The following is a 57671-nucleotide window of genomic DNA, read 5'->3' on the forward strand; positions in this document are numbered from 1 at the left end:
TTGCCGCCTTTTTCCAAAGGAGACAGCAGATCTATGACCTTGATGCCCGTCTCGAAGATTTCTTCACGGGTGACCCGCTCCGCCAATTCCATGGGACCACAATGTATGGTTCGGACGGCCACATCTTCAGGATATTCCCCCCCATCCGAAGGCATGCCAAACACGTTGAACACGCGGCCCAGCAGGGAATCCCCGACAGGTGCAGTCAACGATTCGCCACTGCCTGTTACGGTATCCCCACGGGCAAGACCGCTGGTGGGCGACAGGGCAATGGCACGCAGGAGCGTCTCATCCAGAAGATCCACGGCCTCCAGAATCACCGAAGCATCCGGCCCCGCGCGAAGCACGGATTTGACAGGCGGCAGTCCTTCGGGAAACACCACATCCACGATGCCTCCTCTGACTGCATGAACGGTTCCGAGATATCTATCCTCCATGTCGCCTCCGTATCAGTAGCAGACCCAGAGAACCGATCCTGTCAGATCGCTGAACAGAGTTCTGGCCACGGACCCGACGAACATCTTCTTGAAAAACCCATGCCCTGCCCCTGCACTGCCGACCGCCACAACAGCATAGCCGCCTTCCTGCACCTCCTGCAGAATGCTTTTGGCAACAGGACCGCTTCCCTTCACCACACGCCTGATCCTGCCCTCGTCAAGTCCGGCGCCGGTGACAGCCGCAACCGTACGCTCCATGACCTCGTCTTCGGTGAACCTGCGTTCTTTTGATGCATCCTTGATATGAAGTATGGTGACATCATGTGCCGGTTCAGCTGCGAGCATGAAGCCGACATGATCCGCGATCCGCAAGGAAGGTTCCGAACCGTCTGCACACAACAGGACGTTTTTCCGGTGATGGTGAAGCCTGCGGCAAACCCAGAAGGGAAAGCCGATGCGTTCCGCGAGAGATTCGAACAGTTCCCCGCAAACGCTCCCTTCAAACAGACATTCAAGCGAGACCAAAGCCCTGTGCCCCAGCACCACAGCATCGTAGAGGCCCTTGCTGCCCTCACGGACAATAACCTGCGCCTTTGCTTCGGACGTTGGCAGTACCTTTCTGGAAATGTGTTCAGGCAAAAAGCCTTCGCGTTCAAGTCGGGCATGAATCTCATGCAGACATTCCCGCCCTTTTCGCTCGGCAGACAGGTCCAGCGAACCGAGATTGCCCCCTCTGCCATATCCGCGATCCCATGTTTCGGGCGAACAATGGACAATATTCATCAAGCTCAGACGGACCTCTCGCTTATCCGAAAAAAAGCTTGAGATGAAATCCACGCCTGACATGGCAACAGACTCACACCGCAAAGGCAACAAGAGATGCCGTTTTGCCATGACAACACCTTCCTTAACGACATGTTCCAGTCAAAGAGCCAGAGTCTCAACCTCCCGGAAGGCGTAATGCCTGTTCATCAACGTTTAGTCCTGCCATCGGAAGTCAGCTCGACTTGCACATTCCAAGGCATAATTTCCAAGGGAAGTTACCATCATTCTACCTGAAAAACGATTCCCGTACACCCTGAATAGTGCAACCCAGCCATTTCTCCCCCAAAACCAGCCAACATGAATCGGAGGGAGTATATGAAGCTGCACGGCATGAGCTTTCCCCCAACTCAGCAGGAATCGGTTTGATTTTGTGTGAGAGCCCGAAAAAAGAAAGACCTGACAAGGCGTTCATCCTCATCAGGCTCTTGCTTTTGCAACAAGGCAACGAGCATACCAGTCTGCTCCCAAACAGCCGCATCCCCATGACCAACGATGCACTGCTCCGTTATGGAAAGAGTAGCCTCACAAGGAGCAGCCTCACCGACAGCAACGACACGGGGCACCAGAGCCGCTACAGTTGCATGGCTCCGGTGCCCCGTGGATTGATCAGAATATGGGCAAACGGGCAGATAGTTGCCCATGTTGTCTCAGGACAAGAGATCAACGCAGGCTGCGTACAGCCACTTCTCTCAACAACGGAACGGTGCTTGAGACTTCGACAAGGCTATGGCTTTCGGCAAACGGACGCCCGTTCAACAAGGCAGGGCTCAATCAGGATAACCTCTCCCCTGACGCGCTTGCTGTCCAGACGGTCAATGAGCGTATCCACGGCCATGGCGGCAATCTCTCCCTTGGGCTGATGGATCGTCGTCAGGGGAGGCGTCATGTAGCGGGCGATGTGAATGTCGTCATATCCGATGACGGAAAGCTCTTCCGGCACGCGAATGCCGAGGGTCGCCGCTTCAGACAGCACGCCCATGGCCATCATGTCGTTGCAGACAAAGAGGGCTTCCGGTCGTTCGGGCAAGGCATGAAGAGCGCGCATGGCGGCAACCCCGCCTTCGCAGCCGTAATCGCCTCCGACAATCCATTCGGAGCGGACAGACAGACCGGCTTCAGCCATGGCCTTGTGGAATCCCTCCGTACGCTCTCTGGCGGAGCGCCTGCCCATGGGGCCGGTAATGCACCCAATGCGGGTATGCCCCATGTCGATCAGATGACGGGTGGCGAGATAGCCCCCGTACAGGGAATTGTCATAGATGCGGTCCACGATATCGGAGTTCGGCCCCCAGTCAAAAATCACAACAGGGGTGCGACGTTCCACCTCCAGCAGGTGAAGAATCTCGTTGGAAGCTTCACTGCACAACAACAGAAGCCCATCCACCCTCTTCTCCTCAAGGGCATCAAGACTCGCTTGCATACGCACCACATCACCGTCGGTATTGCAGAGGAAAAGGGTATAGCCACGCTCATAGCAACGCCGCTCGACGTTATGAACCACCTCGGCAAAAAAGGGATTGGTGCTGGTGGAGACCAGCATACCGAGCGTATTGGTACGCTTCACCTTCAAACTGCGGGCTATGGAAGACGGACGATAGCTCAACTCGAGAACGGCCTGCCGGACCCGAATAGCGACCTCGTCGCTGACAAACCGCGTGCCGTTCAGCACATGTGATACTGTCGAGGTGGAAACTCCGGCGAGCTTTGCTACATCCTTGATTGTTGCCATGCGGGCCTAGCTATGTGCGGTTAAAAATTCATCAATCTCGGTGCGGTACGGAACAGAGGTCTGCGCCCCCAGTCGTGTAACGGAAATAGCCGCGGCAGCATGGGCCATTCGAATGGCTTCGTCAATGCCCAACCCTTCCTGCAATGCGCCGGCAAGGGCTCCATTGAAGGTATCGCCCGCTGCGGTGGTATCAGTTGCCTGCACCCGGAAGCCGGGAATAAGGCGGTCACCATCGGCCCCGCTGTAGAAGGCCCCCTGCGCGCCAAGGGTGATGATCACCGATTCCACCCCCTTGCCCCTGAGAATCGCAGCAGCCTTGCGGGCATCTGCCTCGCTTTTGACCTCAACGCCGGTCAGTACGGCGGCTTCCGTCTCGTTCGGGGTTATCATGGTCAGGGACGCCAGCAACTCGTCGGGAAGCGGACGGGCCGGAGCGGGGTTGAGAATCACGGTCACACCGGCTTTACGCGCTTCATCCGCGGCCAGCATGATGGTCTCCATGGGGCTTTCAAGCTGCATGAGCAGCGTCTCCGCCTGCCGCACGTAAGCCAGATGAGGTTCGATCGCCTTGGGCGTGAGGCAAGCATTGGCCTCAGCAGAGATGACGATGGAGTTCTCTCCGCTGGCCGCTATCTGGATGAACGCGATGCCGGTAGGCTTGTCCGGCACCTGCATGACGGCTCTGGTATCCATGCCGTCTTTCTGAAATTCACTGATCATGCGGGAGCCGAAATCATCCGCTCCAACACAGGCGATAAAGCCGATATCCGCACCGAAACGGGCAGCCGCCACGGCCTGATTGGCTCCTTTGCCACCGGGAATGACCTGATAATCATGCCCTACAAGAGTCTCTCCGGGACGGGGGAACTGCTCCACGCGCAGAACGTGGTCGGCATTGACGCTGCCAAGAACGATGAGCCTTTTTGCGGCCATGCGGATACTCCTCGCCTGAAATGACAAAGGTGCGCCGGAATACCCGGCGCACCTTGTACACGGAATAGTTACTTTACAACCATGAGGGGAACGGGAATGGACTTCTCTACAGCCTGTCCCTTGAGGAGCTTGTCTGCGGCTTCCACGCCCAGAGAACCGATCAGCGCGGGCTGCTGGGCAACGGTACCGGTCATGGTGCCGCTCTTCACGGCAGCAACACCGTCATCGGTGCCGTCAAAGCCGACAACCACAACCTTCTTGCCTGCAGCCTGCAGAGCGCGCAAAGCCCCCAGAGCCATTTCATCGTTCTGTGCAAATACGCCCTGAACATCTCCATGGTTGGCGAGCAGGTTTTCCATGACGTTCAGGCCCTTGGTGCGGTCAAAGTCTGCAGGCTGGCTTGCCAGCAGGTTGAAACCGTTGGCCTTTACGGCAGCGGCAAAGCCTTCGCCGCGATCACGGGCAGCGGAAGTTCCGGGCAGACCTTCAAGCTGGATAACCTTGGCACCCTTGCCCAGCTTCTCAGCCATGAAGTCACCGGCCATCTTGCCACCGGCAACGTTGTCGGAAGCGATGTGACATGCCACCTCACCGTGAGCAGCACCGCGGTCAAGGGTCAGCACGGGAATGCCAGCCTTGTTGATGAGACGGATGGCGTTGGAAACAGCATCGGAATCGGTGGGGTTGATGAGGATGGCCTTTACGCCGCGCACGGTAAGGTCTTCAACGTTGGCCAGTTCTTTGGCCGGATCGTTCTGGGAATCCAGCACGATGATCTCGTAGCCCATTTCCCCGGCTCTCTTCACGGCACCATCCTTCAGGGTAACAAAGAAGGGGTTGTTGAGAGTGGAAACAACCAGCGCAATGGAATCCTTGGCCTGCGCCGATACGGTAAGCCCCAGAATCAGCGCCAGGGCAACAAGGGAAGTCAGAAGTCTTTTCATGCAACACGCTCCTTATTGTTGTTCTACTTGCTTTTCGTATCAACCAGTACTGCCAGCAGAATGACCAGAGCCTTGGCAATCATCTGGTAGTAGGACGATACATCAAGCAAATTCAATGCGTTGTTGAGAAAACCGATAATCAGAGCCCCGAGCAGGGTTCCCATAATGGTCCCCTTGCCCCCCATAAGGCTGGTCCCGCCGAGAACAACCGCCGCAATGGCGTCCAGTTCATATCCCGCTCCGGCCGTGGGCTGCGCCGAGGATAGACGGGAGGTGACGATGAGACCCGACAGGGCGGAAAGGAAACCGGCAATGGCGTACACCGTGATCTTGATGCTATCCACGTTGATGCCGGAAAGACGCGTGGCGGCTTCGTTTCCGCCAAGGGCGTAAACATAGCGGCCAAGTCTGGTGTGATTGAGGAGATACCAGGCTGCACCGTACACCACAGCCATGATCCAGATGGGAACCGGAATGCCCAGCATATAGCCGGTACCGATGGCCGAAAAAGCATCCGCCGTTTCCGTGAACCCTGTCGAGATGGGCCTGCCGTCGGTGTAGACAAGGGTAAAACCGCGTACCATGGTCATGCTGACCAGCGTTGCAATGAAGGCCTGCACCTTACCCTTGGCGATGATTACCCCACTGGCTGCGCCGATAAACGCGCCGACGCACAACGTTGCGGCCACTGCAGGCACCAGAGGCACCTCGGCGGCGATGAGGCTGGCTCCTATGGCACCACACAGAGCCAGAACAGACCCCACAGACAGATCAATTCCCGCAGTCAGAATGACGAAAGTCATGCCCACCGCCATGATGGCATTGATCGCCGTCTGGCGCAGGATATTGAGCAGATTGCCCGTCGTGAAAAAATTGGGATTCAGCAGGGAAACAACAATGACCATCACCACCAGAGCGATGAGGGTTTTCTGCCGGATCAACTGCTTCTTGATGGAATAGCCATCCCTGCGCCGGGTAGCCGTATCTTGTATGCTCATATATGCGTCTCCACCTGAGTTCTGCCGATGGCACAGGCCATGAGTTTTTCCTGATCCGCCTCAATTGCCGCAAATTCGCCGCTGATGCGTCCCTGATGCATCACGATGATACGGTCACTCATGCCCAGCACCTCGGGCATGTCGGAAGAAATGAGGATGATGCTCATACCTTCGCTCTTGAAGCTGTTTATGAGTTGATAGATCTCCTTTCGAGCACCCACATCGACCCCGCGTGTGGGCTCATCAAGGATAAGAACTCTGGGACGGGCCAGCAGCCCTTTGGCTATAGCCACTTTCTGCTGGTTGCCGCCAGAAAGGTTGCCTACGGTCTGCTCCCGGGACGGCGTCTTGATGTTGAAGGCCCTGATATACCCGTCCACCGCAGCCTGCTCTTCCGCCTTGCGGATATGCCCCGTGACGGAACTTAGACTTCTTAACGCGGCCAGCGTCATGTTTTCCTTCACCGACAACCCCAGAACCAGCCCATCGGCCTTCCGGTCTTCGCTGATATAGGCAATTCCCGCCTCCAACGCCTGCTTGGGTGATGCAATGCGCACCTCCCTGCCAAACATGGAAACCGTTCCCCCGGTTACCGCCTGCCCACCGAAAATGCATTTCATGAGCTCCGTTCTTCCGGTGCCCATCAGGCCGGAAATACCGAGTATCTCACCCTCTCGCACCTTCAGGGATACGCCATGCACCTTCGGCCCCTGAAGATCTCGCACCTCAAGACTCACGGCCCCCGGTTCCACGGCGACGCGGGGATACTGTTCTTCAAGCTTGCGGCCGACCATCATCTCGATGAGCTCATCCTCCGTGATTTCCGCCACGGGGCGCTCACCAATGAATTTGCCGTCTCGCAACACGGTGACATCATCACAGATTTCGAAGATTTCCTTGAGCCGGTGTGAAATGTAGACGATACCGTGGCCGGACTGCTTCAGCTCTGAAATCACGTTGAACAGCGCCTTTGTTTCGGTATCGGTCAACGTGTCTGTCGGTTCATCCATGATGATGACGCGGGACTCGAAGGAGATGGCTTTGGCAATCTCCACCATCTGCTGTTCCCCGATGCCCAGATCGCCGAGACGGGTTCGGGAGGAACGTTGCACACCGAGCTTGCGCAGCAGCTCATCGGCACGGTCGTACATCTCGTTCCAGAGAATCCGCCCCATGAATCCCACCTTTTCACGGCCAAGAAATATATTCTCGGCAATGGAAAGCTCGGACAGAAGATTCAGTTCCTGATGAATGATGCTGATCCCGGCAGTCTGCGAATCCCGCGGGCCCTTGAAGTTGCGAGGCGCGTCGAGAAATACGATGCTCCCGGCGTCGCGTTCGTAGATGCCGGTGAGCACTTTCATCAATGTGGATTTTCCTGCGCCATTTTCGCCCACCAACGCCATGACGCGTCCCTCCTGCACACGCAGAGAGACGCCGTCCAGCGCCTTGACGCCCGGAAAGCTTTTCTCGATACCTTCAAGCGTGAGAAGAACGCGATGTTCGCTGGCCACTAGAACACCACTCCGGCCTTGAAGGTGACGTTGGCATAAGGGGTGAACTCACCGGTTCTGACAATGGCCACACTGCTTCGGGTATTCGCCTTGAAGGTATCGTGCGGCACGTACGTAACCGGCAAAGGCTTGCCGCGTTCAACCGCAACGTTTTGCAGGAACACAATAAGCTCTTCATGAGCTGCAGGACTGACGGTCCTGAATTCTTCCGCGAGCTCAACGGACTCGATCTCCAATTCAGATACAACGGCACGGACTGTATCAATGAAGGAAGGAATGCCCGCCGACACGGCAAGATCAACCCGCTGTACACCTGCCGGTATGGGCAGCCCGGCGTCGCAGACGGTAAGGCCGTCAAAATGCCCCATCTTCGCAATGAGATACGAAAGTTCCGAATTAATGAGCGCTGCTCTTTTCATCAATATTCATCCCTGAATTCTTTGCATTTCAACCATTCTCACCAGCCTGTACCACCATCGAAACGTTTGCGCAAACGTTTCGACACATGCCAGCACCAAGCTTCCCCCAGTGTGGCCATGTGCCACACTACAGATCACCGGAAGCAGCGCAGACTATCCCAACAAAGGAGTGCTTCCCATTTTACATGAAAACGCACAGTCGTACACCCGACTATAGACAATAGGGCATAAAAAAATCCCCCCATCATGATGGGGGGATATCTACTGCAATAAAATACACCCAAAGGTATTTAGAAAGTCAGCCCTTGAAGTTTGATATAGAAGTTCACAGACGTTTCGTCGGGCATAACTGATACTTCAGAAATAAACTCAAAGCACTGGTGCGTGTAAATCAGCGCAACGGTCTTTTCGAGATCGGTCCCTTTCTCTATATCAGCGCGATATAACGTCCTGAAGCTCCACGGCTTAAAGTAAGTAAGCTCAACCTCCGTATTGAAGCCCCGGATGCGTTCATTGCTCTGACTCTCTTCTTCCGTTCGCTGGCGTTTGTATTCATCAACCCTGTCGCGGAAGTCCAGACCAGTACGTATACGCCCGATACTGTCCGCAAACAGAGACACTGTGTGCTCATGCCTTGTAATCCTGTTCTCATAGGGCGACCAGAATGAACGGCTGGACACATTCAGATAATCCAACGGAGAAACAATCACCTCGGCTTCGGTATCAGATAACGGTCGCCGCTCATACTGGTCGAGCATGTCGGTACGTTCAGCCTCCCGGAAATCATAAGCCTGCTCGACACGGAAACGCACCACATCCCTGTAGTCGTAATTGACCACGGGAGCTGGCCCTTCTTCTCCGTCTGCCATGGCAACAGACTCAGACTTACGGCTGAGCAGGTTCACCAGAGAAACCCGAAGCTCGTTCTCCGCCCAGATACGGTCATGGCTTTCATAGTACGGATTATCCGTCTGATTGACATTGGGCACGTTGGTATACTGCATACGCGGTTGCACGCTGTGCCGCAGGGCCACCCATTGACTCTCGCCCACATTTTCAGCCGTGGCGGTCAGCCCCTGGCCATCCTTAATATCATAGTTTCGCGCCAATTCGGTAAAAGCTGCCACGCTGAAGTCCGGCACGGAACGCGAAGTGCCCTTGCCGTCACCTCTGTCGGTGTCATACTGGTGCACGCTTTCCGTAGCATACTGCGTCTGTCGCCAGCCTACCTTGGGGATAATCGTTCCATACTCGCTCACAAGCGGAGCACTGACGCTGGGATGAATCTCGAAACGACTGCCGCGGGTGCCATTGTGACGGAAAAAATTCACGGCCTGTCCTTCTGCCTCAAATTCGATGGGGAAGGACTCACCAAGAACAGGCAAACCGCCTTTGAACAGAAAAACGTCAAACTGAGGCAAGCGCTGCAGCGTCGGATCCGTGGAAGTCACATTATTGCCGTTTCCAAGGTTCACGTTCTGCTCGTAGCGGGCACCAAACGCCAGCCCTACGCGTTCCCAGTCCCTGCTGACCTGCACTTCACTGGTCCGGTTCTGATCGATTTCCTGCAGATCACGCCCGAAGAAGTCATGCAACGCATCGCGCGTGGGATAAAAAGCGGCAGAGCTCTGCTTGAACTCGCGAAGGTAATTCTGATCCGAAACGTAATCGAGGTCAGCCTTCAGCTTCCAACGCGGATCCGCCAGAGTGCCGTCGAACATGCCGCGCAGCCAGAAACGCTCCGGATTGGTGCGCACCAGTCCGTCATCATTCAGCCCGCCTCTTTCGTCGTCTTCCGAGTAATCGATATCAGTGTCATGCAATGCATCAACTCGCCACCACCCCTTGTTATGCAGGTCGAACTGGTGACGGTATTCAAGACCGGTCATGAATCCGCGCTTCTCGATCCATTGCTCGCTGATGGTCATGTCGCTGGATTCATTGATGGCCCAGTAAAATGCCTGATGATACCACATGCCCAGCTTGCTGGAATGCCCGAATTCCGGAAAAAGAAAGCCCGTCTGCCGCTTGGTCTTCATGGGCAGGACGAAATAGGGAACGTAGGAAATATCCTGATCTTTGATAGCAAAGGATGTGTGCCAAAGCTGGGAGTAACCGTCCAGTTCGATGGTAGCTTCCTTGGCGGAAACCGACCATGCCGGCTTGTCGCCATCGCAGGCGGTCACCTTGGCGTTCTTGAAGGTATAGAAGTCCCCCCAGTGCTTGTTGATCTTTTCACCCGCTAAATAGATATGCGGCCCGTCAACAAACACCTTGCCATTCTTGAGCCAGCCGATGCGGCTGCCAAGATCAAATTCGGCCTCTTCGGATTCCATCACGTCTTCGCCCATCTTCACCTGAACATTGCCCTTGAGCAGCACCCAGTTGGTAGCCGAAAAATACCGGATAAAATCCGCTTTAAGGTAGTCTTCACCCTGCCGTAGCGATACTTTGCCCTCCGCCTCAAGCACCTTGCTGTCATTGAGGCTCGTCAGCTTGTCGGCATGCAGGGTCCAGACAACAGCCTCTTCATCCTCATTAAGGACAAGCACTTCGGTGGCACCGGCAACGACCGGAAAGGACAGCGCCAACGCCAGAAAAAGCGCACAGCAGAACGCCATCACTCCACGGAGGGACGGCGCACGGAAGACGGCAAAAAACGAACCGCTATATTGTTGAATTACCTTGTTCAAATCTGTATGAAGCATGCGTACCCTTTGCTTAGGCAGATGTGTACCACAGCTTCCGACACAGGGAAAGAGCATAAATGCCGGATAATGCGCGCATCCTTCCGGCGGCGTTGATTTTTTAGCAATGCCTTTAGGGCAGGAACCCGCATGACCATATCATATAATAATATCTCGGTCCGCATCCATCTTGACCGCATACGCGACAACTTCACCCTGCTCCGCAACCTGGCCACGCAGCCCATTGGCGTCATAAAATCAGACGCTTACGGTCATGGCCTGCTCCCCGTGGCAAACACGCTGGCTGCTGCAGGCGCACGCACGCTTGCAGTCGGCACAGTCGGCGAAGCGGTCAAACTGCGCAAGGGCGGATTCGACGGCCGCGTCATTGCCCTGCTTGGCGCCCTTACTCCGGAAGAAGCCTGCACCTGCCGCATCGGACACATCGTCCCGTTTGTCTTTTCTCTTGAGCACCTGCGCATGATCTCCGATGCAGCTACCGACGAAGCCCCCATTCCGGTCGCCCTGAAGTTTGACACCGGCATGGCCAGACTCGGCTTTTCAGAGGCTGACATACCAGCAATTCTGGAGGCTCTGCCAAGCCTTTCCGGGATCAAGGTAAGTATTGTGGCTTCCCATTTTGCCGTAAGCGACGAACCGGAGAAAGAAGACTATACACGGGAACAGCACGCCACGTTCTCCCGTATCATTGCGGCGCTTCGCACCGCGGGTCAGAGCTTTGAGGCCACCATCGCCAACTCGGCAGGTCTTCTTGCCTATCCGGAAACGCATCACGAACTGCAACGTCCGGGCATCGCGCTATACGGAGCCAACCCGCTGCATGGCACTGCCAACGAACACCTCGGCGCAGGGCTGCATCCGGCCATGGATGTTGGCACCCCCATTCTGCAGGTACATGACCTGCCCAAGGGAAAAACCATCAGTTACGGCCGCACCTTTACCGCACCACGGGACATGCGCGTCGCCATCGCCTCCGTTGGCTATGCGGATGCCTTCAGCCGAGGTCTTTCCAACAAGGGAACCATGATAGTGAACGGCCAACGCGCCCCCATCGCAGGCCGCGTGTGCATGCAGATGACTGCCGTGGATGTGACGGATATCCCCAAGGTCTCTTCCGGTGACACAGCGTGGATACTCGGCGGCCCCTGCGAGAATCCCGTCACCCCCGAAGAACTCGCCGCGGCATGGGGGACTATCACCTATGAGGTGTTCTGCCTGCTCGGACTGAATCCCAAAACATTTTCATCTTGATGACAACGACACAGCCTTTTGCTATCGTGATTGACCAATTTGGCTGTTGACAACACATGGGCTTTCCATTAACCAACCTCGTTCTGCCTTGCTCACTCTACAAGAGTGGGCCAAGAGACCACAAGGAGATACAGGAATGAGAAAATTCGAAACGCTGCTGCTCCTTTCCCCGGAGCTTGCCGCCGATGCACGTGAAACCGTGCTTGGCACCCTGACCGGCGTTATCGAGCGCGTTGAAGGCAACGTGCTTGAAGTTGACAACTGGGGCATGCGCGACCTCGCCTACCCCGTTAAGAAGCAGATGCGCGGTTACTACGTGCGTCTTGAGTACAGCATGCCCAACTCCGGCGTTGCTGAACTGGAGCGCATCATCCGCATCACCGACGGCATCTACAAGTTTGTAACCGTTAAGCTGGCTGATGAAGTCGAGGAGGTTGCATAAATGGCTTTCAAGAGACGCTTCACTCCCCGTCGTAAGTTCTGTCGCTTCTGCGCAGACAAGGATCTGCCGCTTAACTACAAGCGCCCCGATATCCTTCGCGACTTCGTGACCGAGCGCGGCAAGATCATTGCTCGCCGCATCACCGGCACCTGTTCCCATCACCAGCGCCTGCTGACCACCGAAATCAAGCGCGCCCGCCAGATGGCTCTGCTCATCTTCACCTCTACGCACGCAAGTGACGTAAAGAAAAAGAGCACCCTGTAGGAGGAGCGACCAATGAAAGTTATTCTTCGCGCAGACGTCGAAAATCTCGGCGTACTCGGTGACGTTGTTGAAGTAAAGCCCGGCTACGGCCGTAACTTCCTGCTGCCCAAGGGCCTTGCCATGATGGCAACCTCCGGCAACCTGAAGGCTTTTGAACTGGAACGCAAGAAGCTGCAGGAAAAGATGGAAGCCGTTCGCGGCGCCGCTCAGGACCTGGCTGCAAAGCTGGAAAAGGCTGATGTGGTTCTGCAGGTTCGCGTTGGTGAAAACGACAAGCTGTACGGCTCCGTCACCGCCACCAACATTGCCGAAACTCTTGCCGCTCAGGGCATCGATATCGACCGTCGTCGTATCCTGCTTGACGCCCCCATCCGCGTTCTGGGTGAATACCCCGTACGTGTTCGCCTGCACGCAGGCGTTATCGCTGAAATCCTCGTAAAGGTTGCTCCCGAAGGCCGTCTGGTCGAGGAAGAAACCCCCGCTGTAGCCGATGTCGCAGCAGAGGAAGCCGCTGAATAGCGACTACGACCATGTCTCCGCCCCTTGGGGCGGAGACATGGATTATGCCGAGAGTTTCGACCAACTCTCGGACGATATGTTGCGCAATGTCCCTCCGCACAGCATGGAGGCCGAACAGGCAGTGCTGGGCGGCATTTTTTTGCGCGCCGACGCCCTCTACACCTTGGTCGACATCATCCACGAGGATGATTTCTACGCCCCTGCCCACCGCACACTTTTCGCAGCCATCATGGAGTTGCACAGGCAAAACAAGCCTGTGGATCTTCTTACGGTAGGCCAATATCTCAAGGACAAAGCCCTGCTCGAACAGGTGGGCGGCGCCGTCTATCTTGGCGAACTGGCAAACTCCGTCATCACAGCCGCCAACGCCGAACACTACGCCACCATCGTCCGCGACAAGTCCCTGCAGCGAAATCTGATCGAGTCCTGCTCGCAGATCATCAGCAAGTGCTACGACCAATCAGTCGAAATCGACAATCTGCTGGATGAATCAGAACAAGCGGTGTTCTCCATCTCCGAACGCACCGCAGGACAGGCCTTCGTCGATTCCAAGACGCTTGTGGGTCGTGTGTTCGAGGAACTTGAACGTCGCATTGACAGCAAGAACCTTGTTACCGGCGTCACTACCGGCTTCTACACGCTGGACAAGATGACGGCAGGCATGCAGCCCTCCGACCTTATCATCGTGGCAGCTCGTCCTTCCATGGGTAAGACGGCGTTCACCCTGAACCTGGCCACAAACGCAGCATTACAGGGCGGCGTTCCCGTTGTGTTCTACTCGCTGGAAATGGGCATGGAACAGCTCATGTCGCGTATGATTGCGGCCGTAGGCGGCGTGGAACTGAGCAAGTTGCGCACTGGCCGCGGCATCACGGATGAAGACTGGCAGCGCCTGCATTGGGCTGCAGACCAACTCGGCAACGCCCCCATCTTCATTGATGATACGCCTTCGCTTTCCACGCTGGACCTGCGCGCACGCACCCGTCGTCTCAAGGCAAGCAAGAACATCGGCATGGTCATCGTTGACTACCTGCAGCTGATGCGCTCAAGCCGCAAGACGGACTCACGCGAACTGGAAATTTCCGATATTTCCCGTAACCTCAAGGCATTGGCCAAGGAACTGCATATTCCCGTCATTGCCCTCTCGCAGCTCAACCGAAAGGTGGAAGAGCGTGCGGACAAGCGCCCCATGCTCTCCGACCTTCGCGAATCCGGCGCTATCGAACAGGATGCGGACGTCATCATGTTCATCTACCGTGACGCGGTCTACAACAAGAAGGAAGACCGAGCCCTCATCCATTCCGCCGAAATCATCATCGGCAAGCAGCGAAACGGTGCCGTCGGCGCATGCCCCCTGCAGTACAACGGCCAGTTCACGCGCTTCGAAAACGCCACCGACCTTTACCCCTCGGAATCCCTTCCCGAAGGGATGTAGCCCCCCCACTTCGTTTTTTCCCTGCTGCGGACTTTACAACACGCAGCGTTCATGCAACTACTTGCCCGCTATGTTGTAAGCACTCGCCATAGACGACAAGAAACAGGCACAACGCCTGACTTGTCCCCTGTTTCCATCAGGCTTCCGACCCTGCCCGTGCAGGATCGATTCTATGTGCATGCCAATCGCAGTATTACTGCGTTCAGGAGCTTACAACATGACCAGACATTCTCTTCTCCATATTCTGCATACCCCCGCCGATTCTACCCAGCCCACCGCTTCGGACGTATGGTCCGGCGCCTACAAGATTCCTTGGAACGACCCCGAGTTCAGCAGGCGAATGCTGCGTGAACACCTCACGCAGGATCACGACCTTGCCAGCAGGCGCATCGAATCCATTGCCATGCAAACAGCATGGATGCAGAAAACCTTCCTTGGCGGAACCCGCGCCCGCATTCTCGACCTTGGCTGTGGCCCCGGTCTGTATGCAAGGCATTGGCTCTCGTACGGACATCGGTATCACGGCATCGACTTCGGGCCCGCTTCCATTGACTACGCGCTGCAGACCATAACCGAAGCAGAAGCCACCTTTATGCTGGGTGACATACTCGCCACCCCTTTTGGGGGACCATACGACGTGGCAACGCTGCTGTACGGCGAGCTAAACGTCTTTCCACCGGAATCTTGCCGCGCAATCCTGCAAAAGACACATACGGCCCTGAGGAAAGGGGGGCGCATCATCCTCGAGGTTCATACCGAAGAGGCTGTCAGAAGGGCGGGGTCTGCAAACAGTTGGTACAAGGCGGCACAGGGCCTGTTCTCCGAGCTCCCGCATCTCTGTCTCATGGAAAGCCGCTGGTACGACCATCTCGCGGTAGCCCGACAAACCTTCCATGTTATACACCTTGAGGCCGCAGCGGCCTCCGAGGCGGTTGAAACATACCACAGCACCATGCAGGCATGGTCTCTTGAAGGATATATGGCACTGCTCTACGAGGCAGGCTTCGATGAGATCAAGGTCGAGACCGCACTCCCCGGCTCTCATGCAGACCTGATGCTGCTCACGGCCATTTGCGCTTAGACAACAAAAAAGCCCGCTGTATCAGCAAGATACGGCGGGCTTTCAGAACATATCCAGCCCAGGCTGTTCCGAAACGACCTAGTGGCAGTTAGCGGAACCGGCTGCAGGAGCCTCTTCCTGCTCATCGTCCAGCAACAGTGCCAGCGGCATGAAGGGGCCCAGCGGGATGAGATCGAAATCAATCATCTTCGCCTTTACCAGCGGCAGGGTGTCAATCATATTGCGGGCGTCTTCAAGAGTGGCGGCTTCCATGACCAGAACAGTACCGGAGCGGTCCTGACGGAAGTAGATCTCGCGAACCACATCGGCGAGATACAGCTTCACCATCTGGTTCACTTCCTTCATGAAATTGCCCTTGATGCCTTCAGGGGTGGCGGATTCCAGCACCTTGTCCAAAGCGAGTATCTTCATTGCTTCCTCCTAGCTTGGTCAGCGGCGCACACAGCCGCCAGCGGGGGAAGTACGCAATTTTCCGGCATAATACAAGGCCCGCCGGAATGCATATCTCACTGCCGTTGCGTTCAACCGCCCACAGCCACACATCTCGTTGCCGTTAAGGCAATTTGCCGCTGATTAACAACGCCTCCAGACCAGCACCTCCGGCGCACCGGCAAGCAAGCCGCCTACCCGCTCCCGAAATACCGCCAGATGGGCAGAGGCGAGATGGGCATCCAGATGCGCCTGCGATGTCCATTCTTCAAAGAACAAAAAACGATGGTCATCCGTCACGCAACGATGAGGGGCATATTGAATGCAGCCATCTTCCTTTCTTGTGGGGACAACAACTTCCGCAATGGCTTCATGCAACGCCTCGGCCTTACCATTCTGCGCTACCAGCACAGCGGATACAAACACATGTTCCGACATTCCAACAATCTCGCTTTATTATCTGGTTATCAAAGAAAACGATCGCAAGCGGACGCGAATCAGCCGTAATCCTGAAAAGATACACATACGGGCTACCTGCAGGCAGCTATCAGGCAGTCCTGTCTGACAGCAGCGTGCCGGCAACACCAATATTCTCGGGCTGCTTTTCGTCCAGTATGACGACGATGGTCTGCGGCGGCAGATTCATCACACGGGAGCACACGTCAGTAATCTGGGCGACCAGTTCGCGCTTCTGATCCTTCTCCAACACATTCGAAACCACAGTCACAACAGGCATGTTACCACCTCTCCCAGTGAACCTTGTTTTCATCATATCGATCCTGCACACCAGTCTTCTGATCCGGTATGCCCACAGGAATAAGAGCTAACGGGACGATATGCTCCGGCGCACCGGCAAGCAAACGGAACCGCTCCACTCTGCCCGCATCAGGCCACAGCCCGCACCAGACTGCCCCCAGTCCCTTGTCATGCAGGGCCAGCAGCATGTTCTGAATGGCTGCCGAGCAATCGAGCATCCAGTTGCCCGGATACTTTTCCGACGACGTATCTCCGCACACCATGATTGCACAGGATGCTGAAGGGACCATGCCCGCATAGGGGTGCAGGGCTGGAATACGCCCGAGCGTATCCTTGTCCTCGATAATGATAAAACGCCACGGCTGCTGGTTGCCCGCACTGGGGGCAGCCATACCGGCCTTCAGTACATCGATGATGGTCTCTCTGTCGATGCTTCCGCCCGCGTACCTGCGAATGGAACGACGCGTATGAATAGCCTGCAAAGTTTCCATAATGCCTCCTGATGGGTGCATGGTTGGCATATCAACGCTGAAACAACGCTGTTACGTTATACCAGACGGGATCATTCCGGGACTACCGCCCAAAAAGAAGGACGCTTGTCGGTCGCCTGCTATGAAGCAAGCTGCCGGCCGAAAGCCTGTGCCTTTTCGACTACGGAAGAATCGTTCACCAACTCCCCTGCCTCTGCTGTCGTATCCGGGAACAGACAGGAGGCGAATGAACACCCGATCATGAGGGACGGATTCCTCAACTGGCTTTCCAGCACCTCAAGATTGTCTTTCATGGGGCCTCCGGCCGTGGCAATGAGGGCCAAGGTCTTTCCCCCCATCACAGTCCGGATTCCATCCTCACTGAACTTACACAGGGAATACATCCTGTCGACGAACATCTTAAGCTGGGCCGTGTAGCTCCACCAGTACAAGGGCGTTGCAAGCACAACGACATCATACTCCGCCAACGTTGCCACCTTACGGGCCAGCTCATCGCCAATGGCGCATTCAAATACTTCGGTCTGTTGGCACTTATGACAGCCGATACAGCCGGGAACTTTGAAGTCCAGCCCAATGGCATCAATCTCTGCCACATCAGCCCCGGCCTGACGGGCCGCCTGCATGGTCAACGCTGTCACTGCACGCGTATTCCCATGCTTACGGGGGCCTCCATGAACAAACACTATCCGCTTGGACATCTTCCACCTCTTTCGTTCGTATTGATTCTTATAGCCAGTGAGGGGGTTCCACAAAAGTCGCTACCGGAAAACACCGGCTCCCGGTAGATACCTGCCGCCCTTGCCCTTCTCTGCTCCCCGCAACCGCCTGCATCCGGGCCTATTGCTTACGCGCAACTCAACCATTCAGAAAATTTCACGCAGAAAACTTCCACTAATAGGAATGGTTGGGCACAGAATAACTCAAAGCATACGGCTTTGGGCGAGGTCTGCGTTCCATAGACCACACAACAAACAAATCATCAAGTACGCACTAGTTTGTTCCATAGTATACGATGAGGAACCATACCCCCTTGAAAGATACCATGGAGTGCTGTAGATATTCCGCAACGGACATCACCATGTCCGCGAACGCAATTTCAATATCGGTCATCGGGAGGCAACAAGCATGACATGCCAACTCAAGCGTTGTTCGGGCAAAGAGTATTATTGCGCCATGGAGCTGACATTGCAGCTCATCGGCGGAAAATGGAAGCCTCTCATCATGTACCGTCTCGGTCAGGACGGCAAACAGCGGTTCAGTGAACTGAAGCGCTCCATGCCCAGCATCACCCAGAAAATGCTCACCCAGCAGCTCCGCGAACTGGAAAACGACGGCATTGTCCACCGCGACGTATACGCGGAAGTTCCCCCGAAGGTGGAATACTCCCTTACGGAAATCGGCAAGTCGGTTATTCCGCTGCTGAAGCGCCTGTGCCAGTGGGGCGCGGAGTATGAAAAGCTGAGAGGAGTGGAAACTGTCTCCACGGATGAAGACGCGTTCTCCGAGACACCCTGCGCCGCAACTGCTGCAGGCAGCCGTTAACAACCAGAGCTTGGAAGACGAGTTGCCCTGTTCGGGGTAACCACCTTGCGCTCAGAAGGTGCATAACCCGTGAAGAACACCCGAATAAGGGATTGCTACGGACAGCTATCGCAGGAACAACAAGGCCGTTCCCACAAATGAGATAAGCGCTCCCGTCACCAGCCGTGGCGAGGGGCGCTTCTTTTCGTGCAGGGCAAGAAGCGCAATTACCACCAAAGGCTCAAGCCCGATAAGGGTTGCGGCTATACCGGCCTTGGTGTGCTTCATGGCCAGCAAAGACAACCAGATACCCACTGTGGGGCCGATGAAACCGGCAAGCACCATAATACGCAATGCCTGAGGATTGCTGCGTATGGTCTTGATGGAACGCCCGGCCTTACCCACAAGGCTTACGAACAACCAAAGGGCCACGGTGGCGCATCCCGTCCGGACAGAGGCGCTGACCAGCACATCGCCCCCCTGCACAAGCGCGGTGCGGGCGAAAACGGTGCTTATACTCTGCGCGGCAACGGAGAGCAGTGCGTAGACAATACCTTCCGCCCATCGGCGTGGGGTCAGGTCCGGAATGCTGCCGTCATGCTTTTCCAAAAGAACCCACAGCACGCCCAGCATGGTGAGAGCAATCCCACCCATACCCATGGGGCTGAGCCCTTCATCAAGATAGAAATACGCAAGAACAGCGGTAACGGCTGGTGAGAGCTCCCACAGCAGAACAGAAAGACGCGCTCCTATGCGCACGGCGCTGGCGTAGAAAACCACATCGCCGAAGGCAAGCCCTACGATGCCCGAACCGGCGAGCCAGAGATATTGCGACTGCGAGAGATCCCATTGCGACTGGAACACGATCGTTCCGGCAAGGAAAAAGAAAAGGGATAGGGGAAGACGGAACAGATTGAGCGACAAAGCCCCGACCAAACGGGCGGCAGCCGTATGCATACAGGCCGAGAGTCCCCACAGCAATGCCGTGGCAAGAGCGGCCGCTTCGCCGATGAAAACCATCCCACACCATCCAGATAAGAGTGAACACTACTTTCCGGCGGGATTACGCGCATTTATTCGCACGGTCAATCAACTTTTCTATCAACTATTTCAGCACGTTTATCCCCACTCCAGCCTCGTGGACCATCCGTTCCTTCGTCACGCATTCTCCAGTCCTGCGCTGCCACCAGACGGGCAATGAGAATGGCCACATAAAAGACCCCGACAACAGACTCGATAATCGCCAGCGAGCGAGCCTGACTGGCAAGCGGCACAATATCGCCATACCCGAGCGTGGCAAGGGTGACAAAGCTGAAATAGAGAAAGCCGGGCCAGGTTATGTGGTCCGTTCCGGACGGCAGTGTGCCCGTAATGTACGCACCGGGATATATTGTTTCCACAGTGCCGTGCAGAATGAAGAAGAACAGGCCGATGAATATGTACACGCTCACGGCACCACAGATAATATCCATGGTAATGACCTTTGCACGCAGCACGTGGGCAAGGATGACGGCAGCCACATAGCAGTAGAAGACGCACATGAGCCCATACCATGAAACAAGCAGCAGCTTGTTCTGGATAGGGGCAAACACGTCTATCCAACTTATAACAAGCCACGGAACGCCCATACCGAGCGTTATCCAGAGATGTATCGGCTTGAAGCTCACCGCATAGACGGCGAAAACCATGATGGCAGTAAAAATGAACGTGAGCGCAGCCGTGGCATAGCCGCCTCCTTCAAGATAGGGATACAGGAGCAACAGTCCGGTCTGGGAAACCAGCAGGTAGGACAGCTTGCCCTTCACCGTCAGCTTCATGGCCTCACCGCCTCACGCAATCAAGATAGGGAGATCACCCAAACAACTCACCTTGCAGAACACCCCAGCACAGAAGAGGAAAATCCGTAAAAATACCGGTCACTCCCCATGAGGCGAACTCTTCCATCGCGGCTGCATCATTCACGGTGTACACGTTAACGCCGAATCCGGCGTCACGAAGACGTGCCACATCCTCTTCCGTCACCATCTCGCTCCACGGATGATAGGCATGGGCCTTAAGCGAACGGACGAGCTCCACGGGGTCCATGGCCGGAACCTCTTCCACCAGCACACCGAGTGGAAGCTCCGGCATCAAGGCGGCTGCCTGCTCAAGATACCGATACTGGAACGAGGAAAGCAGCGCGCTCTCCACCATATCCGTCTCACGTATGCAGTCCAGCACAGCCTCCGCTATGACAGTATGACCGATGAGGTGTTCGTGATCCTTTATTTCCAGATTCACGCACCAGCCCGCATCGCGGGTAAACTCCAGCGCCTCACGCAAGGTGGGAATCGCCAGCCCCCGATACGAATCCATATCCTCTTCATCCACGGCCCCGGCCGCAATCTGGCCGAAGGGGTCCGTCTGCACGTACCACGAGCCGGCATCCAGCATCCTCAGCTCTTCATAAGTGAAATCGCAGACTCGCCACGGAGCGCGTGAGGCAAAGGCAGGAAGCGAGGCAACATTGGTCGTCCGTTCCAGCGTCTCGTCGTGTATGACAACAAGCGCCCCGTCCTTCGTCATCCTGACATCCAATTCCCACATATGTGCGCCGTAGGCGAGCCCCATGCCGGCGGCAAGCAACGTGTTCTCCGGACAGACGCCCCGCGCGCCCCTGTGGGCGATATTCATGGTAGGAACTCTGGGCAGCATGCGATCTCCTTTCATCACGGCAGAATAGTGCGGGCACTGTACACCGGCAATACAATCTCCGCCATAAAAAACCCCGTCCGCACGGAGCGGACGGGGTTGGCATATCTCTCTGAAATTCTGGCAGTTCCCTTACTATCAACCGGGGAGATCTGCATATGGGTCATTCACCAGATAAATGTCTGAAGCTTCCAGAGGCCCGCCGTCGACATTCACCTCAGCAATCATCACCTTTCCTGCAGCACTCTCGTAATACAATTGCCCGGAATTTGAGCCGCAGGTCTCGTCGAAAACAAAACGGTAGGTCTGGCCGCTGTCTAATTCAGGGTTCGCATCCATGAAACTCATATTGCCATGGTCAGCCTTCACCCAGTAAATGAAGTCGTTTCCCGACAAGACCCCATGCTGTCCCGACGAACCGAACTGCGAACTCAGGAAGGTAAACACATCCTTGCTACGGGTGAAGTCGTTCACCGTATCACCGGCTTCAGCTACAGAACTGTAATAGAAGGTGTCATTACCGAGACCGCCTTCAAGAGAATCCTGTCCCAATCCACCCCACAGTGTGTCGTTGCCGTCGTCGCCGAAAAGGTTATCGTTACCGGTGTTTCCGAGCAGCACATCATCCCAGCCACCGCCATAAATCTCATCGCTCCCGGCTCCACCGGAAATCGTATCATCCCCGAACACAGTGCCGCCGTCTGAGGCATCTCCGTAGATGGTATCATTTCCATCGCCACCCAGAATGGAGTCGTTCCCTACCCCGCCTTCAATACTGTCCATACCGGTGCCGCCATCCAAGGTGTCATCACCGCCCAGCCCCATAATGGTGTCATTACCGGCCAGCCCGAATATCTTGTTATCGTAGTTGTTTCCGGTAAGGGTGTCCCCGAAACCATACAAATCCGAAGCGTTAGAACCGGTGATGTTATCCACAAGATAGATGGTATCACTGTCGTCTCCGCCGGAGGCCGAACCGGCGACCGTGTCCCTCAAGGTAACGCTGACCGGCTGCGTTGCAGACTGGTAATTCACCGTATTGCCTTCCGCCTCGCTCAACAAATTCTCATAGACGACAGCGGTATTTGGCGTGTCGTTGAAGTGGATGACCACATCGTCGACCTGTCCGTCACCGTCAAAATCGCCAACCATCACGCCGTCAATTGTCTCACCACCGGTAAAGGCGAGCAGGTCGATCTTCTCAAACCCCTGAGCATCATCCACGTTGTGATAGATATACAGATTGCTGGCCGTCGCAACGAGCAGATCAAGATCCCCGTTTCCAATGAAGTTGCCCAGAGCGATGGACTGGATGGTGCCAACCGGAGCAAAAGAAACCTGACTCTGAACAAATGTTCCATCGGTGTTCAGGTACATGCTCAAATTGTCGTCACTATACAAAAACAGATCTTTGTCACCGTCTCCGTCAGAGTCGCCCAGCACTACCCCCTGCTCGGTTCCGGAAAAATCGTCTTTAATAACTGAGTACTTCCAACCCGTCCCGTCGTGATAGTAGCACTTCAGGACTAAACCATATTTCGTGATCACTTCCTGATAGTCACCATCTTCACCATTCAGTTCGGCCACCTCAAGAATAACACTAGAACCAATCTCAGAGATAATACTTTTGGGATCACCCTCGCCATTTTCATACCATGCGATGCCGTCAATACCGCGAATAACAATATCGTTATCGCCATCGCCGTCAAAATCGGCGACCACAATGTTACTCACACCGCCTGCAAGGCTGTCCAGCGTCTGCTCCTGAAAAATCCCTCCTCCTTGATTCTGGAATTCAATAAGGTTGCCATCAGCTGTGCCGACAAGGATATCCATATCGCCATCTTTGTCGATATCTGCAACGGCAAGGACCTTCTCACTTGAGTCGTTATCAAACACCTTTATGATGTTAGGCTCAGAGAAAGAGAGGGAGTGGGTGGATGCATTATATGAGCTTTTGTACCACAGCAGAGTTGTTGACTCGCTGTCAGTGTTCTTTGCCAGAAGCACCACGTCATTGAACCTGTCGCCGTCAATTCTGGCAAACGTGCCGTCTTCCAAAGAGTCGTTGCCGTATGAAACCGTTCCAATATCGTTCAGGCGATCGGAAGCCTCTGCCCCAGTTCCAGCCCCATACAAGGTATCATCACCAAGCCCGCCAATCAGTACGTCCTTTCCCCAGCTACCTACAATTATGTCGTTGCCACCATAACCAAGAATGGAGTCTGCCCCATTGGTGCCGACAAGCAGTTCAGACGAGTCATTACCCTTTATGACGTTCACGCCAGAGACATTCACAGGGGGCACGACAACTGACGGGGGCAGCGTATCAAATTCATCGACGAGAGAACCAAATCCGGAAAAACTATTCTGATAGGCATCAGAAAGATTCACAAGCTGGTCAATCAGGGCATCCAACAGGTCATTGGGATCAGAAGATCCCCCCAGCTCATCGCCCATACTGTCGCCCAGTTCGATAAACCCTTGTTGAAATCCGAGAGCCTCCGCCAGCGGATTGGTGCCGATCAGGTCAATAACTATGGCTTCGCCAAGCCCGAGTCCTTCACCATCCGGTCCAGACGGATCTCCTTCTCCTCCCTGCGGGGCCTCTCCGTTACTCCCTTCGCCTGCAACTTCACTGTTACCCGGGCCTTCCGGATTGCCAAGATCAGCACCATCGCCTGCGGCCCCCCCATCGTCCCCCCCACCGCCTTCGGCTCCCGGTGCGGGGGCTTCGCCTCTGGACGTCAGAGGGGCACTCGCCCGAATGGTATCAAACACACTCTGCGGCACGGTGATGACAGCCCCCATGGGAACCCCGGGAGCCAATGGAACACCGCCAAATGTAAAGGTAATGAGCTGCTGATTGCCAAACTGGTCTTGAAGAATGATGGACCGCCCGCCAGTAAGGGATTCCGCCGCGTGCAACTCCTGCCCGTTGGGCAGAATCTGCGATACGGTAGTGGTGCCGCGAATGCCTATGGTGGCAAGGGGGGATTCAAGGCGGACTCCGTCGGGATTATCTTCCGCAATCTGGCCGGTAGCCATACGGTAGGTTCCCTGTGCCATTTTGAACAGGAAACTGCTCTGCGCCGGTGAGTCTGAATTATAAACGTAGGAATCGAGAGTCAGCTCGCTGTTCGGCCCCTGGGACAGGACAGTTTCGTCATCAAAACGCACCTCGACCGATGCGCCTTCTCCAGTCTTGATGACTTCGCCTTCAAACACGTGGCTCCCTGCCGTGAGCACCCGTTCCGCACCATTCAATATGGCAACGACCTGACCAGCCGCGGAAACAACGCTTCCTATCTCAGCCATGGCAACCTCCTCCCCCCCTGGAAAAAGGAATACGTCACACAGTACCAACAGCAGAGAAGTATAGCAACACTTCAACGACGTATTATAATGACCACTGCCATTTTGCAGAATTCAGCACTGCCAATGCAAAACCACCTCGTTTGCAACAAAAGACCGCCTCAATTCCGTCAACACGGACATCAAGGCGGCATTCTGCATGCAATTTCCGGCCATGCCCTGCAATTTCACAGCAACCGCATTACCAGTAATGACAATCAGTCTTGTTTAATATTGATAGATGGTGACGCATCAGCACCATCCATGCCCAAAAGTCAGCGCAACCACCCTCTGCTTTTCAGCATTCCCTCACCGGAATACAGCAGGAGCGCGGACCAGATACAACCGAAAGTAATCAGGTGATCCACGCTGAAGGGCTCTTTGAACACGAACACCCCCAGAAGAAAGGCTATGCTTGGCGCTACATATTGCAGCAATCCGAGAGTGATCAGCCTGATCCGCCTTGCTCCGTAGGCAAAACCCACAAGCGGAAGCGACGTGGCGACACCGGCGCCTGCCAGCAGTAAGTCCGTACCCGACCCCATGCTTCCGAAGGCACCACCGCCCTGCATATGCAAAAACAACAGATAACAGACTATAATGGGCGTCAGAACAAGGGTTTCAAACATGAGCCCGGGAATGGATTCCACAGATGCAATCTTGCGCAGCAGCCCGTAGAAACTGAAAGAAAAAGCAAGGCTCAGGGCCACCCACGGCAGCTTGCCGAATTGCACCAATTGATAGATCACCCCCCCCGCAGCGAGAGCGATAGCCACCAGTTGCAAAGGGCGCAGGCGGTCGCGGAAGAACAGAAACCCCAGCATGATGTTCACAAGCGGATTTATATAGTAACCTAGGCTGGTTTCGAGAACATGCCCGCTATTGACCGCCCAGATATACAGCCACCAGTTTATCCCGATGAGAACGCTGCTGCAGGTCATGGTCAGCAGAGTACGTCGAGAACGCAGTGCCTTGGCCAGTTCTGCCCAACGGGAAGTGATCGTAACAATACCGCCGACAAAGACGGCAGACCACAGAATTCGATGACAAAGAATCTCTGTGGCAGGCACCTCGCCGAGCATCTTCCAGTAAAGCGGGAGCAACCCCCACATGACAAAAGCCCCACACGCGGCGATCATGCCTGAGGGAACCTTTTTTCCGGATTCCGGATTCATTGAATCACACTCTCCTGACAGGGCCGATGCAGAGCTCAGCCCGAACAAAAAAACGCCGGAAGCCTTACGGGTTCCGGCGTTGCATTCACAATATGGCGCTATTTCGCAAACGACCGGGCAAAAAGGGATTCGATGGCTTCCACGCCTTCTTCATCCAGAAAACGGGTGCCCGTTGCAGTAAAGTGGCGATGGGTAATAACGGGATTTTCAACGTGCTCCCATGCATCCTTCTCCCACTTGAACCAGCGGCTCTGAATCTGGTCGAACACGTACAGGGGCTTGTTGCAGATTTTTGCAAACTCGGCACCCCAGCCAGTACCACCTTTTACGGTACCATCCGCCTGAATCTCCCCCACAACAAACACTTCATGACCGCTGGAAACCTGCCAGCAAATGGACTGGAGCACCTTGCGGAACAGCGGGGCAGTGGAATAGTTACGACTCATCAGACGTGAAACGTAGGTCAGGCTCACGTCCTTCAGCGCGAGTTCCTCGCTGGTAAGCACCCTCACGCCTCTGGTGCGGTCAACCTTATGTCCTTCAAAGCTGTAGTTAACTTCCTGAAGCCCGTACTTCTCAGCCGTTTCTCCAAAACAGGTCTCGGTTCCGCGAGCACCACCGCTGTACAGGATGCACTCTGTGGGATTAAGCATTCGGATTCCTCCAGCGTTGCAGAATGATATTGCCCTGTCATACCAGCGTTACAGGGTGAATGCATTATACGCAAATAGCCATGAGTGTATAGCCCCCTTGAGCGTAGCCACGCCGGGAACGCATTGCGACAATGCAGACAGCCCCCTCTCAGTCAGGCGATAACAGGGAAATGCAGCGCGGTTGTCACGCCGCCTTCAGCATGCGGTTCCACATCCAACGAACCGTTATGCCGCAGCGCCACAAGAAGATACACCAAGGTCAGCTCAGCGCCCATGTATGGTACAAGCCGCATCTGCCGCTTGGTAAACGCCTCGGGAAGAACCTGCAGGACTTCACTGTATTCCATTACCGGATTATACACAGAAATGCTGAAGCCATCTGCAGACTGTTTTGCGGATATGCCGACCTGTACGTTTTCCGTACGCCCTGCATCGACACAGGCCTTTACATGCCACTTAAGCAGGCTCAACAGCGCAAGTTCCAGCTCCTCCCTGACAAATACCACATCAGGAAGCTCTTCTCCCGTATAGAGAAGAAGCAAGCCGGTCCCCCCTTCACTGACTCCCAGTTCCGATTCGGTGGTTGCCAGCATGGCAACCTTGCGGAGGAGCGCGGGCAAATTCACATTGGCAAATTCGTTCTGCTCTTCATTCACGAAGATCGCCAGCTCAGAAACAAGCGTGGCCATTTGCTCGCTGGCAGTTCGTATTCCCTGCAGCATTGCCGTAACGCCTCTTCGCCCGCAGTATGTGGTAATTGAATCCATGGAACATCCGCACATACGGGCCGCGTTCTCATTCTCTTCCAATTGCCCCCCCAGCCTGCGCTGAACATTCTGCACATCCTGCAGCACGGCTGAAAGAGGATTATTGACGGCAGTCATGAGCCCTGCGGTCACACGGCCAAGAGAAAACAGCCACTCGGCCCCCATCATGTACTCGCCCATGCGCACCTGCCCGCTTACGTCCTCACAACGCACAACAGCCCGGTCTCCCTCTGATGAATGGATGGGATACACCATGATATCCGCATAGAGCGTCACCCCGTTAAGAGTTACCGGGCAATTGGAAAGATGCAGCATTTCCATGCGGGCCATTACAACATCAAGCTGCGAAGGAGATATCGGCAGGGAGGAGAAGGCGGCAAAGAAATTCCGCCCCTGTTCCAGCATATCCGGCACAGCAGCCCACTTCTTCGCCCTGCGGTTCCAATCCACAATGTCGCCGTCACAATTCAGGAGCACCAAACCGGCAGGAAGCACATTCAGAATGGACTTGAGGTACTCGCGAGAATCCTGCACGCCCCTGTAGGCGTCTTCCAGTTTGTTCATCAATTCCACACGGCCATAATAGCGCCTGCGCCTGGAAACAATATAGACAGCCATGCAGAAAATCAGCACCAACAATCCACCGACGATGGCAAACGCCACCGTGAGGTTACCGAACAGTCTCTCAAGTATTCCGGGAGGCCGATTGACCAGTTCAGTCCCCTCCGGCAGACGGGAAACATCCAAGCCCCACTTCGTCATAAGGGAGACATCCATCATGCAGACATTGGGACTCTTATCCGTTACCGGAATACTCCCCGGCGATTGGTCATTATGCAAAATATCCAGCACAATCAGCGCCGCAGCCCGGGCCTGATGGAAATGGCTGACGACTATCCCGCCCACGAGCCCCTGACCTATGCCGTGCCGCCAAAGGTGGTACACGGGAACAGGGCTGGCCGAAACAATCCTCTCCATTGCAGTTTCAAAATCGTGCCGCACCCCCTGTACATCTCCATACGCCGAAAGAAGCAGCACGGCCGTATCATCCTGCAAATGATGCAGACGCAGATCAAGTTCGCTCCACGAAAAGTAACTCAAATCCAAAACATCCATCTTTTCGGGACCGTAAACACTCTTCTGCAGCAGAAAAGAGCGCAAGTCTCCCTGACCACTCGGAGTTGCGTCCGTTATGGCAACGATTCTCTTCACACCGGGAGAAAGGGTAAACATAAGGTCCATGGTGGGGCGCATGGATACGGCTTCGATAACGCCGGTCACTCTGGGCTCAGCGTTCATTGACAGGGCAAATTCAACGTCATTCACCCCGCAGAAGACGATGGGCAGGCCCCTGAAAAGCGTATCCTTATGTTTCAGAGCGAACCTGAGGGCATTGTCATCGGAAGTGAGAACAGCAGAGTACTTGCGGCGCCTCTGCAACTTGAAGTCCAGCTCCCGAGCCTTGAGTTCTGAGAGCTCTTCTTCCGGATGGCGTTTGGTGTCGAGATACTCCACATCCATCTCCATGCCGACCGAAGCAAAAACGGACATGGCACCTGACTGGACCAGGGTGGATGTGGGAAATTCGGGATGGTAGGAGTTGAGCTGCAATACCCTGTAGGCTGCATGTGCCTCAAAAGCCGTAATAGCCAGAAGGACAAGCAGGCACAGGAAAATGCGTATGGGCTGAAATGGAAAACAGGGGTGCAGCTTCATATCTTAACAGTAACGCGGCATCAGGCAGCCCTGCAAGAAGAAGCTATAAAAAATCAAAAAGGCTGAAATGGATTAAGCGGCTCCGGCCTTTTGCAAAGCAAGGGAAAGACGGGCGTTCAACCAGTGCAGGTCTCCCACAGTCAAGGGAAACAGGCCGGGATTCAATCGTGCAACAATCCGGCTCTTTCCGTCACGGGTCAGCACCTCCAGAACGCAGCGGCGGTAACGGGGAGCAACCACCCTGAAAGTGACAATGTCCTGCAACGGGATGGAAAAAGCCTCATTGTCATTATCCATGCAATAATAGCCACACTGCATTTCCCCATTGCCCAGAGTCACATACCCGTTGCACAGGGCACCATGCAGAAAACGCCACGAAATCTGGTAGGCAAGAACGCCAGCCACCATGGTCGCAGCCACAGCAACCCAGTGGTTGCCATCTTCCTTGAGGAATTCAAGAATCCCCAAGGCCCCCACGCCCAACATGCCGATGCCGACAAGTCCCATCAGCCCCAGCACGATAGCCCCCGGCGAAAGTGTCCAGACAAACGAATTGACTCGCCTGCCCTGCCCCAATCGTATCACGGAACCCGGAGACGGAGATTCTGGCACATCAACGGGCTCAGCCTCATATCGGGCTACAGCCTCACGGGCGACTCCGAGGCCGGCATCGTCAACCACAGCCAGACCGGTACGGTCGGCCAACAAGTTTACCAGTTGCACAATTTCCTGAGAGGCCATGGACTTATCCATGGTTTCATATCCGGAATCGCGTCTGAGAATATCCAAAGAAAACTCCGGCCTGCCGGGACGTTTCGAGGAATGGACAAGCTCTTCCTTCCTGTCATGCATGGAAACTTCCACCATGCGCACCCTTCTGACAACACGCAACGCGGCAATCTCGCTGAAGGGAATCACATAGATATCCGGCTGCTGACGCCCCATGACATACACGGCCTTATCGACCATGTTCACCTCGTAGGCCCGCTTCTGGCTTCTAACAAGGATGGCCGTAAGCAAAAACGCACAGGCGGCCATAAGCAGCACAACCAGTTGCAGAGGATCGCGGCCCTTCATAACTGCGGCAGCAGCAAAAACGGCACCGATGACAAGGCAGCAGACCATGGCAACCACAGGCACCATGCTTGGAACGAAGCGGATAACCTTTTCGTTTTCTTCTGTAATCTTCAGCAAGCTCATGTGTTGCACACTAGCCCCAACTTCCAATTCGGGCAATGAAAAGCGCCGGGGAAAAAATAAAAAAAGCGCCCACCGTCGGTGAGCGCTTTTTGCCATATCATGAGAAGCTTAGAAGCGTTCGAAATCTGCGTCCGAAGCCTCCTTCATATCCAGTGAAATGCCAGCGCCGGAGCCATTGGAACCATTGGAACCATGGGCTCTATGAGACCCGTTGGACCCGTTAGAACCGTTGGAACCATTAGAACCATTGGAGCCATTGGAACCCGAAGAAGCAGCCAACCTTGCCGGAGCAGACGGTTTATTGCCGAAAAGCCTGGAAGCAGGGGCAACACTGACCTTCACCTGACGGGGAGCCATACCTCTGCCCGTTTCGCCCCCCCCATGCTGGTTGATCTTGAAGAAGGCAATGTTCTGCATAAGCTGCTCCGCCTGCGAGGCCAGCTCTTCCGAAGTCGACGCCATTTCCTCCGATGCCGAAGCATTCTGCTGCACCACGGTATCCAACTGCTGAATGGCCTTGTTAATCTGCTCAGCACCGGAATTCTGCTCATTGCTCGCTGCGGCGATTTCCTGCACAAGGTTTGCGGTCTTCTGAATATCGGGCACGATCTTGCGCAACATCTCACCGGCAGCCTGTGCCACTTCCACACTGGAGGAAGACAACTCGCTGATCTCGGCAGCGGCCTCGCCGGAACGTTCTGCCAGCTTGCGCACTTCGGATGCCACAACGGCAAATCCCTTTCCGTGCTCACCGGCCCGGGCCGCCTCAATAGCCGCGTTCAAGGCAAGCAGGTTGGTCTGACGGGCAATTTCCTCGATAATGGATATCTTCTCGGCAATCTTGTTCATGGCTTCCACGGTACGCGCCACAGCCTTGCCGCCCTCTTCTGCATCCTTGGCCGCCTTGAGGGACATCTGCTCGGTCTGCACCGCATTCTCGGCATTCTGACGAATGTTTGAAGCCATTTCTTCCATGGAGGAAGATATCTCCTCAACTGCAGCGGCCTGCTCGGTCGCGCCCTGAGACATGCTTGTACTGGATGCGGCCAGCTCTTCGCTGCCGGAAGAGACATTCTCCGCAGCACTCTGCACCTCGCCTACAACCTCACGGAGCCTGCCCACCATGGCGCGCAACGCATCGGCAAGCATGCCCACCTCGTCCTTCTGATGCACGTCAACCGTCGCCCTGAGATCACCCTGCGACAGAAGCTGGGCAAAAACGATTCCCTTGGACAGAGGAACGGTGATACCTCGGGTAATGAAGACGCCAAGAACACAGGCAAACAGAATGGCGAGCAGGGTTGCCATGCCCATGATGGTGACGGAAGACTGGATCTGTGCTTCCATCTTTTCCTTCTGGTTGGTGCGGGCCTCCTCGCAGATGGTTCTGGCCTCTCTGGCGCAGGCGATCATGACGGCGTTGGCCTTTTCCTGTTCCTGCATCATGGCATGATAGGAACGGAATTCATCATGGTAGGACGTGATCGCCGTCTTGAGGGAATCCACAGAGTTCAGGTTTTCCCTGCTCTCAAGACGGGAGCGCAATCCCTCTGCGAGGGCCAGAATCTTGCCGACACCTTCATCCACAGCTTTCTGGTATTTGACGTCAGCCGAGATAATCAGCTCCTTCTCGTTCTTTCTGACGTCAAGAAACAGTTTGACTAAATCGTTGGCATCGTCAGCATTCTGGAGCTTCACATCCACCAGCGCGGAGGATGCCCCCGATGAACGCAGACGTTCCAACTGCTGTTTGAGATTGATGCGAATATCCTCGGCACCGGCAAGCGCAGTACGGGCGTTCTCACGCATCTTCTCCATAACAACCTTGCGGGCATCGCTTTCCTTTGCATACTGCTGGAAGGCTGCGGCGTATCTATCCACTGAAGCCAGCACGTCATCCATCTGCTTCAGGTTCACCGGATCACTGAATTTCACCCTGCTGTCCGCAATCTGCTGCCGTATGAAAGTCACCGTCTCATCGTGTTTCTTACGTGACTCCTCATCCCTGCGGATGATGAAATTCTTTTCCTGAATGCGTGCATCCAGAACCAGTTTGACCAGGCGGTTCATGTCATCCGCCTTTCCAACCCTGTTTTCGATCCCCCAGATACCGCTCAATCCAACCCAGGCCACAATCACGGTCAGAGCAATCAGCACTCCAAAGCCCAGGGCCAGCTTCCAGGAAAGCTTGAGATTTTTCATATTCATTACTCCAGTGCCAAAAAAGATAAACACTATCGAGTCAACAAGCATTCACCACACTGGCACCGTATATGATATGCCTAGTCATGAAAAGAATCAGAAATAAAAAATAATCTATTGTATAATGCAGTCTAACTGCCATTTTCGTTGAACAATGACAAAGACGGCTTCCATCAAAGCAGCGCCCACATCAAAAAGGCAGGAGGTTATAAGGAGTTGTCGCAGCGTATGCGGGACGCACGGGAAAATCCCCCTCAGCCTGCGGATGACGCACCGTTGAAAAATGCGTTCCAGAGTATCAGGTAAGCGGGAAAAAGACAGGAACTCAGCGTTCCTGCATGGAGAAGGTAAGGGACGACATGAAGGGGGAAAGGATGTACTCCAGCACCGTTCGGGAACCGGTATGTATGGAGCAGGCGACAATCATGCCGGGGTAGAGGCAGTAACGGTTGCCTTCACGCTCAAAGCAGGAATCATCAGTCTCGATGCGCACCTTGTAATAGGTATTTCCCTGCCTATCCACCACCACGTCGGGCGAAATACGCACCACGGTGCCATTGATGCGCCCGAATCGTCTGGCATCCGCCGAAGTGAGGGAAATACGAGCGTTCTGCCCAAGGGCGACATAGCCGATATCGTTAATGGGCAAATGCGCCTCAACCACAAGTTTATCGCTCGTGGGCACAATGGTCATCACGGTTCCTCCGGGCTCAACCACCTCGCCCGGGGCCGCAAAGGCCAGCTGTTTTACCACGCCATCCACCGGAGAACGCAGCACAGTGCGCTTGAGGGTATCCTCAAACTTCTTCATGCGCTCGGAAAGCTCGTCATATTCCTGCTGCGCCTTGCGCAGATCCTGTCTGGCCTTTTCACGGAACTGGGACTCCACTCTCTCAACCGCCGCAACAGCCTCAACATACTGCGCCCGCATCTTACCCAAATTCGCCTTGTCCTGTTCGATACGGCTCTCAAGGTTGGTAACCTCACGCTGCAGCTGGATATATTTGAGTTCCGTGGCCAGTTGTTCCTTGAAAAGCTGCTCGGTAATCCCCAGTTCCTTCCGCAGGAGAACAAGGGCGTCTCGCTGTTTGCTGATTCGCACAGTCACGCTGCGCACGTCCTGTTCGGTCTGAATTACCTGCTGGCGATATTCCGCCAACTGACCTGCGAGGGTCGCCATGGATGAAGCGAACAGTTCGCGTGCCGCCGTCACTTTCTCCGGCAGCGTTGCCTCGATCTCAACAGGCATGACAAGCTCCCGAGCCATATCGGCCATGGCCTGATAACGGATGAGATCCACCTGAAGGGAAGAAAGCCGGACGCGCACCTCTTCCACGGAAGAGCCCTGCTGCGTCCCCTCAAGCTCCACAAGCTCCTGCCCCTGCGTGACGACCTCGCCCTCGCGCACCTTGATCTCACGGATAATGCCGCCTTCCAGATGCTGCACCCGCTTAACCAGCGAAGAAGGCACCACCTCGCCCTCCGCCATGCTCACAATATCCAGCCTGCCGATGCTTGCCCACACGAGAAAGGCAATGCAGCCTGCAATGCAAACCCACAGAAAGGCGCGTGTCGTGGAATCCAACTGCAACTGCGGCGCGGAATTACTCATTCGTCCGTCTCCTTCTCAAAACCAGGCGCGGGCGTTGCAGAAACATCCTTTGGCGCACCGGTCGCAGATGCAGCCCCGCCGTTATCCCCTCCTTGAGACACTCCGGCCGGAGAAGGAGCCTGAACGACCACCGAAGGAGCGGACTGCGATACGCCCGATGCCGCAGAACCGATGCCGGAAACCTGCTCAATGGGTGTTCCGGCTTCCTGTCTGGTCCTGCGCACCACCTGCGGTACGGGCTTGCTGCCCAGATCAAGCTTCTGCCCTGCCAGTCGTTCAAATCCGGGATCGGCGGAAATTACTATAATGGTCCGCCCCTCCCTGAGCATGCGGACGACACAACGGAACACGGCCTGACGCCCCGGCTTATCGAGCGCCTCCGTGGGTTCATCAAGAATCACCACCCTGCCATTCGTCATCAGGGCACGGGCCAGCGCCATGCGCTTTCTGATACCCGCGGACAATGAACGCCCCGCGTCTTCCAGCATGAGTTCAATGCCTTCCTGTCGGGAAAACAGAAACGAGGAAAGATCCGCTTCGTTGATGGCGCGGTTCAGACTTGCCTCATCCGGTTCCTCCAACCCCAGACAGATATTCTCACGTAACGTTGCAGGGAAGAGAACCGCCTCCTGCGGCAGGTAGCTGATCTGCTTGCGCCACCACTCCGGCGCTATCTGGCTCAGGGTTACGCCATCAGCGACAATATCGCCACGCGCCGGATCGACAAGTCCGGCAAGCATGCGGGCAAAGGTGGTCTTTCCGGCCCCGTTGGGCCCTTGCACCACAGTCAGCATCCCCGGTTCCAATGTCATGGAAAGCGATTCGAACAAAGGCGAACGACTTCCGGGCCAGCCGAATGCTGCATCGCGAATCTCCAGCTTGCCGCTGAAGTTCTGAAGTGCCGTGCCTGAACGTGCTTCCTGTGGCAGCGAAATGAAACGAAGAATATCCTGCCGTGCACTACGCGCCCGTGCTGACAGAGAAAGAGAGGAGGCAAGACCGCTTCCGGCACTCAGGGCACGGGCGGTAAGAATATTCACACCGATGAGCACACCCACCGTAATGTCCCCGTTTACAACCTGCATGGCGCCGATGGAATAGACGCCCACACTCTGCAGCATGGCGATCACCGAAGACGCCGAACGCCCTTTCTCGCGGGAAAGGGTCAAGGCAAAGCGAAGGGTATCCAGTACCGCATTCTTCTCGCCCCAGATACGCCGGACAAATCCTGCCCCTCTGAAAACGCGGACAGCATCACTCCCAGCGAGGACCGAAGCCGTCAGGAGACGTTTTTCAGCCTCCTCCCTGTCCACATCCCGCGCGAGCAATGCCTGATGGTCGTTGCTCCAGCGGTTGAGAGCCGCCGTCAGCAGCATGCCCGTCAGACCGATAAGCGCCAAAGGGGGAGAAAGAAGAAAGGCAGCAAACAGGTAGAGAAGGGCAAAGGGCGCATCCAGCATCTGCAATACTGCGGAAGGTTCAGAAGCCGCCCGTATGGTAGCCGCCCTGAGGGGAATCTCCTGCGCCACACGAGCCACCTCGGGCCCCATGACCTGCGCCCGTATGCGGAGCATGGCTTCATGGCCCGCTGTTGCCAGACGATCATCCTCATCGCCCGTCACCACAACCGCAAGACGGGTACGTATGGCATTGAAGGCGTAGAGCAGGACGATGGCCACCCCCATGCCGGAGGTCAGCGTTATCAACGTGCCGTCAAAACCGAAGGCCACGTATCTGTTGAGTACCTGAATGACAAAAATTGGAGATGCCAGATTGAGCAACGTGACAAAGAAGGTGGCCAGCACCAATTCGAAAGCAGCGACAGGCTGTCGGGCCATGCGTCTGAAGAGTTCGCCCACGGACACTCCTTTCCATCAATGGTCAATAGTCCTGCAACGATACACCGCATCGGCCTCGGATGCAACGCATGAGGACCAAAGCATCCCCTTCTTCACCGTACCAGTATGGAAAACCGAGCGCACCGCCGCCAACATACAAAGGCAACATCCTGAATTAATTACACTTACCAACACTAAACCAAAACACTCGGCATCCAGAGATTGCACTTGCAGTTTTTCCATCTTTACAGCATGTTAGATATTACGATGATAAGTCTACCTCCACATCTGGCAGGCTATGCCTTCGTTCTTCTGGCCGCAGCCATGTGGGCCCTGCTCGGCCCTGTGGCCAAGTTCGGTCTTGCCGCAGGCATGGAGCCCCTTGAGCTGGCGTTCTGGCGGGCAGCCATGGGCAGTCTTCTGTTCGGCATTCACGCCCGGCGCACCAACATGGTCCGGGTACGGGGCAAGGACGTTCCCGTCTTCCTCATCTTCGGTCTTGTCGGCGTGGCTCTGTTCTTCGGCTCATATCAGCTTGCCGTGCAGGGGGCAGGAGCCGCCCTGGCCTCCATCCTGCTGTATACGGCTCCGGCATGGGTTGCCGTTCTTTCATTCATATTCTTCCATGAGCCGCTCACCCGCCTGAAAACGCTGGCTCTGGCGCTGGCCATGTGCGGAGCCGGTCTTGTCTGTCTTTCCGGGGGCATAGGCAACACGGTCAGCATGGCTGGCATACTCTTCGGCCTGCTTTCCGGTTTCACCTACTCATTGCACTACATCTTCGGAAAGGCGTACCTGCGCAGCTACTCTTCAGTCTCGCTCTACATGTGGAGTCTGCCTGCAGGTGCCGTGGCGCTGCTGCCGTGGGTCAGATTCACAGCCGTCAGCGCTACCGGAGTCATTGTCATTTTTGTGTTGGGCGTTGTATGCACGTATGGAGCCTATTACGCCTACTGTGAAGGGCTGAAGCGCCTTGAAGCCACGCGCGTCGCCGTCATTGCCAACGCGGAGCCGGTTCTTGCGGCCCTGCTGGCGCTCTGGTGGTGGGACGAATTGCTTTCTCCGTCCGGCTATATGGGAGGCGCTCTGGTGTTGGTCGCCGTCATACTCATCGTTTTCGACAAATCAGGAAACGCACCACAGGAAGAAGGCGTTTCCGGATGCACGAAAACGGAATCGACGGAATCATATGATGCAAGTCCCCAAACGGAACCGGCACGCGAAACCGCACTCTAACGTCTCCCCCAAGGAGCACTCTTATGCCTACTCTATATGATCGTGTGAAAAGCGGTGAATTTCTCTTTCTCGACGGCGGCACCGGCACCGAACTGACCCGCCGCGGCCTGCAGCACGGGGACGATCCCTGCTGGAGTGCGCGGGCCGTGCTGGAGCAGCCCGACCTCGTCCGCGCCGTGCATGAAGACTATGTCCGCGCAGGCTCAGACATACTCATCACCAACACCTTCCGGGCCTCTCCGATGATGCTTGAAGCCCACGGCCTTGGTGAGCGCTGGGAGGAAATCAACAAGACAGCCGTGCGCCTTGCTTACGAGGCCATAGAAAATGTCGGCGCAAAACGGCAGGTGCATGTCATCGGTTCTGTTTCCGCCATCGTTCCCGACGGAACGCGCCCCCCTGAAGAGGTGCGCAGACAGCACTCCCGGCAGTCTCAGGTGCTGGCCGCAGCCGGAGCTGAAGCTATTCTTGTGGAAATGATCAATGACACCACGCAGGGCAGACTGGCGCTCGAAGGTGCCAAGGAGGCGGGAATAGCCCTGTGGGCCGGTCTTTCCTGCTCCCTGAATGAACGCCGGGAGCCGGTACTCTCGGCCGATGGCGTCCTGTTGGATCAGGCGCTGGCCCAACTGCTGCCGGTAGGGCTGCGGGTCATCTGCTTTACTCATACCATGGCCGCCGACATCGGCGCCTGCCTTGAAGTGCTGCGTCAACATTGGACCGGCCCCATGGGAACAATACCGCACGCTTCCCGTTCCCCCGTTCCCAACCAATATGCGGCAGATACCTATACTCCTGAAGAATACAGGGCCAAGGCCCGTAAGTGGATCACCTCGGGCGTGCGCATTCTCGGCGGCTGTTGCGGCGTGGGGCCGGAGTACATCCGCACCGCACGCGAAGGCATACAACTGCTGGCATGATATAGGCGCAGCAACGTGTATAAGGAACCAGCATGAAAGTTGTACTGGTCGTGGATGACGATATTCTCAACCGCATTACGCTGAACCACATGCTCGGCAAGAACGGATATGAAGTCCGCCTCGCCTGCAACGGCAGCGAGGCGTTGGAGATCCTTGCCACGGAGCCGATTCCCGATGCTATACTCACGGATATAGAAATGCCCGTGATGGACGGTCGTGCGCTTCTGCATGCGTTTCGGAAAGACGATCGCTGGCAGGACTGCAAGATCCCCGTCATCGCCCTGACAGCCCACTCGCTGCCGGAAGACAGGGAGGCTCTGCTTCTTGCCGGTTTCGACGCTCTGCTCGGCAAACCCGTTGAAAGAGAAAGTCTGGTGAGCACGTTACAAAGCTTTTTACCACCCCAAGCTGAGGGAACTGAATAATATTCGCTTCTTCCGTACCCTATCCCAAAGAAATCCCCTTCACAGCGGTCGGGGGCAGTGATAGGTGGAGGGAGTTTTCAACAAACGGTCTTTGTTCTCTTTCCAAGTCTGTCCCGAGGAGCTTACTTTGGCTATTCGTTTCGACCGGATGGAGCTTGCAGGCTCACTTGGCGATCTGGGAGCCCTGCTTCCGCTCGCGCTGGGCATGATCGTGATAAACGGTCTGGATCCTGTGGGAGTCTTTCTCTGCGTCGGCCTTTTCTACCTTCTGGGCGGCGCATACTACCGGGCCCCCATAGCAGTCCAGCCGATGAAAACGGTCGGCGCCTACGCCGTGGCAACCGGCGTTTCCGCCACTGTCATCGCCGCTTCCGGCATATGGCTCGGAGCACTGCTGCTCCTCGCCACTTACGGTCCGGTGCTCAATTTCCTCAAACGCTTCATCCCCGTTCCGGTCATACGCGGAGTGCAAGTCTCCACCGGCAGCCTTCTGGCCATGCAGGGGTTGAAACTCATTCTGGGTGAATCCGGCCTGCAGAAAACCGTAAGCGAACCCCAGCTCGGACTGGATACGCTGCTTGGCGTGCCTTGGAGTATCATACTTGGAGTCATTGCCCTTGCGGCCATCCTCACCCTGCTCGACAGCAAACGCTACCCCGCCGCCATCATGGTGGTGGGAGGCGGATTCATCACCGGCCTGCTGATCAAGGGAGCAGCCTTTTCCATCGGATTCCACGGCCCCAACCTGCTGCCGTTCGGGCTCCCTTCATGGGCCGACTTCGCCTTTGCACTGCCCATGCTGGTGCTGCCCCAGTTCCCCATGACCATCGGAAACGCCGTCTTTGCCAATGCGGATCTCTCGCACCAGTTGTTTCCGGAAGAAAAAGAACGGGTCACTCCCAAAGCCCTCTGCACCACCATGGGCATAGCCTGCATCGCCTCATCGCTGTTCGGCGGAATGCCCATGTGCCATGGCTCAGGCGGCCTTGCCGCCCACTACCGCTTCGGCGCCAGAACCAATGGCTCAAACATCATCGCGGGCGGACTGTTCATAACCGCCTCAGTGCTGCTCGGCCCATCCCTTGTAGACGCCCTTCACCTGCTGCCTCTGGCAGTGCTTGGGGTGCTGCTGCTCATGGCAGGCCTTGAACTTTGCCTGACAATCCGGGATTTGACCGAAAGAAGCGGACTGTTTATCGTCTTCTTCATGCTCATTCTTTCCATAACCGTTAATCTGGCCGTTGCCTTTCTTGTCGGCATTCTTCTCTGCCGGTTCGTTGAGCACCGGCGCATCGGCATATAACACTTAGGGGGATATGTGTCAGACGTTCAGAACCCTGAAAAGCTTACCATGGCGCCGAAGCCAACCTCGGGCAACAAGAGGCTTCTTTTGATAATTCTGCTGTGCGCTGTTGCAGCAGGCGCATTCTGGATGTTCCGCGACACCGCTCGCGAACTGACATCGCCCCCCCCTCCGCCTGTTGAGCAGGGACAAATGCGTCTGCAGCTTCCCACACAGGCTGTCACAAACGCCACAGGCAACGCCACGGTCGGCACTGCCGGCGGCTCCGCGCTGCAGCAAGCCCCCCTCGATGCACCCGCAGCAGCAGGCTCCGCACCCGCAACTCAGGAGACTGCTACTACTTCCGGCTCAGCCGGTTCCGGCGACCAGAATCTGGGGCGCGTCATGCCCAAAGTGGTGGACGACTCTGTCATCACCATCAATTTCATCGATGATCTGGCCCGCTATCTTGCGGACAGCTATTACCCCGCGGGCAGCGGACCGGCCAAGGGCGACACCGGCATTGTCGTTGCCGGAACCAAGATGCTGAACATGCACTATGGCGTGGAAATGACAGGGCTTACCTGGTCCGGTGACGACATCGGAAAAGGACGCCAAAGCGTTCTGCGCTATATTCTGAACCCTACCATGGCCGAAGCCCTCTACAATCTTTACGCAGACCGCTTCATGGCTGCGCTGCAGACCCAAGCCAAACAGCTGGTCCGCAACGTTGAAGGCGAAGAACGCACGCTCACCCGCATGGAAATCAAGGAGATGCACCACCTGCTCTCTGTAAAAGTTCAGGCCACTGCCGGTGTGCTTCGCGCATGCGTGCTCATGGAAGACGCCATGCCCCGGGTGGAGGCACTGCACATTGCCACCAGAAAAGCTCTGGAAGCAAACCAGAAGTTCCAGGTCACCCTGCTCCAGTATCAGGAACGCACTGAAGCTGAACCCAAAGACGCCAAAGCCATTTCCAAGGCCAAAGTATCCATGGATGCCGCAGGCAAAACCTACCAGCAGGCGATCATACAGCGTGAACGCACCCGCGAATCGCTTGCCAACGCATTGCGAAAATACAAGTGGGTAGCTATGCAGGATGACGGAACGAATATTTATATCGCCCAATGGATCTACCGCAGACTGCAGGACAACCCACGGGCATTCCCCGCCATCATGACCCTGCACGAAGACCTGCTTGACCTTGCCGAACGCATGGAAAAAAAGGCCGCATTGTAACCGGAACAAGACGGATAACAACAAACATGCCATCAGGGTCTGTATACGCCACGGCGGATGCAGACCCGTTTCTACATAAGGACCACACAATGGCCAAAGATTACGATCCTCCAATGCATACGGCAGAGCATGTGCTCAACCAGACGATGGTACGCATGTTCGGCTGTGAACGTTGTTTCTCGGCACACCTGAACAAGAAAAAATCCAAATGCGACTATCGGTTTAGTCACCCTCTCAACGATGCGGAAATACAGGAAATTGAAAAACGGGTGAACGAACAGTTGCGCGCCTCTTTACCGGTACGCGAGGAGGTTCTTGACAAGTCCGCCGCTGCTGCGAGATTCAACCTCGGAAAACTACCGGATGATTCCATCCAGACCATCCGTATCGTCCATATCGGAGACTATGACGCCTGCCCCTGCATAGGAGAACATGTTGCCAACACGGCGGAAGTAGGAACTTTTTCCATCATTTCCCATGATTATGCCGATGGCATCCTGCGCTTACGGTTCAAGCTGCTCGAACAGTAACTTCCCAATAAACACGGAAAACCATGAAAAACCACGTCGCTGCCACCCTTTTCTGCGCATGCCTCTGCCTGAGCATGCTGACAGGTTGCGTACACCGCCCTGCCCCCACCCCGGCAACAAACTCCACCCAGATACCGACGCTCGCCCCGCTGACGGTCATGGACGGAGCCGACTTTGCCGTGTTCGCCAAACGCTTTCTGCCGGAACTGACGAAACGCAATATTCTGGTGCAGGATGGAACCCCGGCGCCACAAACGCCGATTCTGCTGCACGGCACCACCACTCCGGCAGGAGAGTATCAGCCCAAGTCCTATGGCAAGGATTTGTATGATCGTCTTTCGCTCCGCTTCATGTGGTCTGCTGAAGAACGCGCCAACGTCATAGAGGCTGTAACGCATTCCAGCATGCCCTCGACGGGCGAAGCACTGAATATCAACGAATCATCACTAGTGGTTGTCGGCGAGTTCAGTACGGACATCTACACCCTTGTTGCCCTGCTGGACTGGAATCAGGACGGCAAGCGGGACTGGCTCGTGCGCTACCGTTTCAAACCCAGCGTCGAAGCCCCTTCATCCTCAAGACTGCTCGTCATACCCGCCCCGCAGCCGGAAGGCATTCTGGAAGCCGAAGTAATTGAGGCGGTGGAATGCACGGAAGAAGGCTGCAAGAGCTATACTGGCAGCGGACTTCCCGAGGTGCTCGGATACGACCCCTCGGTTGCTCCCTCCAAAACAGCTATCGTGCAGTAGACAACAAGCCCCCGCACCATACCAAGATGATGCGGGGGCTTTTCACTTGTTCATCAGGCAGGATCACAAACTTTCGCCCATGCGTTCATGAGATCCGCCAGAGGGCGGTGCATGGAAACAGTCATTACGAAGAAATTCTGCACAAAACGTGCTGCATGACCTACAAGATCAGCACGACCGACAGGACGGGCAGAACAGGCAGGACGGGCACCATTGACATGACCGTCTAATTGGGAGGCAGAATCAGCACGTCGGATTCGGATTCGGAAACTTTCATGGCCTTGGTTTCGGCCGAGGTCAACACCTCACCGGTCTCAAGAACACGGGCGAGCACCCCTGAAAGCTGTCGCAAATCCAGCGGCTTGGTAAGAAAAGCATTCATCCCCGCTTCAAGGCAGGCATCTTCATTTTCCTTGCCGGCAAAGGCAGTCAGCGCAACAATGGGCACAGCGGAAAACGCCTCGCCGCACCTGCCGGAACGTATCGCTCTGGCGACATCCAGGCCATTCATCTCCGGCATCTGCAGATCCAACACAATACAATCGAATGCCTCTTCATCAAGTAACCCGAACACTTCCACACCGTTCTCAGCGTAGGCGACCACGCCGCCATAGAGCTCAAGCCACCTGCCAATCACCACTCGATTGATACCGTCATCATCCGCAACAATGATCCTTACTCCGGATAGTATCGGAGCAAGGTCAGCCCGCCGCAACATCTGGCTGGTGGGATTGTCCTCCCTGCCCGCCCGATAAGAAGTATCCTGCACGCCATGCGCCTCATCCGTACCGGATACGATATCTGCAACCATCGTACGAACCAAATCCGCATCACGCTCAACAGGACTCCACCGAAGCGGTATAGCCAGAACCAATTCATCCCAGTCTCCACACACCTCAACCGAAAGGGTCCCCTTGAGGTTTCCGGCAATGCGTGAAGCCAGAACAAGGCCATAGGTGCCGGCACACTCGAACGCACCACACTCGCCGCCTATGGCTTTGCGGGCGCAGGCCGCCCATTCACGGGAGTAATCGGACGCCACCCCGACAACAAATTCAGTCATGCGAGTGCCATCCGCCATGACGCGCGGCTCCTTCGGCTGCCGCAACTCGAATCGTACGTCAGCGTTTTCCAGCAGCCTGGCGGCATACCCCACCATATTAAACAGCATTTTCCGCAATTTGGGAGCTGGGCCTATGAGCATTTCCGGAAACTCAGCGCCGATGCGCGCGGTAAGCTTTCCGCCTTTCAGAGACATTTCCGCTGCAAAGCTGTTGAGTATGGTCTGCATCATGTCGTCTACGACAAAGGGTCTGAGCAGATCTCTCTGCCCCTCACCACTCCCTGCCGACGCTGATGCGAGCAACGCATAGTCCAGCAGATCATCCATGAACTGCATGAGTCCCTCGCCGGACTCGCGGGACATGCGCACATACCGCCGTTGCAGATCGCTGAGGGGGGTTTCTTCCAGTAGCTGCAACATCCCCATCATACCTTGCAGGGGAGTTCTGAGCTCTTCGCTGATGTTCCCAAAAAAACTCTCGGTAGCGTGCACGGCTTCATCTTTAGCCAGCCTTACACGGCTGAGACAGGCTTCCACTTCCCTGTAGCCGGAGACGTCACGGATGATGGAAAGGGCATAGAGCCGACCTGCTGCAGAGAGAAATCTTGTATGCGCCTGCACATCAAGAACAGCCCCATCCTTTCGACGCACCTTGCTCTCTACCAGCCCCTCCGCAAACAATACGCCGGAGCCGGAGTCCGCAACATCAACCTCAAGCCTTGCGGAATCCAGTCCTGCAAGCTCGCTGTCAGAATAGCCCAACGAAGCCACCGCGGCCTGATTGAACTCTTCGATTCTTCCCGTAGACAAATTGACCAGAAAGATAAGGTCTGAAGCCCTCTCAAAAATCTCGCGATACCGCAATTCCCCCTCTCGCAGCCGTTCCGCGGACACCTTGCGCTCATGAATGTCAACCACATACGCCATGAGGCTCCCCAGAACACCGACATCAGAACGCTCGGCGATCACGGTCAACGAAGCCCAAAGGGGAATTCCGCTCTTATGGGCAAACCGTTTCTCAACATTAATCCTGTCCACCTCGCCGGCAAACAGTTTGTGCATTTCAAGACGGGTATCCTCTGCATCATCCTGATACAGCAGGTCACGCAGGCTCCTGCCCTCCAATTCTTCTCTGGCATATCCGAGGAAGCGCGCAAAGGCCGGATTGACCGAAGCAACAGTCATGTTGTTATTCAACAAAGCAATGCCACCGGGGGCCTGATCAAATATCAGGCCGAAATTCTTCAGTGTATCGCGCAGCAGTTGGTCCTTGGCATTTCTCTCCGTAACATCGCGAAACGTCACGGCAACCAGCGCCAACTCGCCGCTCTGGCGTGGAATAGGAAACAAAGACAACCGGAGAATCCGTCCCCCATGATCATGCAGGGCATCCGCCACTTCGCCGGAAGTCGCAACCCTTCGCAAGGAACGCAGCCTGCGCTCACGGTCATCTTCGCCAAACAACCTGACGAAACCGGACTGCCCCGCTCCATACTTCAGATCGCTGAACACCCGGTCAGCAGCCTTGTTACCCAGAATGCAGTCTCCTTCTGCAGAAACGAGCATCATGGCATCCGTAGAGGCATTCAGCAACGAACGGAACATGGCGTGCCGCTCCCTGCTCAAGCGCCGATGGTAACCGAACCAGAATACAAGCCCCCCGGTCAGAAACCCCACCGCGCAAACCGCCAAAATCCAGCCAAGGGGAATAGCCCTCTCTGCTCCCCCACCATCAAGAAACCATTTGTCCACCAGCTTGTGATATGGAGGACTGTCCACAAACTGTTGCACCTGCTTCTCCAATCTGCCCAGCACCGCATCCTGTCCAACCGCAACGGCAAGAGCATAGCGTTGCTGCAACAACCTTCCGCCAAGCGTTGCAATCCGGTTATCAAGTCCCATCCTGTTGATGTGGAAACGGACAGCGGCATCAGGATGAATGATGGCGTCGACCTGACCGGACAAAAGCATGAAGATCAGCTGCTCCACCCCGCCAGCCTCACGTATCAGCACTCCGGCCAGTTCCCGGGCAATGACCAGCCCCACGCCGGAACGAACCACGCCGACCTTTCTTCCCTGAAGGTCTGCAATGCTGCTCATGAATCTGGAATCGGCCAGCACAAAGAGAGTCACATCATCCACTCGAAGCGGTGAAGAGAAAATGGCAACCTTCCGGTATTCTTCACGAATAGGCAGGAGAGGCACCGCCTGAATCCGACCTGCCGCAAGCTCCTGCAACACTGCCGCCATATCGGGATAACGCCGGACGACAAGAGAATACCCCGCTGCATCTGCAATATACGCCATGCTTTCCATGGCAAAGCCGGATGAATTCATATCCAGCGCGACGTAGTCCGGAGCCAGCACTTCCGGAATGCCTATGACCAAAGGCTCTGCCACGGGAGAGCGGTCTTCAGCCTTCGCCGCCTGTGCACGCCACGGCGCCGGAATGCCGGAATACGGCAATCCCCACGTACAGAGGAAAGTTATTATCAGAACCATGTTGAATGCCAGCGTGCGCATAACGTTTCCGCCCTCAATTTCGTATCCGCGGATTACAAGCCCAGACACAAAACGAAAGATCTGGTCACCCTTCGCTACGCAAAGAGTACAGCCCCCTATCCCACCATAAGCCATATACCGACACACAGAGCAACCCCATTATAGCAACCCGATAAAGCCTTACACTTGCCTCTTGACCACGGGATAATGCGCATTATCTTTGCAACGGTCATGCGTCATGGCCATCTCAACCATCAGAATTTATTGCTCAAGGAGACGCTAAGCATGTCGCAGACGTTCGAATTCAAGACCGAAGTGCGCAAACTGCTGCACATCATCACCCACTCGCTCTATACCAACCGCGAGATCTTCCTGCGGGAGCTCGTTTCCAACGCCTCTGACGCACTGGACAAGCTGAGATTCGCACAGGCAAAAGGTGAGGCCGTGAACGCCCCCGAGCTTGAACTGGGCATCGACATCAGCATCGACAAGGACGGCAAGATCATCACCATCCGCGACACCGGCATCGGCATGACGCACGATGAACTGGTGGACAACCTCGGCACCATTGCCCGTTCCGGCTCCGAACGCTTCCTCAAAGAGCTGGCCGATAAGAACGAAGACCCCGGCAACATCATCGGACGTTTCGGCGTGGGCTTCTATTCGGTTTTCATGATTGCGGACAAGGTGGAGGTCACCACCAAGAGTGCGCGTGGCGATGAAAAGGCTTTTACCTGGATCTCAGACGGTCTCGGTTCCTTCGAGATCGTTCCCTGCGAAGAAGGCGCACCGGAACGCGGCACCGTCATCACCATCCACGTAAAGGACGATGCGGACGAGTTTCTGGAAAAGTTCCGCCTGCAGAGCATCCTGAAAAAGCATTCCAGCTTCATCCCCTTCCCCATCCAGCTGGAAGGCGAACGGGTGAACACCACGCCCGCCCTGTGGCGCGAGCCCAAGAGCTCCATTTCCAAGGAACAGTACAAGGAGTTCTACACCCACCTTACCTTTGATGAAGCAGAGCCCATGGATACCCTGCACATCTCGGTGGACGCTCCCGTGCAGTTCAACTGTCTTGCCTTCATTCCCAACATGGCAAGGGACGTTTTCGGATTCGACCGCGAACGTTACGGCCTTGACCTCTACGTACGTCGCGTGCTCATCCAGCACGAGAACAAGGATCTCATTCCCGAGTACCTTTCCTTCCTCAAAGGCGTGGTAGATACCGAAGACCTGCCCCTGAACATCTCCCGCGAGACGCTGCAAGAAAACGCTCTCATCCGTAAAATTCAGCAGACCGTGACCAAGCAGGTGCTGAACCATCTTGAGAAGCTGGCCAAGAACGACGCAGATGCCTACGAGCGCTTCTGGAACACCCACGGCAAGGTCTTCCGCGTCGGCTACAGCGACTACGCCAACCGCGAAAAGTTCACCCAGCTGCTGCGCTTCAATTCCTCGCATCATGAGGACAAGGACGGCCTGACCTCCGTGGACGCGTACATTGAACGCGCCAAGCCGGAACAGAAGGCAGTGTACTACATCACCGCCCCCAGCCGCGAAGCCGCCAAGCTCAATCCGCATCTGGAAATCTTCACCCGCAAGGGGCTGGAAGTGCTGTTCCTGTTCGAACCCGTGGACGAGTTCGTCATGGACAACCTGCACAAGTACAAGGAATTCGAGTTCGTGGCCGCTGAGACCGTGAAGCCCGAAACGCTGGATGCCTTCCCCGACATGGAGAAGGAGAAGAAAGCGGAAGAGCTTTCCGAAGGAGATGCCAAGACCTTTGACGGTCTGGTCGAACGCATGAAGGAGATTCTGGGCGACCGCGTCACCGATGTACGCATTTCCAAGCGCCTTTCCGGCTCACCTGCGGTGCTGGCAAGCACTGATGGCGCAACCTCTTCCATGGACCGCCTCATGCGCATTCTGAACAAGGATGAATCCATTCCGAAGAAGGTGCTGGAAATCAACCGCGACCACGCCATCCTCCGCAATCTGCTGCGCATTTTCAAGGCGGACGGCAATGATCCCATTATCGAAGAAACCGTGGTGCAGCTTTTCGAATCCTCCCTGCTGCTCGAAGGCTACCTCAAGGATCCGCACGCGCTTGTGGGCCGCATCAACACCCTGCTGGAGAAAGCCAGCGGCTGGTATACCGAAGTCAAAAAGCTGTAGCAGACAGCCGGACATGACAAACACGAAGGGGCGGGTTTAAAACCCGCCCCTTTTCGTGGACAACGTTGTGTTGCTTCATGCTCATCGCTGAGACGCAGAATCCTCCGTCGGCGGGAAAGCGCGACCTGACCCGCCGACGGCGGTTCTGCTCAGTGAATCGTCATCCCGCCCTCTTGCCGGAGAGGTGGCTTTCGCCTCCGGGAATGACACAATGTATAAACCGGATCAGACCGGATAATAGCTCTGCAGTCCGCCGCAGATTCAAACCGGAACACACGGACGGAACAAACACATTAGTACCGCATACAGGAAATCACGTCCAGATTTGTCGAATTTTCCCACTTCCCTCTCTTCGCCATACGAAGGAAGTTGCGTTTCATTATGTCTCCAACCGTTTTTTTTTGCACTATTTTTCTCGCCATTCACCCCGTCGGACCGCCTGCGGAAAATTGGTCAAACCGCCAGAATACTGTAAATTGGTCCAACCCATCAGCACCACTTCCCGTCCTGAAAGTAACGATACATGCTCTGCCAGCATCGCCAGTTGCCATGCCCCGGTGACACATCATTTACCTTTCAAGACATAGAAAAAGGCCGGTCAAGACCGGCCTTTTGTTTCACCAAAGCACCTGTGCGAATTACCGCTTCAGTTCTCAATTATCAGCGGATTGCGCCTGCATCTCGGCAATGATCGTCTTCAGTTCAGCCGCCCTCCGGGCAAGCTCCTGAACGGCCAATGCGGATTCATGCATGGCAAGAGCATTTTCTTCAGCAGAATGGGAAATGTGCTCCGTAGATGCCACAATCTCGTCGCTGGCCGCAGACTGCTGCTCTGCCGCCGCTGCAATATCACGCACATGGTCGGCAGTTCGCTCTACGAAATGTACGATCTCTTCCAGCACGTTGCCCGACGCAGCAGCAAGCTCCGCATTCTCCTTGATGGCGTTGGCCGCATTCTCTGAAGACCCCCTGCTCTTGTGGGTGCTTTCCTGAATGCTGCTGATGGCGGTGGTCACTTCCTTGGTGGCCTGCATGGTCTTTTCCGCAAGCTTGCGCACCTCATCCGCCACCACGGCAAAACCGCGTCCGTACTCACCGGCACGGGCTGCCTCGATGGCTGCGTTCAGGGCAAGCAGGTTGGTCTGATCCGCAATGTCGTTGATTACACCAATCACGGCACCAATGCTCTCTGCCTGCTCGCCCAGCATGTCCATATCATCCTTGAGACGGATGGCATCTCCATACACGCGTTCGGTCAGCTTGCGGGATTCATCAACCACACGTGCGCCTTCCTGCGCCTTGGAGCGCGCCGAATCCGCAAGGCTGGCTGCATTGCCTGCGCCCTTGGCTACCTCCACCACGGAAGCGTTCATCTGCTCCATGGAAAGAGAAACCTCACGGGTGCGTTCCTGCTGGGCGCGGCTTGTGGCGGCGGACTGTTCCACCTGTGCGGAGAGTTCCTCCGCAGCAGCAGCAAGGCCATTGGAGATGTCAGTAGCCTCCGCGGCGGAACGCGAAATCATCTCGTTATGAGCACAGATTTCGGCTTCCTTCTGCTTCAGGGCGGTCATGTCCAGATACAGGCAAAACCCGCCGATGCATTTGCCGCCCATGTCATACAGGGGATACACATTGGCAAGCACGTGGCGAACCCCGCCCTTGTGTCCCTTGACACTCACCTCAAGGTTCTGGAAGACCTTGCCGCTTTCAATGGACTGCCCCACTGCAGTTTTACGCGAGGGGTCGTTATAGAAAATATCTGCAAGAGTCCGTCCGTACTGACGCTCCGGCGGGCCGTCTATTTCCAGCATATCCATGCACGCGTTGTTGGTATACAGGGCACGTTCCTTGGTATCCACAAGAAGGAAAGGCGTAGGCAACCCTTCGATAATCCCCTTCTTAATTCCCATTTCCTTGAGAAAGGCCGTAGCCAGCGCTTGAACGGACTTAGCAAGGCTGTCGCCTTCCTCCACGCTCAGTGTCGCGGAAAAATCACCGCCCGTCATGGCGGCAGCATACGCCTCCATCTTCTTCAAGGCACCGCTTGCCTGTTTCAATCCGTACAGGGCGCCCCCCATGCACGCTACCGCAAACAACGCCGTAACAGGCAACCAGAAGCCTGTTGCGCCTCCTGTCAAGAACGCGGCAACAACCATGAGAATGACACCGCACGCTCCCGCCCCAAGCACCAGCGTGATAAATCGCTCGCTCTTCATACTCTTTACACTCTCCACTATAGGCCAGTTCAAAAGAACAATCGGATAGACGGTAAAACCTACCGCACGAACTGCTTTCGAGTCCAGTATATCGATATAATGCAGAATCGGCAGAAGACAAAAACGCAATAGGGACGTGTAAAATATTGGTAAATTGGCAATTCTGGCGGGCGCAAAATCGGTCCAACCAATAGAGCAGCAATTGGCTGTAGCAGAATCGGGTAAAGGGAAAAGAAGAAAAGAGAGGAAGGGGGAGAAAAGGAAAAGCCCGCCGCTGCGGGGGCAGCGGCGGGCACCAACCATGCTTCAACGTCACAACCGCAAATGAAAAGACCCTAGCCCAAAGTCTTCTCCGCGATCATGCGAAACTGTTTGAGTCCCTTTGAGTCATGCCTGAACTCACTGGAAGGGCATTTGACGCACGTTTCGCCATAGCGGCGATACAACATGGCTGCCTTGCCGTGGGAAATATTCTTCCCGCCTCCGGTTACCACATTCCCGGAAGGGGTAAATTCCATTCCCATGCTCCTAGCCACATCAAAAAACCTGACAGCAAACTCATCTGGCTTCATCGGGGAACCTCCGTAGCTCAAAGGGGTTTTTGCAGTTCAGCATGATGGCCGTCCACGATGGAACGGTAACGTACTCAATGCCTCAAACCCTCTCCGAAACCAGTCCGACCCACAGATTAGGTTTCGAACAGGAACGAGGACTTCTCCAGCACAGGTATAAACTCATAATCAAATGACTACGTCAAGAGAATCAAAATAGGTTGAACACACAATTCAAGCGATTCGTTTCGTCGCACAACTGCAACATCCCTGAACGGCTAACACATAAGAGTTTAAACCTTTCAAGAAACTCATCAGACACACAAGCTATGAGTTTTACTCTCAATTCGACAAGTTACGAGAATCTTCCGGCCTCCAACCTATGAAGAATCTTCAAAATCGGAAGGCGCTCAAAAAAAAAACCAACAAAAATTCATTTTTTATGTTGACCAGCTAATAATAATCGTTACTATTAGAACCAAGAAGAGCAGACAGCTCTCCCTTCACAAGGCATGCACCGTCTTGATCGGGGCCGGGGTGTGGCAGCCCGGTCCCGATAACAAGACAACATCGGGAAGAACACGGCACATAACGCCGGATAAATATTTCAGCCAACCAAGGAGGATGATATGGGTCTTCTTTCTCAGTTCGGTCACCTGGATATAGATTGGAACCTCAGCCCTGAACATGCAGTGACCATGTATCTGGAATGGGGGAACAACGACTGGCATGCGGAATATCCGCCTGTACGGTCCAAGGCCGACTACTCAACATACTTTGTGGTTGATATGTGGGGAGAAAAGCCCGTCGTCCGCCTGGTTCGCCGCAACTCCGAGGCAGCGGAAGAGCTGGTAACCATTCCGCTCCCCAATCGCCTGGCAAACAAGCTTCTTGAAGAATTCGGCGACCTCAAGTGTATTATGGAACCCACCAAGGAAATCAAGGCTTGGCTCAGAAAGGAGCTTGGACACGATTAGCCCTTGCAGCGTCAGTAACAACACTCCATTGCACCCCATGTGGCTCTCATGAAAATAGCGCCCGCACCGGTATCGGGACCGGGGCGGGCGCTCCTCTTTTGCCATGTGAACTGCAGGTCGGCGCAATTAACGGGCGGCAAGCCTCTGTGCCAGCCGCGTATACCGCTTCTGCATCTTGTTGTTCTTTACCGCCATGGTCAGCGCCTTGGGGGCTCCCACAAGAATGACCAGTTTCTTGCCTCTGGTAACGCCCGTGTAAATAAGATTGCGTTGCAGCAAAACATAGTGCTGCGTCAGCACTGGGATAACCACTGCGGGGTATTCCGACCCCTGCGACTTGTGGATGGAAATGGCATAGGCGGGCACAAGCTCGTCCAGCTCGTTGAAGGCGTAGATGACGTTCTTCTCGTCATCGAACCTGACGGTGATTTCCTTTTCCTTGGGATTCACCACGCAGACACGTCCGATGTCACCGTTGAAGACATCCTTGTCGTAGTTGTTGCGGATCTGCATGACCTTGTCATCCAGCCGAAACTCGCGCTCTCCCCGCTTGAGAAGCTCCCCTCTGGGATTCAGGGCCTGCTGCAGCAGCAGGTTGAGATTACCCGCACCGGCCGATCCCTTGTGCATGGGGGTAAGCACCTGAATGTCATTGAACCTGTCCATGCCGAACCGGCGGGGGATATGGTTCTTCACCAGATCCACTATCATGGCGGCGCAACGGTCCGGCTCATCCTGCCTGATGAAATAGAAATCCGTAAGCTGGTCCTTGGAGGCTTCCAGATACGGCACCTCGCCGCAGTTGATCTTGTGCGCGTTGGTAATGATGTCCGATTCCTGCGCCTGACGGAATACCTCCGTCAGTTCCACCACATCCACCACACCGGATGAAATGACATCCCGCAGCACGTTGCCCGGTCCGACGGAAGGCAACTGGTGCACGTCCCCCACGAAGATGACCGTGGCCCCCAGCGGCACAGCCTTGAGCAGGTGGAACATGAGCATGGTGTCCATCATGGACGCCTCGTCCACCACCAGCAGGCCGCAGGCAAGGGGATTATCCTCGTTGCGCTGGAAGCCGTCTTCCCGCGGAGAATACTCCAGCAGACGGTGAATGGTCTTCGCCTCCTCGCCGGAGGTCTCGAACATGCGCTTGGCGGCCCGCCCCGTCGGGGCACAGAGCAGCACTCTGGCCTTGAGGGAACGGAACACCTTGATGATGGCATTGGTGATGGTGGTTTTACCGGTACCGGGTCCCCCGGTCAGCACCATGACCTTGGCGCGCGCGGCAGTACGCACAGCCTCAAGCTGAGCCTCGGCAAGCTTTATGCCGAGATCGCCCACCACCTTGTCCACCACTTCGTCCGAGCGGGGAATCTCCACAGACTTGGGCGACCCCAGCAGCCTGCGCAGATACGTGGAAATACCGGCTTCGTAGGCATGAAAACGAGTGAGATACACAGCCTCGTCGTCGCCTTCCAACGGTTCCAGCACCACCCGCTCTTCACGCTTCAGGGCATGAATGGCATCCTCAATGAGATCGTACTGGATATCCAGCTCGGCAGCGGTCTTGGCCACCAGCTTCTCAAGGGGATAATAGACGTGCCCTTCCTCGGTGATTTTCTTGAGGGTATACAGGGTACCAGCTTCGGCCCGCAGGGGGGAATCCTTCTCAAAGCCCAGCTTGCGCGCCACGGCGTCTGCAGTAAGGAAGCCTATGCCATGGATGTCCATGGCAAGACGGTAGGGATTCTCCTGCACCACGGTCAGGGCATGCTTGCCATAGAAGCGATAGATGCGCACGGCATAGGCCGTGGACACCCCGTGCGGCTGCAGGAACATGATCAGATCGCGGATGCCGCGATGCTCGCTCCACCCCTCCTGCACGGCTTCGGCCGTTTTCTTGCCGATGCCCTCCACCTCCAGCAGGCGCTCAGGCTCATGATCCAGCACATGGAAGGTCTTTTCACCAAACGCCGCAACAATGCGTTCCGCCGTCTTGGGCCCCACTCCGTGAATGAGGCCGGATCCCAGATAATGCCGGATGCCCTCCACATGTGCAGGCAGCACGGTCTGGTGCCGTTGCATGTGCAGCTGCCTGCCGAAACGGGGATTATTGACCCAGTCGCCCCAGATTTCGAGAGAAACGCCGGGTTGCGGATCGGCCATGTGCCCCACAACGGCCACACTGTCGCCCGTGGAAGTCTTGAGGCTGAAAACGGTGTAGCCGTTCTCCTCGTTATGAAAGACCACCCGCTCCAGCGAGCCTTTCAAGGCCACCGGCGCGGTCTGGTCCTCAGCCTCTCCGGAGGCATCGAGTAAGGATTTCTGCTGCATGCGGGTCATGTACCGGCAGACGGCCTACAGGTCAAACTCGTCCAGCTCCATGAGGCCGGAAAGCGGCGACAGGGTCTGGCGGGCCTGCATGAGCATAAGGTCAGCCAGCACGAGACAGACCATAGACTTGAGCACCGGTACCACACGGGGAATGGCACAAATGTCGTGCCTGCCGCCGATGCGGATGGTACGTTCCTCGCCCTGCCGTGTTGTGGTCGTCTGTTCCTTGGCTATGGAAGGAATGGGCTTGATGGCCGCACGGGCCACAACGGGCATGCCGTTGGAAATGCCGCCCAGAATGCCGCCAGCATGGTTGGAGACAAAGGCATTCTCCCGCATGGGATCGTTGTTCTCGCTGCCACGCATGCGCGCCGCACCGAATCCGCTGCCTATTTCCACACCTTTCACCGCGCCCACGCTCATCAGGGCATAAGCAAGAAGAGCGTCCAGCTTGTCGAACACCGGCTCGCCAAGCCCTGCGGGAACACCAAGGGCTTCTATCTGCACAATGCCACCGAGGGTGTCGCCATCGGATTTCACATCATGCACAAGGCTTTCCCAGCCGCTTATCACGTCGGGATCGGGGGAAAAGAACGGTCTGTCCTGCGCTCCCTCGGGGTCAACAACATCCGCCCTTATACCGCCTAGTTCCACGGTGTAAGCGCGAACAGTCACGCCCTGCGCAGCCAGAAACTGCTGGGCAATGGCACCGCCGGCAACACGGCTCACGGTCTCTCGGCCGGAAGAACGGCCACCACCGCGATAGTCGCGGAAGCCGAACTTGCGGTCAAAGGTATAGTCCGCATGGCCCGGACGCCACACATGCATGATTTCGCTGTAGTCGTGGGAACGCTGGTCTGTATTCTCGACCATGAATCCGATGGGGGTGCCGGTCGTCCGGCCCTCAAACACGCCGGACAGGATGCGCACCCTGTCCGCCTCCTTGCGCGCGGTGGCTGCAAGGCCACCCTGACCGGGCTTGCGCTTGTCCAGCTCGCGCTGGATATCCTCTTCGCTCAGTTCGATACCGGAAGGACACCCGTCCACCACGCCGCCAAGGGCGGGACCGTGGGATTCACCAAATGTCGTCAGCCGGAACATCCGGCCGAAGGTGCTGCCGCTCATACACATTCTCCTGAAGGGTTGTTGGCGATACGTCCGCTCGTACACGGGGCCGAACGGGGCGGACATGAATCACACATGGTTCTTTCTGCATAGCCAACATGCGCGGCATAACGGAACAAGACCCCGGCTCCGGAAACCGGAACCGGAAAAGAAGGACAGCCGGAGGCATTCCGCCTCCGGCCATTCAGATGCTATTATCTAGCGCACCACGGTAACGGGGCACGCGGCAATCTGCAGCACCCTGTGGGTGGTGCTGCCGACCAGCAGGCCTTCCAGCTCGGAGTGCCCGCGCGATCCCATGACAATGAGATCACACTTTTCAAAATCAGCCAGTTCGATGATGGCATCTTCAATGGGACCTTCCATGATCTTGTCTATGAAAGGCACCTTTGCGGCGCGCAGCATCTCGCGGAAGGGATTGAGCAACTCATCGGAGCGCTTGGTCAGGCTTTCCTTGGCCTGGTCGTAGGCCTCAGAACTGAGCATGGGCGGAACCTGCATGCGACAGTTGAGCAGGACAATTTCCGCGCCGACCAGCTTGGAAAAATCAGCGGCATATCTGGTGGCCTTGAGGGAATACTCGGAACCGTCCACTGGAACCAGAATCTTTTTGATCTGCATGGCGAAACTCCTTGAGTCATGAGCAGAACAGAATACCACAGTACATGGGAAACACTTGTTCCATCACTATATAACTACGGAATTTCGCCCTTTTCAAGCACTTGCATGACGGAAGCCACAATTTCTCCCACCGGCTGGGTGGCATCCTCCAGCATATGCGCAGCAGCGGCATACATGGGAGCCCGCTCCCTGAGCACTTCCGCCACCTCATCCGCAACGCTTTTTCCCGTCAAAGAGGGGCGCTGGGCATGCAACGGATCAACACTCAGCCGCTCGGCAAGGACATCTGCAGAGGCTGTCAGCAGCACGACCAGTCCGCTTTCACGCATAAGATCTCGGTTCTGTGCACGGAGCACCATGCCACCACCAGTTGCGATCACAATGGCATCTTCACCACTCAGGGCGCGCAGGGCTGCTGTTTCCATATCGCGAAAAGCATCCCAGCCCCGCCGCTCCACTATGTCGGCAATGGCGCAACCGGCGCCACGGACGACCACCTCGTCCGTATCCGTGAACCGCCACCCCAATGCTTCGGCCAACGCCTTGCCCACTGTTGTCTTGCCGCAGGCTCTCGGTCCCACCAGATATATGCGTCGGGTCTGCATGTTACGCTCCTTGATTCCCGTAATGACTGCCCTATAACCTACGCGCATACGCCACAGCCTGCAACATGCAGGCTCCCGTGGGGAGCAGTACGGCTCCCTCAAGCAAGGCAAAAAACATGAACGAGCCCCTTACCCCACCCTTTTGCCCCGCCGTTTTTAATGCTACAAGCGGCTTGATTCCAACAGACATGCGCCTTTCAAGGAGCTTCAATGCACTTCAAAAACAGCACTTTTTCACGTCTGGCCTGCCTTGCCCTCGTCTGCATCATGCTTGCGGCCTGCGCCAAGCGCCCGACGACGGAATATACCCCCCTGTCCGAAAGCAAGGGGAACAGCATTGCCAAACAAATCGATATCACCAAGCAGGGGTTGACCTCATGGAACGACCTTGCCCCCGCTCTGGACAACTCCATTGCCTTCGTCAGCAAGAAACCGGCCTCCGGCATTGCCCTGCAACGCGACATTCTCACCGTTACGTGGGGCGAGCTTCGTGCCGGCCTGCTGCTCATGCGCAACCTGCTGCCGCAACTGGATGCCGACCCCACCCTTCTGGGCAGGCACTTCAGGTTCATCCAAATCACGCAGGACCCCAAATTCACCAGCTATTACGAGCCCGCCATAGAAGCGGACCTCAGCCCGTCCAGCGTCTATGCCTATCCCATTTATGCGCAGCCGGATGATCTGCAGTCCGTGAACCTCACGCAGTTTCACCCCAGATTCAAGGGGCAGACCCTGTACTACCGTATCGAGAACGGCAAGGTGGTTCCCTACTTCCATCGTGAAGACATAGATTCCGATAAGAAGCTCGCGAACAAGGGACTGGAAATTGCGTGGGCCAAAGACCCCGTGGACATCTTCTTCCTGCAGGTGCAGGGCTCAGGCAGACTCATCCTGCCTGACGGCCAGGAAAAGCATGTGCTCTATGCAGGCAAGAACGGTCACCAGTATGTTTCTCTGGGACGCGTGATGAAAGAAGCCGGACTTCTTGATCCTGACAATGTCAGCATGCAGTCCATCCGCGATTATCTGAACAAGAACCCGCACAAGATGCAGGAACTCCTGAACACCAATCCCAGCTACGTCTTCTTCAGGCTCGCGGACAAGGGCCCCATAGGTGCCATCAATCAGGCACTGACAGCCCGGGTATCTCTGGCCACAGACCCGCAGCTGCTGCCCCTTGGCGGCCTGCTGGCCTTCACGGTTCCGTTGCCGGA

Annotated in this window: 49 protein-coding genes (2 of these 49 running past the window's edge); 17 read left to right on the top strand and 32 right to left on the bottom strand. The window is 55.8% G+C overall.

Going from position 1 to position 57671, the window contains the following annotated elements; all coding sequences use genetic code 11:
- The 9 genes from atpD to N1030_RS07545 form a co-directional block, all read right to left on the bottom strand.
- On the bottom strand, window positions 1-437 hold the 5' portion of the coding sequence (gene atpD / locus N1030_RS07505) for a F0F1 ATP synthase subunit beta (RefSeq protein ID WP_265828641.1). Its footprint begins 934 nt before the window's first position; only the first 437 of its 1371 coding nucleotides appear in the window; the start codon lies at window positions 435-437; its stop codon lies beyond the left edge, outside the window.
- Window positions 438-449: 12 nt separating this feature from the next.
- Window positions 450-1331: a universal stress protein gene (locus tag N1030_RS07510; RefSeq protein WP_265828642.1), complete on the bottom strand. Its 882-nt coding sequence runs from the start codon at window positions 1329-1331 to the stop codon at window positions 450-452.
- Between the two features lie 655 nt (window positions 1332-1986).
- A complete protein-coding gene (locus N1030_RS07515; protein WP_265828644.1) occupies window positions 1987-2991 on the bottom strand; it encodes a substrate-binding domain-containing protein in 1005 nt (334 codons plus the stop codon).
- A 6-nt stretch (window positions 2992-2997) separates the two neighbouring features.
- Window positions 2998-3924, bottom strand: coding sequence for a ribokinase (gene rbsK, locus N1030_RS07520; protein WP_265828645.1), 927 nt, complete (start codon window positions 3922-3924; stop codon window positions 2998-3000).
- 68 nt (window positions 3925-3992) lie between these two features.
- Window positions 3993-4868 carry a ribose ABC transporter substrate-binding protein RbsB gene (gene rbsB / locus N1030_RS07525; protein ID WP_265828646.1) on the bottom strand — a complete coding sequence of 292 codons (876 nt, stop codon included), beginning with the start codon at window positions 4866-4868 and terminating at the stop codon, window positions 3993-3995.
- A gap of 23 nt (window positions 4869-4891) precedes the next feature.
- Window positions 4892-5866, bottom strand: coding sequence for a ribose ABC transporter permease (rbsC, locus tag N1030_RS07530; protein ID WP_265828647.1), 975 nt, complete (start codon window positions 5864-5866; stop codon window positions 4892-4894).
- A complete protein-coding gene (gene rbsA / locus N1030_RS07535; RefSeq protein ID WP_265828648.1) occupies window positions 5863-7380 on the bottom strand; it encodes a ribose ABC transporter ATP-binding protein RbsA in 1518 nt (505 codons plus the stop codon). The genes rbsC and rbsA overlap by 4 nt, the downstream gene beginning before the upstream one ends.
- Complete coding sequence (gene rbsD / locus N1030_RS07540) at window positions 7380-7799, bottom strand: D-ribose pyranase (protein ID WP_265828649.1); 420 nt, start codon at window positions 7797-7799, stop codon at window positions 7380-7382. Before rbsD ends, rbsA begins: the two co-directional genes overlap by 1 nt.
- A 290-nt stretch (window positions 7800-8089) precedes the next feature.
- Window positions 8090-10420, bottom strand: a complete 2331-nt coding sequence (locus N1030_RS07545; protein ID WP_265828650.1) for an LPS-assembly protein LptD — start codon at window positions 10418-10420, stop codon at window positions 8090-8092.
- A 216-nt stretch (window positions 10421-10636) separates the two neighbouring features.
- On the opposite strand from N1030_RS07545, the gene alr reads away from it, so the two are divergent.
- From alr to N1030_RS07575, 6 genes are all read left to right on the top strand, one after another.
- Window positions 10637-11758: an alanine racemase gene (gene alr / locus N1030_RS07550; RefSeq protein ID WP_265828652.1), complete on the top strand. Its 1122-nt coding sequence runs from the start codon at window positions 10637-10639 to the stop codon at window positions 11756-11758.
- A 136-nt stretch (window positions 11759-11894) separates the two neighbouring features.
- Window positions 11895-12200 (top strand): 30S ribosomal protein S6, encoded by a 306-nt coding sequence (gene rpsF, locus N1030_RS07555; protein WP_265828653.1) that lies wholly within the window; start codon window positions 11895-11897, stop codon window positions 12198-12200.
- Window positions 12201-12464 carry a 30S ribosomal protein S18 gene (gene rpsR, locus N1030_RS07560; protein WP_174406079.1) on the top strand — a complete coding sequence of 88 codons (264 nt, stop codon included), beginning with the start codon at window positions 12201-12203 and terminating at the stop codon, window positions 12462-12464. It begins immediately after the preceding gene.
- 12 nt (window positions 12465-12476) lie between these two features.
- Window positions 12477-12983, top strand: a complete 507-nt coding sequence (gene rplI, locus N1030_RS07565; RefSeq protein WP_265828655.1) for a 50S ribosomal protein L9 — start codon at window positions 12477-12479, stop codon at window positions 12981-12983.
- Window positions 12955-14418: a replicative DNA helicase gene (gene dnaB / locus N1030_RS07570; RefSeq protein ID WP_420842831.1), complete on the top strand. Its 1464-nt coding sequence runs from the start codon at window positions 12955-12957 to the stop codon at window positions 14416-14418. The genes rplI and dnaB overlap by 29 nt, the downstream gene beginning before the upstream one ends.
- 217 nt (window positions 14419-14635) lie before the next feature.
- Entirely contained in the window at window positions 14636-15499 is an 864-nt protein-coding gene (locus N1030_RS07575) for a class I SAM-dependent methyltransferase (RefSeq protein ID WP_265828656.1), read from the top strand.
- Window positions 15500-15577: 78 nt separating this feature from the next.
- Here N1030_RS07575 and N1030_RS07580 read toward each other — a convergent pair whose 3' ends face one another.
- The 5 genes from N1030_RS07580 to N1030_RS07600 all read right to left on the bottom strand — a co-directional run bounded on the left by N1030_RS07580 (window position 15578) and on the right by N1030_RS07600 (window position 17873).
- Window positions 15578-15910: a hypothetical protein gene (locus N1030_RS07580; RefSeq protein WP_265828657.1), complete on the bottom strand. Its 333-nt coding sequence runs from the start codon at window positions 15908-15910 to the stop codon at window positions 15578-15580.
- 162 nt (window positions 15911-16072) lie between these two features.
- The gene (locus tag N1030_RS07585) at window positions 16073-16366 is read right to left on the bottom strand and encodes a putative quinol monooxygenase (RefSeq protein WP_265828659.1); all 294 of its coding nucleotides are present in this window, start codon (window positions 16364-16366) and stop codon (window positions 16073-16075) included.
- Window positions 16367-16475: 109 nt separating this feature from the next.
- Window positions 16476-16664 carry a 4-oxalocrotonate tautomerase DmpI gene (gene dmpI / locus N1030_RS07590; protein WP_265828660.1) on the bottom strand — a complete coding sequence of 63 codons (189 nt, stop codon included), beginning with the start codon at window positions 16662-16664 and terminating at the stop codon, window positions 16476-16478.
- Window position 16665: 1 nt separating this feature from the next.
- On the bottom strand, window positions 16666-17175 hold the full coding sequence (locus tag N1030_RS07595; protein ID WP_265828661.1) for a nitroreductase family protein: 510 nt from the start codon (window positions 17173-17175) through the stop codon (window positions 16666-16668).
- Between the two features lie 119 nt (window positions 17176-17294).
- Complete coding sequence (locus tag N1030_RS07600; RefSeq protein ID WP_265828662.1) at window positions 17295-17873, bottom strand: flavodoxin family protein; 579 nt, start codon at window positions 17871-17873, stop codon at window positions 17295-17297.
- 427 nt (window positions 17874-18300) lie between these two features.
- Here N1030_RS07600 and N1030_RS07605 point away from each other — a divergent pair, with 427 nt between their 5' ends.
- Window positions 18301-18717 (top strand): winged helix-turn-helix transcriptional regulator, encoded by a 417-nt coding sequence (locus N1030_RS07605; protein ID WP_265828663.1) that lies wholly within the window; start codon window positions 18301-18303, stop codon window positions 18715-18717.
- Between the two features lie 105 nt (window positions 18718-18822).
- Here the strand turns inward: N1030_RS07605 and N1030_RS07610 are convergent, their stop codons facing one another.
- The 11 genes from N1030_RS07610 to N1030_RS07660 form a co-directional block, all read right to left on the bottom strand.
- A complete protein-coding gene (locus N1030_RS07610; RefSeq protein ID WP_265828664.1) occupies window positions 18823-19716 on the bottom strand; it encodes a DMT family transporter in 894 nt (297 codons plus the stop codon).
- A 65-nt stretch (window positions 19717-19781) separates the two neighbouring features.
- Window positions 19782-20513: a potassium channel family protein gene (locus N1030_RS07615; protein ID WP_265828665.1), complete on the bottom strand. Its 732-nt coding sequence runs from the start codon at window positions 20511-20513 to the stop codon at window positions 19782-19784.
- Between the two features lie 34 nt (window positions 20514-20547).
- On the bottom strand, window positions 20548-21390 hold the full coding sequence (locus N1030_RS07620; protein ID WP_265828666.1) for a glycerophosphodiester phosphodiesterase: 843 nt from the start codon (window positions 21388-21390) through the stop codon (window positions 20548-20550).
- A 135-nt stretch (window positions 21391-21525) separates the two neighbouring features.
- Window positions 21526-24705, bottom strand: coding sequence for an FG-GAP-like repeat-containing protein (locus N1030_RS07625; RefSeq protein ID WP_265828667.1), 3180 nt, complete (start codon window positions 24703-24705; stop codon window positions 21526-21528).
- A 311-nt stretch (window positions 24706-25016) separates the two neighbouring features.
- Window positions 25017-25916, bottom strand: coding sequence for an EamA family transporter RarD (gene rarD / locus N1030_RS07630; protein ID WP_265828668.1), 900 nt, complete (start codon window positions 25914-25916; stop codon window positions 25017-25019).
- 98 nt (window positions 25917-26014) lie between these two features.
- Complete coding sequence (locus tag N1030_RS07635) at window positions 26015-26569, bottom strand: hypothetical protein (RefSeq protein ID WP_265828669.1); 555 nt, start codon at window positions 26567-26569, stop codon at window positions 26015-26017.
- A 152-nt stretch (window positions 26570-26721) separates the two neighbouring features.
- Window positions 26722-29052: a hypothetical protein gene (locus tag N1030_RS07640; RefSeq protein ID WP_265828670.1), complete on the bottom strand. Its 2331-nt coding sequence runs from the start codon at window positions 29050-29052 to the stop codon at window positions 26722-26724.
- A gap of 72 nt (window positions 29053-29124) precedes the next feature.
- The gene (locus tag N1030_RS07645) at window positions 29125-30252 is read right to left on the bottom strand and encodes a hypothetical protein (RefSeq protein ID WP_265828671.1); all 1128 of its coding nucleotides are present in this window, start codon (window positions 30250-30252) and stop codon (window positions 29125-29127) included.
- Between the two features lie 108 nt (window positions 30253-30360).
- The gene (locus N1030_RS07650) at window positions 30361-32454 is read right to left on the bottom strand and encodes a HAMP domain-containing methyl-accepting chemotaxis protein (protein ID WP_265828672.1); all 2094 of its coding nucleotides are present in this window, start codon (window positions 32452-32454) and stop codon (window positions 30361-30363) included.
- Between the two features lie 325 nt (window positions 32455-32779).
- Window positions 32780-34066 (bottom strand): HlyD family type I secretion periplasmic adaptor subunit, encoded by a 1287-nt coding sequence (locus N1030_RS07655; protein ID WP_265828673.1) that lies wholly within the window; start codon window positions 34064-34066, stop codon window positions 32780-32782.
- Window positions 34063-35925, bottom strand: coding sequence for an ATP-binding cassette domain-containing protein (locus tag N1030_RS07660; protein WP_265828675.1), 1863 nt, complete (start codon window positions 35923-35925; stop codon window positions 34063-34065). The genes N1030_RS07655 and N1030_RS07660 overlap by 4 nt, the downstream gene beginning before the upstream one ends.
- 246 nt (window positions 35926-36171) lie before the next feature.
- On the opposite strand from N1030_RS07660, the gene N1030_RS07665 reads away from it, so the two are divergent.
- The 7 genes from N1030_RS07665 (at window position 36172) to N1030_RS07695 (ending at window position 42285) form a co-directional block, all read left to right on the top strand.
- Window positions 36172-37140, top strand: a complete 969-nt coding sequence (locus tag N1030_RS07665) for a DMT family transporter (protein WP_265828676.1) — start codon at window positions 36172-36174, stop codon at window positions 37138-37140.
- A gap of 23 nt (window positions 37141-37163) precedes the next feature.
- Window positions 37164-38060 (top strand): homocysteine S-methyltransferase family protein, encoded by an 897-nt coding sequence (locus N1030_RS07670; protein WP_265828677.1) that lies wholly within the window; start codon window positions 37164-37166, stop codon window positions 38058-38060.
- A gap of 32 nt (window positions 38061-38092) precedes the next feature.
- A complete protein-coding gene (locus tag N1030_RS07675) occupies window positions 38093-38485 on the top strand; it encodes a response regulator (RefSeq protein WP_265828678.1) in 393 nt (130 codons plus the stop codon).
- Window positions 38486-38612: 127 nt separating this feature from the next.
- The gene (locus N1030_RS07680; protein WP_265828679.1) at window positions 38613-39788 is read left to right on the top strand and encodes a putative sulfate/molybdate transporter; all 1176 of its coding nucleotides are present in this window, start codon (window positions 38613-38615) and stop codon (window positions 39786-39788) included.
- Between the two features lie 87 nt (window positions 39789-39875).
- Window positions 39876-41006, top strand: coding sequence for a hypothetical protein (locus N1030_RS07685; protein WP_265828680.1), 1131 nt, complete (start codon window positions 39876-39878; stop codon window positions 41004-41006).
- An 89-nt stretch (window positions 41007-41095) separates the two neighbouring features.
- Window positions 41096-41536: an alanyl-tRNA editing protein gene (locus N1030_RS07690; protein WP_265828681.1), complete on the top strand. Its 441-nt coding sequence runs from the start codon at window positions 41096-41098 to the stop codon at window positions 41534-41536.
- A gap of 23 nt (window positions 41537-41559) precedes the next feature.
- Window positions 41560-42285: a hypothetical protein gene (locus N1030_RS07695; protein WP_265828682.1), complete on the top strand. Its 726-nt coding sequence runs from the start codon at window positions 41560-41562 to the stop codon at window positions 42283-42285.
- A gap of 226 nt (window positions 42286-42511) precedes the next feature.
- On the opposite strand, the gene N1030_RS07700 is transcribed toward N1030_RS07695, so the two are convergent.
- Entirely contained in the window at window positions 42512-45871 is a 3360-nt protein-coding gene (locus N1030_RS07700; RefSeq protein WP_265828683.1) for a PAS domain S-box protein, read from the bottom strand.
- 264 nt (window positions 45872-46135) lie between these two features.
- Here N1030_RS07700 and htpG point away from each other — a divergent pair, with 264 nt between their 5' ends.
- Window positions 46136-48025: a molecular chaperone HtpG gene (htpG, locus tag N1030_RS07705; protein ID WP_265828684.1), complete on the top strand. Its 1890-nt coding sequence runs from the start codon at window positions 46136-46138 to the stop codon at window positions 48023-48025.
- A gap of 653 nt (window positions 48026-48678) precedes the next feature.
- On the opposite strand, the gene N1030_RS07710 is transcribed toward htpG, so the two are convergent.
- Both N1030_RS07710 and N1030_RS07715 read right to left on the bottom strand, forming a co-directional pair.
- A complete protein-coding gene (locus tag N1030_RS07710) occupies window positions 48679-50241 on the bottom strand; it encodes a methyl-accepting chemotaxis protein (RefSeq protein WP_265828685.1) in 1563 nt (520 codons plus the stop codon).
- A 335-nt stretch (window positions 50242-50576) separates the two neighbouring features.
- Complete coding sequence (locus N1030_RS07715) at window positions 50577-50759, bottom strand: hypothetical protein (protein ID WP_265828686.1); 183 nt, start codon at window positions 50757-50759, stop codon at window positions 50577-50579.
- Between the two features lie 662 nt (window positions 50760-51421).
- On the opposite strand from N1030_RS07715, the gene N1030_RS07720 reads away from it, so the two are divergent.
- Complete coding sequence (locus N1030_RS07720) at window positions 51422-51769, top strand: DVU0772 family protein (protein ID WP_265828687.1); 348 nt, start codon at window positions 51422-51424, stop codon at window positions 51767-51769.
- Window positions 51770-51895: 126 nt separating this feature from the next.
- Here the strand turns inward: N1030_RS07720 and recD2 are convergent, their stop codons facing one another.
- The 4 genes from recD2 to aroL form a co-directional block, all read right to left on the bottom strand.
- Window positions 51896-54106 (bottom strand): SF1B family DNA helicase RecD2, encoded by a 2211-nt coding sequence (gene recD2, locus N1030_RS07725; protein WP_265828689.1) that lies wholly within the window; start codon window positions 54104-54106, stop codon window positions 51896-51898.
- Between the two features lie 24 nt (window positions 54107-54130).
- Window positions 54131-55231 (bottom strand): chorismate synthase, encoded by a 1101-nt coding sequence (gene aroC, locus N1030_RS07730; protein WP_265828690.1) that lies wholly within the window; start codon window positions 55229-55231, stop codon window positions 54131-54133.
- A 198-nt stretch (window positions 55232-55429) separates the two neighbouring features.
- Window positions 55430-55852, bottom strand: coding sequence for a universal stress protein (locus N1030_RS07735; protein WP_265828691.1), 423 nt, complete (start codon window positions 55850-55852; stop codon window positions 55430-55432).
- A 74-nt stretch (window positions 55853-55926) separates the two neighbouring features.
- Entirely contained in the window at window positions 55927-56457 is a 531-nt protein-coding gene (gene aroL / locus N1030_RS07740) for a shikimate kinase AroL (protein ID WP_265828692.1), read from the bottom strand.
- Window positions 56458-56667: 210 nt separating this feature from the next.
- Here aroL and mltA point away from each other — a divergent pair, with 210 nt between their 5' ends.
- Window positions 56668-57671, top strand: partial view of a murein transglycosylase A gene (gene mltA, locus N1030_RS07745; protein ID WP_265828693.1) — the 5' portion only. Its footprint extends 190 nt past the window's final position; the window shows 1004 of its 1194 coding nt (coding positions 1-1004); its start codon is at window positions 56668-56670; the stop codon falls past the right edge of the window.

Origin of the sequence: Desulfovibrio mangrovi (assembly GCF_026230175.1) — a bacterium.
Lineage (GTDB): Bacteria > Desulfobacterota > Desulfovibrionia > Desulfovibrionales > Desulfovibrionaceae > Halodesulfovibrio > Halodesulfovibrio mangrovi.

What these genes read in the sequence shown, in the direction of transcription:
- N1030_RS07510 (WP_265828642.1), bottom strand. Translation starts at nt 1,331, where the DNA reads ATGGCAAAACGGCATCTCTTGTTGCCTTTGCGGTGTGAGTCTGTTGCC.
- N1030_RS07515 (WP_265828644.1), bottom strand. Translation starts at nt 2,991, where the DNA reads ATGGCAACAATCAAGGATGTAGCAAAGCTCGCCGGAGTTTCCACCTCG.
- rbsK (WP_265828645.1), bottom strand. Translation starts at nt 3,924, where the DNA reads ATGGCCGCAAAAAGGCTCATCGTTCTTGGCAGCGTCAATGCCGACCAC.
- rbsB (WP_265828646.1), bottom strand. Translation starts at nt 4,868, where the DNA reads ATGAAAAGACTTCTGACTTCCCTTGTTGCCCTGGCGCTGATTCTGGGG.
- rbsC (WP_265828647.1), bottom strand. Translation starts at nt 5,866, where the DNA reads ATGAGCATACAAGATACGGCTACCCGGCGCAGGGATGGCTATTCCATC.
- rbsD (WP_265828649.1), bottom strand. Translation starts at nt 7,799, where the DNA reads ATGAAAAGAGCAGCGCTCATTAATTCGGAACTTTCGTATCTCATTGCG.
- N1030_RS07545 (WP_265828650.1), bottom strand. Translation starts at nt 10,420, where the DNA reads ATGGCGTTCTGCTGTGCGCTTTTTCTGGCGTTGGCGCTGTCCTTTCCG.
- alr (WP_265828652.1), top strand. Translation starts at nt 10,637, where the DNA reads ATGACCATATCATATAATAATATCTCGGTCCGCATCCATCTTGACCGC.
- rpsF (WP_265828653.1), top strand. Translation starts at nt 11,895, where the DNA reads ATGAGAAAATTCGAAACGCTGCTGCTCCTTTCCCCGGAGCTTGCCGCC.
- rpsR (WP_174406079.1), top strand. Translation starts at nt 12,201, where the DNA reads ATGGCTTTCAAGAGACGCTTCACTCCCCGTCGTAAGTTCTGTCGCTTC.
- rplI (WP_265828655.1), top strand. Translation starts at nt 12,477, where the DNA reads ATGAAAGTTATTCTTCGCGCAGACGTCGAAAATCTCGGCGTACTCGGT.
- dnaB (WP_420842831.1), top strand. Translation starts at nt 12,955, where the DNA reads ATGTCGCAGCAGAGGAAGCCGCTGAATAGCGACTACGACCATGTCTCC.
- N1030_RS07575 (WP_265828656.1), top strand. Translation starts at nt 14,636, where the DNA reads ATGACCAGACATTCTCTTCTCCATATTCTGCATACCCCCGCCGATTCT.
- N1030_RS07580 (WP_265828657.1), bottom strand. Translation starts at nt 15,910, where the DNA reads ATGAAGATACTCGCTTTGGACAAGGTGCTGGAATCCGCCACCCCTGAA.
- N1030_RS07585 (WP_265828659.1), bottom strand. Translation starts at nt 16,366, where the DNA reads ATGTCGGAACATGTGTTTGTATCCGCTGTGCTGGTAGCGCAGAATGGT.
- dmpI (WP_265828660.1), bottom strand. Translation starts at nt 16,664, where the DNA reads ATGCCTGTTGTGACTGTGGTTTCGAATGTGTTGGAGAAGGATCAGAAG.
- N1030_RS07595 (WP_265828661.1), bottom strand. Translation starts at nt 17,175, where the DNA reads ATGGAAACTTTGCAGGCTATTCATACGCGTCGTTCCATTCGCAGGTAC.
- N1030_RS07600 (WP_265828662.1), bottom strand. Translation starts at nt 17,873, where the DNA reads ATGTCCAAGCGGATAGTGTTTGTTCATGGAGGCCCCCGTAAGCATGGG.
- N1030_RS07605 (WP_265828663.1), top strand. Translation starts at nt 18,301, where the DNA reads ATGACATGCCAACTCAAGCGTTGTTCGGGCAAAGAGTATTATTGCGCC.
- N1030_RS07610 (WP_265828664.1), bottom strand. Translation starts at nt 19,716, where the DNA reads ATGGTTTTCATCGGCGAAGCGGCCGCTCTTGCCACGGCATTGCTGTGG.
- N1030_RS07615 (WP_265828665.1), bottom strand. Translation starts at nt 20,513, where the DNA reads ATGAAGCTGACGGTGAAGGGCAAGCTGTCCTACCTGCTGGTTTCCCAG.
- N1030_RS07620 (WP_265828666.1), bottom strand. Translation starts at nt 21,390, where the DNA reads ATGCTGCCCAGAGTTCCTACCATGAATATCGCCCACAGGGGCGCGCGG.
- N1030_RS07625 (WP_265828667.1), bottom strand. Translation starts at nt 24,705, where the DNA reads ATGGCTGAGATAGGAAGCGTTGTTTCCGCGGCTGGTCAGGTCGTTGCC.
- rarD (WP_265828668.1), bottom strand. Translation starts at nt 25,916, where the DNA reads ATGAATCCGGAATCCGGAAAAAAGGTTCCCTCAGGCATGATCGCCGCG.
- N1030_RS07635 (WP_265828669.1), bottom strand. Translation starts at nt 26,569, where the DNA reads ATGCTTAATCCCACAGAGTGCATCCTGTACAGCGGTGGTGCTCGCGGA.
- N1030_RS07640 (WP_265828670.1), bottom strand. Translation starts at nt 29,052, where the DNA reads ATGAAGCTGCACCCCTGTTTTCCATTTCAGCCCATACGCATTTTCCTG.
- N1030_RS07645 (WP_265828671.1), bottom strand. Translation starts at nt 30,252, where the DNA reads ATGAGCTTGCTGAAGATTACAGAAGAAAACGAAAAGGTTATCCGCTTC.
- N1030_RS07650 (WP_265828672.1), bottom strand. Translation starts at nt 32,454, where the DNA reads ATGAAAAATCTCAAGCTTTCCTGGAAGCTGGCCCTGGGCTTTGGAGTG.
- N1030_RS07655 (WP_265828673.1), bottom strand. Translation starts at nt 34,066, where the DNA reads ATGAGTAATTCCGCGCCGCAGTTGCAGTTGGATTCCACGACACGCGCC.
- N1030_RS07665 (WP_265828676.1), top strand. Translation starts at nt 36,172, where the DNA reads ATGATAAGTCTACCTCCACATCTGGCAGGCTATGCCTTCGTTCTTCTG.
- N1030_RS07670 (WP_265828677.1), top strand. Translation starts at nt 37,164, where the DNA reads ATGCCTACTCTATATGATCGTGTGAAAAGCGGTGAATTTCTCTTTCTC.
- N1030_RS07675 (WP_265828678.1), top strand. Translation starts at nt 38,093, where the DNA reads ATGAAAGTTGTACTGGTCGTGGATGACGATATTCTCAACCGCATTACG.
- N1030_RS07690 (WP_265828681.1), top strand. Translation starts at nt 41,096, where the DNA reads ATGGCCAAAGATTACGATCCTCCAATGCATACGGCAGAGCATGTGCTC.
- N1030_RS07695 (WP_265828682.1), top strand. Translation starts at nt 41,560, where the DNA reads ATGAAAAACCACGTCGCTGCCACCCTTTTCTGCGCATGCCTCTGCCTG.
- N1030_RS07700 (WP_265828683.1), bottom strand. Translation starts at nt 45,871, where the DNA reads ATGCGCACGCTGGCATTCAACATGGTTCTGATAATAACTTTCCTCTGT.
- htpG (WP_265828684.1), top strand. Translation starts at nt 46,136, where the DNA reads ATGTCGCAGACGTTCGAATTCAAGACCGAAGTGCGCAAACTGCTGCAC.
- N1030_RS07710 (WP_265828685.1), bottom strand. Translation starts at nt 50,241, where the DNA reads ATGAAGAGCGAGCGATTTATCACGCTGGTGCTTGGGGCGGGAGCGTGC.
- N1030_RS07715 (WP_265828686.1), bottom strand. Translation starts at nt 50,759, where the DNA reads ATGGAATTTACCCCTTCCGGGAATGTGGTAACCGGAGGCGGGAAGAAT.
- N1030_RS07720 (WP_265828687.1), top strand. Translation starts at nt 51,422, where the DNA reads ATGGGTCTTCTTTCTCAGTTCGGTCACCTGGATATAGATTGGAACCTC.
- recD2 (WP_265828689.1), bottom strand. Translation starts at nt 54,106, where the DNA reads ATGCAGCAGAAATCCTTACTCGATGCCTCCGGAGAGGCTGAGGACCAG.
- aroC (WP_265828690.1), bottom strand. Translation starts at nt 55,231, where the DNA reads ATGAGCGGCAGCACCTTCGGCCGGATGTTCCGGCTGACGACATTTGGT.
- N1030_RS07735 (WP_265828691.1), bottom strand. Translation starts at nt 55,852, where the DNA reads ATGCAGATCAAAAAGATTCTGGTTCCAGTGGACGGTTCCGAGTATTCC.
- aroL (WP_265828692.1), bottom strand. Translation starts at nt 56,457, where the DNA reads ATGCAGACCCGACGCATATATCTGGTGGGACCGAGAGCCTGCGGCAAG.